Here is a 56,584-nt window from a genome sequence, read left to right as displayed (position 1 = left end):
CCGGCTTGTCGGAGCCGTACTTCAGCATCGCCTCGCGGAACGGGATCCGCGGGAACGGCGAGGTGACGTGGCGGCCGTTGCCGAACTCCTCGAACAGCTCGGTCATCACCTTCTCGATGACCCCGAAGACGTCCTCCTGCTCGACGAAGCTCATCTCGACGTCGAGCTGGTAGAACTCGCCCGGCGAGCGGTCGGCGCGGGCGTCCTCGTCGCGGAAGCAGGGCGCGATCTGGAAGTAGCGGTCGAAGCCCGCGATCATCAGCAGCTGCTTGAACTGCTGCGGGGCCTGCGGCAGCGCGTAGAACTTGCCCGCGTGCAGCCGGGACGGGACCAGGAAGTCGCGCGCGCCCTCGGGCGAAGTGGCGGACAGGATCGGGGTCGCCATCTCGTTGAAGCCCTGCGCGGTCATCTTCTGCCGGATCGCGGAGATCACGGCGGAGCGCAGCATGATGTTGCGGTGCATCCGCTCCCGGCGCAGGTCCAGGAAGCGGTGCTCCAGGCGCCGCTCCTCGTTGACCCCGTCCTCGGGGTAGACGGTGAACGGCAGCGCGTCGGCGGCGCCGAGCACCTCGACGCCCGTGACCTCGACCTCGATCTCGCCGGTCGGCAGCTCGGGGTTGACGTTGTCGGCGCCGCGGGCGATCACCCGGCCGTCGACGCGGACGACGCTCTCCTTGGAGATCGAGCTGAGCTTCTCGTTGGCCGCGGTGTCGGGCCGGACGACGAGCTGGACCAGCCCGTAGTGGTCGCGCAGATCGATGAAGAGGATGCCGCCCAGGTTCCGTCGATTGTGCAGCCAGCCGGAGAGCCGTACGTCGGTGTCGACGTCAGCGGCGCGGAGCTCGCCACAGGTGTGGGACCGGTACCGATGCATCATTCATCCAAGTCGTCTGGTCGGGAGTGTTGCGTACCCTCGTGAAGCTTCCGGCCAAGCCTACCGGCGCCGTCAGCCTCACTGGTAAGCGCGAGGAAAATGCCCATAAGGTAGCGCAATGCGCACCGAGGACCTGCTGGCCGCCATAGCGACCGGCCTGTGGCGGTGGGACAGCGTCTCGGGCGCCGTCTCGTACGACGCCGAAGCGGCCCGCCTGGTGGGGCTGCCCGCCGAGGCGGTCACCCTCCCCGAGGCCGCCGCCCGGGCCTGTTTCCACCCGGCGGACTGGCTGGAGATCCAGTCCATTGTGGCGCTGGCCGCGGCCGAGGGCACCCTCGCCGAGGCCCGGATGCGCATCGTGGACGAGAAGGGCACGGTACTGCGGACCGTGCGCACCCGGTCGCGGCCGGTCGCCCGCCCCGACGGCGGGGACGGCCAGCTGCTGCTCGGCACGCTCCAGGAGGTCCCCGAGCCGCTGCCCGGCACCACCGCGGGCGGCACGCCGGTCACCGGGGACTGGCGGCGCAACCGCGAGGCGTTCCTGCTGGACGCGGGGCGGGCGCTGGCCGAGGCGATGTCCACCGCCGAGGTGCTGCGGGTGGCCGCGGGCCTTTCGATGCCGGGCTTCTCGCCGGACGGGCTCGCGGTCTTCGGCGTCAAGGGTGACCGGATCTCGCTCATCGGCCACCACGGCCACCGGGTGGATGCCGAGCACCCCTCCGCCGCCCTGCCGGTGGCCACCGACCATCCGGCGGCCGAGGTGGTCCGCACCGGCCGGGCGGTCTACCTGCCCTCTCCTGAGGAGTACCGCGGCCGGTTCCCGGCCGCCTGGGGCCGCATCCGGTCCCGCAAGCGCCGCTCCTGGGCCTTTCTGCCGCTGATCGTCGCGGGCCGCACCATCGGCGCGTGGATGGCCGGTTTCGCGCATCCGGTCGCGTTCTCGCCCGACGAGCGCTCGGTGCTCACCACGATCGCGCGGATGCTGGCCCAGGCGCTGTCCCGGGCCGCCCTCCAGGAGACCGAGCGCGAGCTGTCGGACGGCCTCCAGCGCTCGATGCTGCCCGCCGCCACGCCCGACATCCCGGGGCTCACGGTGGCCGCCCGCTATGTGCCGACCGGCGGCGGGCTCCAGGTCGGCGGCGACTGGTACGACGTGATCGCGCTGCCCTCGGGGCGCACCGCCCTGGTGATCGGCGACGTGCAGGGGCATGACGTCCGGGCCGCCGGGATCATGGGGCAGCTGCGGATCGCGGTCCGGGCGTACGCGTCCGAGGGCCACCACCCGGACGCGGTGCTCGCCCGCGCCTCCCGCTTCCTGTGCGGGCTCACGGACCCCGGCGGGGACGGGGGACACGATCCGCGGTTCGCGACCTGCCTGTACATGGAGGTGGACCCGGTCGCGGGCACCCTGGACATCGCCCGCGCGGGCCATCCGGACCCGGCGGTCCGGCTCGCCGACGGCACGATGATGCTCCGCCCCACCGCGGGCGGGCTGCCGCTGGGCGTCGACCCGGAGGGCGACTACCCCACGACCCGGGTGGTGCTGGAGCCCGGCGAGACGCTGCTGATGTGCACCGACGGGCTGATCGAGACCGGCGGCCACGACCTGGAGACCGGCTGGACCAGGATCCGGTCGGTCTTCGAGCACCCGGCCACCGCGACCGACGGCCCGCACGATCTGGAAGCGCTCGCCGAGGCCCTGGTACAGGCCGTCCACGGGCCGCCCTCGCACCACACCACCGGCCCGCTCGCCGACCGCCGCGAGGACGACATAGCGCTGCTGCTGATCCGCAGGGACGCGGAGGTGTGCCTGGTCGGACCCGGTTCGGCGCCGGTGCGCCGTACCGCGATCACGCTCGCGCAGGCCGAGCCGGAGCGCATAGCGGGCGCCCGCCGCCAGCTGCGCGACATGCTGCACGACTGGACCGACCCCGACCAGGTCGAGTCGGCGGTGCTGCTGCTCTCCGAGATGGTCACCAACGTCCTGGTGCACACCGACGGGGACGCCCTGCTGGTCGCCGAGGTCAGCGGACGGCGCGGCTCCCGGCGGCTGCGGCTCGACGTCGCGGACGGCAGCGACGAGCTGCCGCACCGCCGCCGCCCCGGCGAACTCGCTTCGTCGGGGCGCGGCTTGATGCTGATAGAGATGCTGGCCGACGCCTGGGGGGTCGACCCGCGCGGCGACGGCAAGTGCATCTGGTACGAACTCCACGAGCGCGCACCGGAGCCCTAGCCCGGACTCCTGCCCCACCGGCACGGGCCCCGGCCACGTCGGCCGAGGGTCGCCCGGGCGCGGCCGGGTCCGGGGCGCCCCGCCAACGGACCGGTGCGGGTCCCGGTTATCCGGCGTCAGCCGGTACCGTGCCGAGCTTTCCGGCGCGGAAGTCGTCGAAGGCCTGGGCCAGTTCGGTGTGGGTGTTCATCACGAACGGGCCGTAGTGCATCATCGGCTCGCGGATCGGCTGCCCGCCGAGCAGCACCACCTCGAAGTTGGGGCTGCGGGACTCCTGCGCCGCGTCCGCCCGTATCGTCAGCGCGTCGCCGTCACCGAAGACCACCGTCTGCCCGGTGCGGAACGGCCGCTGCTCCGCGCCCGCGGTGCCGCGCCCGGCAAGCCCGTAGGCGAGGGCGTTGAAGTCGGCGCGCCACGGCAGGGTCAGCTCGGCGCCGGGGTTCAGCGAGACGTGCAGCATGGTGATCGGGGTGTGGGTGATGCCAGGGCCCTGGTGGCCGTCGATGTCGCCCGCTATCAGCCGCAGCAGCGCGCCGCCGTCGGCGGAGGTGAGCAGCTTGACCTTGGCGCCGCCGATGTCCTGGTAGCGCGGCGGCATCATCTTGTCCTTGCTCGGCAGGTTCACCCACAGCTGGAGCCCGTGGAAGAGGCCGCCGGACATGACCAGGGACTCCGGCGGGGCCTCGATGTGGAGCAGCCCGGAGCCCGCGGTCATCCACTGGGTGTCGCCGTCGTTGATCGTGCCGCCGCCGCCGTGCGAGTCCTGGTGCACGAAGGTGCCGTCGATGAGGTACGTCACGGTCTCGAAGCCGCGGTGGGGGTGCCAGGGGGTGCCCTTGGGCTCGCCCGGCGCGTACTCCACCTCGCCCATCTGGTCCATCATGATGAACGGGTCGAGGTGCTGGTAGTCGATCCCGGCGAAGGCGCGCCGCACCGGGAATCCCTCGCCCTCGAAGCCGCTGGGCGCGGTGGAGACACCGAGCGCCGGGCGGGTGCGCGCCTCGGTGGGGGCTGCGACCCGGGGCAGGGTCAGGGGGTTTTCTACGGTCACTGCGGGCATGACGGCCTCCTCGGTCGTTCATCATTCAACTTAATTGAAGGCTGAACGACCCGCAAGAGGGGCCCTATTCCGGCTCTAGTGGGACACGAGGGGCGTGACGCAGACCTCAGCCATCCGCGAAGCGATGGCGTCTAGCCATACATGCGCCGCATCGCGAAGTCGACCATCTGCTCCACCGCCTTCGCGTCGAAGACCATGCGGTGCTCACCCTCCATGTCGAGGACGAAGCCGTAGCCGGTCGGCAGCAGGTCGATCACCTCGGCGCCGGTGATCACGAAGTACTTGGACTCCTTCCCCGCGTACCGCCGCAGCTCCTTGAGCGAGGTGAACATCGGGATCACCGGCTGCTGGGTGTTGTGCAGCGCGAGGAAACCGGGGTTGTCCCCGCGTGGGCAGTAGACCTTGGAGGCCGCGAAGATCTGCTGGAAGTCCTCTGCCGCCATGGAGCCCGTGGTGAAGGCGCGCACCGCGTCCGCGAGGGACGGCGGCGAGGGCTCGGGGTACAGCGGCTGCCCACCGTAGCCGGGTCCCGGCTGTGAGTGGTGTGACGAATGCGGCTGCTGTTGCGGCGGAGGTGGCGGGGCGGCGTAACCCTGCCCTGCGCTCGCGTTCTGGTCGTAGCCGTACATGGACCGAAGCGTACTGAGTCACAGTTACCCGGTTGAGGGTTGCCCTTTATTACCCACGGGTAGCATCATGGCGGAACCGGATTGACTGCGCCGGACTGCTGATCGATACCGCGCCACGAAGAGGTCCCGCCTCTCCCGAGCCTTACGGAGCCGTCGCCATGGGGCACTACAAGTCGAATCTCCGCGACATCGAGTTCAACCTCTTCGAGGTGCTCGGCCGCGACAAGCTGTACGGCACCGGCCCGTTCGCGGAGATGGACGTCGAGACCGCCAAGAGCGTGCTCGCCGAGATGGGCCGGCTCTCCGAGAACGAGCTGGCCGCCTCCTACGCCGACGCGGACCGCAACCCGCCGGTCTTCGACCCGAAGACCCACACGGCGCCGCTGCCCGAGTCGTTCAAGAAGAGCTACCAGGCGTACATGGACGCCGAATGGTGGCGGCTCGGGGTCCCGGAGTCCCTCGGCGGCACCTCCTGCCCGCGCTCGCTGCTGTGGGCCTCGGCCGAGGGCATCCTCGGTGCGAACACCCCGATCTGGATGTACGCCTCGGGGCCGTCCTTCGCCGGGGTGCTGCACGACGAGGGCACCGAGGAGCAGCTGAAGATCGCGCAGCTGATGGTGGACAAGCAGTGGGGTTCCACCATGGTGCTGACCGAGCCCGACGCGGGCTCGGACGTGGGCGCGGGCCGTGCCAAGGCGGTCCAGCAGGAGGACGGCACCTGGCACATCGAGGGCGTGAAGCGGTTCATCACCTCCGGTGAGCACGACGTCTCCGACAACATCATCCACTTCGTGCTGGCCCGCCCCGAGGGCGCGGGCCCCGGCACCAAGGGGCTGTCGCTGTTCATCGTCCCCAAGTACGACTTCGACTGGGACAGCGGCGAGCTGGGGACACGCAACGGCGTCTACGCGACCAACGTCGAGCACAAGATGGGTCTGCGCGTCTCCAACACCTGCGAGCTGACCTTCGGCGCCGACCACCCGGCCAAGGGCTGGCTGCTGGGCGAGAAGCACGACGGCATCCGCCAGATGTTCAAGATCATCGAGTTCGCCCGGATGATGGTCGGCACGAAGGCCATGGCCACTCTGTCCACCGGGTACCTCAACGCGCTGGAGTACGCCAAGGAGCGGGTCCAGGGCCCGGACCTGGCGGCCTTCACCGACAAGACCGCCCCGCGCGTCACCATCACCCACCACCCGGACGTGCGCCGCTCGCTCATGACGCAGAAGGCGTACGCGGAGGGCCTGCGCGCGCTCGTCCTCTACACCGCCTCGGTGCAGGACGAGATCATGGTCCAGGAGGCCGCGGGCGAGGACACCTCGGCCGCCAACCGCCTCAACGACCTGCTGCTGCCGATCGTCAAGGGCTACGGCTCGGAGAAGGCGTACGAGCAGCTGGCCCAGTCGCTCCAGACCATCGGCGGCTCCGGCTACCTCCAGGAGTACCCGCTGGAGCAGTACATCCGGGACGCCAAGATCGACACCCTCTACGAGGGCACCACCGCCATCCAGGGCCAGGACTTCTTCTTCCGGAAGATCGTCCGGGACCAGGGCCAGGCGCTGACCGTCCTCTCCGAGGAGATCAAGAAGTTCCTGGCGGAGGCCGCGGGCGGCGAGGAGCTGGCCCCGGCCCGCGACCGCCTCGCCCAGGCCGCGGTCGACCTGGAGGGCATCGTGGGCGCCATGCTCACCGACCTCTCGGCCACCGAGAAGGACGTTTCCTCCATCTACAAGGTCGGCCTCAACGCCACCCGGCTGCTGCTCGCCTCCGGCGATGTGGTGCTCGGCTACCTGCTGCTGCGCGGCGCGGCCGTGGCCACCGAGAAGCTGGGCGGGGCCGCCGCCAAGGACGTACCGTTCTACGAGGGCAAGATCGCCGCGGCGAAGTTCTTCGCCCATGAGGTCCTGCCGGGCGTCTCGGTGCAGCGCGCGCTGGCCGAGTCCGTCACCCAGGAGCTGATGGAGCTGGACGAGGCCGCCTTCTAGGCCCTCGTCCGACAGACTGGGAGCCGGTCGCCCCTCTCCTTCACCGTGGGGCGCCCGGCTCCCGCCTTTCCGTCAGGTCTCCGTATCGGGCGGATGCTCCCGCAGGGCCCGCTCCACCTCCTCACGCGCCTGGCGCCGCAGCTCCTCGCCCTGCGCCAGCAGCTCCTCGACCGTCTCCGTCCCCGCTCCGGGCGGACGCGGCCGGGCCCGCAGCTTGGTCAGCAGGTCCTGGCACGCCTCGTCCTCGGAGGCGAAGCGGGTCACGTCCTTGTCCACCGAGCGCTCCCACAGCCCGGTCACCCAGCCGCCGTCCGGCGCGGGCCGCAGGAAGTAGTAGGCGTCCGGCTGGACTTCGATGTCCCGCACACCAGGGATGTCGTACAAAGCGTCCGGGACCTGCTCGGCGCGCAGCACCCGGACGAGTTCCGTTCTGTCCACGGCACCAGGATGCGTCGTCAGTTCAGCGGCCGCAGGTTACCCGCGGCAACGAGCTGACGAATCGACGGTCCCGTCAGATACCGGATTCCGTTGCCCGGCTGCCCGAACCAGGGTCTGCTGGGTCCCGCGTCCACCAGGAACGGCTTGGTGACCTCGTAGAGGTGATAGCCGTACGGGTACGCCGGATCGTAGGTGTTCAGACTGGCCGGCGGCAGCCCGCGCTCCGCGTACGGGGTGCCCGCGGGGGCGAGGAAGTGGCTGAAGCCGGCGCCGAAGAGGTCGACCTTCTGCCCCACCTTCAGGGTGATGGTCGTCTTGAGCGGTACACCGTTCAGCAGCACCCAGCCGTCCGGGGACGGATACCACCAGCCGCCGGTCTGCTCGGTCCAGGAGCACTTCAGGAACGCGGCGGCGGAGAGGCCGCCCAACCGCTGATAGCCCTTCAGCATCTTCCCGATCGCGCCCGCGGTGGGCAGTGCGGCGGGGCCGAGCCGCCAGTCGCCCTTGTGGTACCGCTGAAAGGGCTGGGCGGGTGCGGAGTTGGTCCCCCCGATGCGGTCGGTGGTGGGACAGGGCGGATGGCCCTTGGCGCCGGAAGCGGCCCCCTTCTCCGCCGCCGCGGCATCGGGTGTGGGCCGGGGCGCCGGAGCCGGGGCGGGCAGCCGTCCGGAGGGGAGCAGCCCGGCGGGGTCCGCCATGGCCGGTCCACCGCCGCAGAGCAGCAGCAGCGACCCCAGGACGACGAGAAGGTGTCGAAGAACGCGCATCCGCTGTCCCCTTGAGTGCGATGGTGAGCGGTTAAGGGGACTATCGGCCGATACGCGACTTTTATACCGCCGGTCTGACGTGCTTTCATCAGATTGGATCAACGCCACCCCACGGACGGACGTCTCAAGTCCCGTCCCTGGGACCACCGCACCCGGGCAGGCAGGGCCGTCCCGAATCTATGCTGATGTCATGAGCGCACACCCCGGCATCGACCGCGGCCATACCGACGACCTGATGTCCTTCCTCCGCGCCAGCCCCTCGCCGTACCACGCGGTCGCGAACACGGCGGAGCGCCTGGAGAAGGCCGGGTTCCGGCAGGCCGAGGAGACGGCGGCCTGGGACGGCGCGGCGGGCGGGCGGTATGTGCTGCGGGGCGGCGCGATCATCGCCTGGTACGTGCCGGAGGACGCGGGCCCCGCCACTCCGTACCGGATTGTGGGCGCTCACACCGACTCTCCCAATCTGCGCGTCAAGCCGATCCCCGACACCGGGGCCCACGGCTGGCGGCAGATCGCCGTGGAGATCTACGGCGGCGCCCTCCTCAACACCTGGCTCGACCGCGACCTCGGGCTGTCCGGCCGGATCGCCCTCCGGGACGGCTCCAGCCGGCTCGTCACCGTCGACAGACCCCTGCTGCGCGTGCCGCAGCTCGCCGTCCATCTCGACCGGTCAGTGAACACCGACGGGCTCAAGCTCGACAAGCAGCGCCACATGACCCCGGTGTGGGGTCTGGGCACCACCGAGGAGGGCGACCTCATCCGGTTCGTCGCCGAGGAGACCGGGGTGGCGGCCGAGGACGTGACCGGCTGGGACCTGATGGTGCACAGCGTCGAGCCGCCCGCCTACCTCGGCCGGGACCGCGAGCTGGTCGCCGGGCCCCGGATGGACAACCTGCTGTCCGTGCACGCCGGGACGGCCGCGCTCACCGCCGCCGCGGCCCGCCCGGAGCTGCCGTACATCCCGGTGCTCGCCGCCTTCGACCACGAGGAGAACGGCAGCCAGTCCGACACCGGGGCGGAGGGCCCGTTGCTCGGCAACGTGCTCGAACGTTCCGTCTACGCGCGCGGCGGCGGTTACGAGGACCGGGCGCGGGCCTTCGCGGGCACCGTCTGCCTGTCCTCCGACACCGGCCACGCCGTCCACCCCAACTACGCCGAACGCCATGAGCCGGGTCATCACCCGCGGCCCAACGGAGGTCCCATCCTCAAGGTCAACGTCAACCAGCGGTACGCCACCGACGGCTCCGGGCGGGCCGTCTTCGTCGCCGCCTGCGAGCGCGCGGGCGTGCCCTGGCAGAGTTTCGTCTCCCACAACGCGATGCCGTGCGGCACCACGATCGGACCGATCACCGCCGCCCGGCACGGCATCGCCACCGTCGACATCGGCGTCGCGATCCTGTCCATGCACTCCGCGCGCGAACTGTGCGGGGCCCAGGACCCGCGGCTGCTCGCCAAGGCGCTGACCGCCTTTCTGGAGGGCTGAGTTGCACTTCTCGCTGCTGGGCCCGGTGTCCGTGACCACAGGCCCCGCTGAGGCCCCGGTCGAACTGCCACTGGGACCGTCCAAGCGCCGCAGCGTGCTCGCCATGCTGCTCCTGCGTCCCAACTCGACCGTCTCCGTGGAGCAGTTGGTGGCCGGTCTGTGGGAGGACGAGCCGCCCGCCCACGCCCGTACCGTCATCCAGGGCCATGTCTCCCGGCTGCGCGCGGCCCTCGCCGAGGGCGGCGCCGACGAACACGGCGTCGAGCTGACCACCCACGCTTCCGCCTATCTGCTCCGGCTGCCCGCCACGCTGGTGGACACCGTGCGCTTCGACGACCTGGTGGCTCGCGCCGACCCCGAGTCCGCGCCCGCCGACGCCGTGCCGATGCTGCGCCGGGCGCTCGGGCTGTGGCGCGGCCCGGCGCTCACCGGGACGGTGGCCAGCCCGCCGTTCGCGGCGGCCGCGCACGCCCTGGAGGAGCGGCGGCTGACCGCCGTGGAGGCCCTGGCCCGGGCGCACGGGGCACTCGGCGAGTACGAGAAGGCGGCGGGCGTGCTGCATCCGGCCGCGCTCGCCAATCCGCTGCGCGAGGGGCTGATCGCGGATCTGATGCTGGTGCTGTACCGCACCGGGCGGCAGTCCGACGCGATCGCCTGGTTCCACCGCACCCGCGAAATGCTCGCCGACGACCTGGGCGTCGACCCGGGGGAGCGGCTGACCGCCGCGTACCAGGAGATCCTGCGGGCGGTGCCCGCGGAGCCGCAGCCCGAGCCGCGCGACCCGCGCACCCCGCACGACCCGCGCGGCGGCGCCGAGGCCCCGGCCGCGTCACCGGCCGCGGCCGCGGGGGCGCCCGGCGCTCCCGCGCCGGGGCCCGCGCCGGAGCTGCTGCCGCGGCCGCCCGCCGGGTTCCTGGGCCGGGACGCGGAACTGGCCGAGCTGACCCGGCTGGCGCTGCCAGGGGCCGGGCAGGACCGCCCGTACGGCGGCGCTGCCGGGCTCCCCGCCGAGGGCGGCATCACCCTCGTCACCGGGGCCGCCGGAGTCGGCAAGACGGGCCTGGCCGTGCACTGGGGCCATGCGTACGCCACCGCCTTCCCCGACGGGCGGCTCTTCGCCGATCTGCGCGGCTTCAGCGGCGGCGAGGAGGCCGAACCCGCCGATGTGCTGCGGGAGTTCCTGCTCGCCATGGGCACCCCGGCCGACCAGATACCGCCCTCGGAGCAGGCCGCGGGGGCCCTGTACCGCTCGCTGGTGGCGCAGCGGCGGCTGCTGGTGGTGCTGGACAACGCCAGCAGCTCGGCCCAGGTGCGTCCGCTGCTGCCCGGCGGCGCGCACTGCGCCACGCTGGTCACCAGCCGGTCCCGGCTTGACGGGCTGATCGCCACCGATGCCGCCCGCCCGGTGCGGCTGCACGCGCTCGGCCCCGACGACGGGGTGGCCCTGATCGGCGCGCTGCTCGGCCCCGACCGGGTCGCCGAGGACCCGGCCGCCGCGCACGAGCTGGTGACGCTGTGCGACGGGCTGCCGCTCGCGCTGCGCGCCGCCTCCGCCCAGCTGGTGGCCCGGCCGCGGTGGCGGCTGGCCCGGCTGGCGACCGCGCTGCGCGACGAGCGGCGGCGGCTGGCCCTGCTGTCGGCGGAGGACGCCGGGGTGGCGGCCGCGCTGCGCAACTCCCTGGCCCGGCTTTCCGCTGACGACGCCCAGCTGCTGCGGGCGCTCGGCGCCGGTTTCGCCCGGGAGGTCAACACCGCGGAGGCGGCGGCGCTGTCCGGGGCGGACCCCGATCTGATCCAGGACTCCCTGGAGCGGCTTGCCGAAATGCATCTGCTGGACGAGGAGGCCACCAACCGCTACGTCATGAGTGACCTGGTGAAACTCTTCGCCCAGGGCGACGGCGGCAGGCCCGCGGGGCCGCCCGGCGAGGGGGAAGGACAGCCCTGAAATCGGGTTGTGCGGTGGGGCGTTAGTGGGGCGTTAGCGATCGGCAGCCGGACGGCAGCGATACGCCAGCGGCCCCGGACAGAGTTGTTGTCGTACCGGACAGCAGCCGATCACACCGGGGGAACCCACCATGCCGCACTCCACCGCCTTCCTCGCCCGCCACGCCCGCACCATCCGCTCCGTCGCCGCCGGTCTCACGGTCGTCGCCGCGGGCCTGACCCTCACGGCCTGCGGCGACAACGACGGTACGGGTGCCAAGAGCTCGGGCAAGGCCGAGTCCTCGGCCACGGCCCAGGCCGACCAGGGCGCCGACGCCGGGGCCCGCGGCGGCAGCGACAACGGCGGTGACAACGGCGGCGGGAACACCACCGGCGGTGCGAAGGGCGGTGCGCAGGGCAGCGGCACCGGCGGGCAGGACACCACCGAGAAGGCCGGGAAGGGCGGGGGCGCTGCCGCGAAGAACGACGGCGGCACCGGCTCGGACGACGCCCAGGAGATCGGCACCTGCGACGTCAACAAGGCCGCGGTGAGCGTCGAGTCGGTCAAGCGGCCGGTCAACCACCTGCTGCTGAAGTTCACCAACCGGGCCGGGGTGGACTGCAACGCCCCCTACTACCCCATCCTCCGCTTCGGCAACGGCCAGGCCGCCACCCCGGCGTTCGAGGACAGCAAGCCGCAGGCCGTCGTCACGCTGGCCCCCGGAGAGTCCGCCTACGCGGGCATCGCCACCTCCAGCGCCGACGGCTCGGGCGCCGAGGGCGCCAAGGAGACCCAGCTCGAGGTGTTCCTCAAGGGCCTCGACAGCTCGACCACGGTGAACCTGCCGAACGGCGGGGTGTACGTCGACAGCAGCGCCAAGGTGACCTACTGGCAGCGCACCGCCTCCGACGCGCTCACCTGGTAATCGGCGCCCCACGAATTTCCCAGACGGACACGCAGCCGCCTCCCCCCGGCTGCGTGTCCCCGACGGCCCCCGCCTCAGGCGGGGGCCGTCCGCTGTCCCGACATGTCCCACGAGGCCGCTCCCGGTGTCCCGCGCCCGGCTGCCCCCGGTCGCGTCACCGCAGGTCGGAAGGGGTGTGACGGGACGAGACGTCCCATGGGACAGCCGCTCCCCCGGCATCCCCCGCCGTCCGGCCCACAGTGGTTCCCGTCGCCGCGGCGGATCGGCCCGGCGGCGCCAACCGAGCGGCTCCGGCGGTCAGTCGGCGCCCTTCGTCACAGGGGGATTCCACACATGACGCACTCCACCACAACCGCCCGGCGCCGGACCGTCCTGCGCAAGGTGCTTCCCACGATCGCCGCGGCGGGCATCGGCGCCGCCGGACTCGTGGGTTGTTCGTCGGGCGGCGGGAACACCGGCGGCCATGACGCGAAGGCGGCGAAGGCGGGCAAGGAGCAGTCGGTCGACAAGAACGCCCTGAGCCGCGACACGGGGGCAGCGAAGGGCAAGGGCAGCGCCCTCAAGCTGAAGACGACCAGCGGGGAGTTCGGCACCAAGGCGGCCGCGGCCGCCGACTTCCCCACCTGGGGCACCCGCTGGGTCGTCCACCAGACGGCCGACACCGGCTCGCCGTCCGTCGGCATGATCAACAAGGACCAGGCGGGGCAGGACCGCATCACCGCCGACTACCAGGTCGACACCGGCAAGAAGGCGTGCGAGGGCGGCGCCTGCTCGACGTACATGGCGCACATCACCGGGCCGGTCAACGGCTTCCTGAGCGTCCTCGCCGTCGACATCCCCGAGGACTCCCTGCCCGGCGTACCCGTGCAGAACGGCGGTCAGCAGCCGCCGAAGCCGCCCCAGCCCGGCGGCTCCCGCGCCGAGGCCCTCCAGCGCGCCTCCACCTGGCTCACGGCCAACGGCGGCGGCCGGGTCCCGTACAGCCAGGCCAAGATCTGGAAGGACGGCTACCGCCAGGACTGCTCGGGCTACGTCTCCATGGCGCTGGGCCTGAAGACGCCCGGCACCAACACCGTGGGCCTCACCGGCTCCGGCATCACCAAGCCGATCGCGGTGAACGACCTCAAGCCGGGCGATCTGCTGATCGACGCGTCCGGCGACAACAACACCCGCCATGTCGTGATGTTCGAGAAGTGGAACAACGACGCCCACACCTCGTACACCTCGTACGAGCAGCGCGGCGACTTCGGTACGGACCACACGACCCGCACCTACGGCCTGGCGCCGGGCAGCGAGTACAAGCCCTACCGTCCGCTGAAGTTCACGGACTGATCGGGAAGTTCACGGATCGATCCGTGAACGATCCGGTTCGGGTAACGAGCGGCACGTCCACCTCGGGGGTGTGGACGTGTCGCTCGTCATGTTCATGATCCACATGCTCCAATGGGAAGCGTGCCAGCGCATCCGAATCAGTCCGAGAATCCACGACGAAAGCCGCTCGCCCCGCTTCCCGAGGAACTGTCCGGCCCGGTACGGGAATTCGTGACCGCACTGCGCCACATGCACGGCGAACTGGGCCTGAGCCTCAAGGAGCTGGAGGGCCGGCTGCCCGCCAGCCGCTCGTCCCTGTCCCGCTATCTGCGCGGCCAGAGCCTGCCCGACGAACGGCTCCTGGTCCAGTGGGGCAAGCTCTCCTTCACCGCCGAGGACCGGCTGCCGGAGCTGGTGAAGCTGCTCCACCGCGCCAACGAGGCCGCCGACCTGGTGGAAACCGGGGGCGAAGCCGCGCCCACCGCCCCGCCGCCGCAGGGCCGGCCGCGGCGGCGTCGGCTGCGGCTCACGCTCGCGGCGGTGGGCACGGTCGCCGTCGTGGCCGGGGCCACCGGCGGCGTGCTCGCCCTGCGGTCGTCGGACGACGACAAGCCCCCCGCGCCCCTGGGCAACGCCCGGATCACCGTCTTCAACGCCGAGAAGACCTGCCAGGACAAGCGCGTCCGTAGCTGCGCCCTGGGCCTGGCGGGGGACCCGTACATGGCCTACCGGCCCTCCAACATCACGGGCCGGGCCTTCCACGGCGACGTGCTGCGCGCCGACTGCCGCATCGCCAACGGCGTCACCGTCACCGACGAGGCGGGCGGGCACAGCAGTATGTGGTTCCGCGTCTTACGAGACGGCAAGCGGATGTGGATCCCGGCCATCCGGATCGATCATGACCAGGTGCAGTACACATCGCTCCCCAACTGCCCTGATTGAGTCCCGCTCGGTCAGGACTCCTCGTCCGGCCCCGGCTCGTCCAGCCCGGCGAGGACCAGCGGCAGCCGGGCCGCACCGCCCTCGGTGACGCGGACCGGAACGCCCCAGTCCTGCTGGTGCACATGGCAGGCCGGGAATTCGTTCTGTGGGTCGTCGTCGCAGGACGCGGCCATCGCCGAGACGTGCAGCACGCCCTCGGCCACCCCCTCGGCCAGCACCAGCTCGCGGCGCAGCTCCGTACCCGCGCCCTCGCCGCCCGCCAGCAGCCCGGGCGGGGTCGAGCTGACCAGCAGCCGGGTGGAGGGGCCGTAGCGGGTGTCCAGCTTCTGGCCCGCCGGCGCCTGGAAGACCACGTCCAGCCGGAGCGTGCCCGGGGCGATGTCGGTGGCGGCGCGCTGGGTGCGGTGGGCGACCGCCTCGACCCGTACGGCCTCCTCGGGCAGCCGCAGCCGGGTCAGCCGGTGCCGGGCGGACTCCACGACCACGATGTCCCGGTCGGCCAGCACCGCGCCGGACGGCTCGCGCAGATCCGTGGCGAGCGTGGTCACCTCGCCGGTGGCCGGGTCGTAGCGGCGCAGCGCGTGGTTGTAGGTGTCAGCTACGGCGACCGAGCCGTCGGGCAGCGCGGTGACGCCCAGCGGATGCTGGAGCAGGGCCTGGTCGGCGGCGCCGTCCCGGTGGCCGAAGTCGAAGAGCCCGGTGCCGACGGCGGTGCGCACGGCGAAGCCGTCGCCGTCCCGCTCGACCCAGCGCACCGCTGAGCTCTCGGAGTCGGCGACCCACAGCCGGTCGGCGGTCGCGGCGAGCCCGGACGGCTGGGAGAACCACGCCTGGTCCGCGGGCCCGTCCACCAGGCCCTCGTTGGTGGTCCCGGCGGCGGCCCGTACGGTCTTCGCCTCAGGGTCGTACGTCCACAGCTGGTGCACGCCCGCCATGGCGATCCACAGCAGGCCGTCGAACCAGGCCAGGTCCCAGGGCGAGGACAGGTCGACGTCGCGGGCGGGCCCCTCGGCGGGCGAGCCCTGCCACCACTGGCGGCCGGTTCCGGCGAGCGTGGTGACTTCGCCGGTCGCGGGGTCGTAGCGGCGCAGCGCGTGGTTCACGGTGTCGGCGACCGCCACCGTGCCGTCGGGCAGCGCGGCGAGCCCCTGCGGCTCGCTGAACCGGGCCCGGTCCGCGGGACCGTCGGCGAAGCCGCGTGTCCCCGTGCCGACGCGCCGCACCACGCTCTCGCCGTCGGCGGCCAGCTCGACCAGCTGGTGGCGGGTGGTGTCGGAGACCAGGAAGGTGCCGCCGGGCAGCAGCAGCGCCTTGCCGGGGAAGCGCAGCTCGGTGGGGACGGGCTCGGGCGGTACGTAGGGGCCGTCGCCGCGGCGCAGGGTGCCCTTGGCGGCGTGCTCGGCCTCCAGCTGCCCCACCAGGGTCTCGATGGCGTGGGCATGCCCCTCGCCCGCGTGCTGGGCGACGACGTAGCCCTCGGGATCGATGACGACGAGGGTGGGCCAGGCCCGCACGGCGTACTGCTTCCAGGTGGCCAGCTCCGGGTCGTCGAGGACCGGGTGGTGCACCCCGTAGCGCTCGACGGCGTCCACGACGGCCTGGTGCTCGGCCTCGTGGACGAACTTCGGCGAGTGCACCCCGACGATCACGACGGTGTCGCGGTGCTTCTCCTCCAGCTCCCGCAGCTCGTCCAGGACGTGCAGACAATTCACACAGCAGAACGTCCAAAAATCCAAGATCAATGTGCGGCCTTTGAAATCCGCAAGGGACAGGTCTTTGCCGCCCGTGTTGATCCAGGCTCGTCCTTGCAGCTCGGGGGCGCGGACGCGGGGACGCTTACTCATGACGTCAAGGGTGCCACTCGCGCGACAGGAGACATCGGCTACCCCTCACGGGTCACCCGAGCATGATCGGTCACGACGCGTCGGAATAGGTCGTGACCGGTGCGCCCGGTGTGCCCCAGCGCCCAGTCCTGCGCCGCCTCCCGCTCATCCTGCGCACCGGATTCCTCATCGCAGCCAACCGTGACGCAGAACGCCTCGAACGTCGTGCCACCATCCGGAACGTGCCTGATCGTGTGCGGCACGAAGCGGAACACCGCGCGGCTCATCTCGACGCCCCCGGCGAAGGTGCCAGGCAGGCGTCTCCCGTGTCATCGTCGTCCGGGACGGGGATACGGTCACCTCTGCTCCGCGCGACCCTGAGCGCGTCCGTCAAGGCTTCGCTGAGTCTTGCAACCAGGAACCGCAGTTCCACGGGCGAAGCCTCCCGGCCCTCCAGCACCGAGCGGGCGTGGCCAAGGAGTTCCGCGCCCATGGTGAGTTGCACGGCTTCCATCTCGTCGGCGAGCCGGGAAAGGAAGCCACCTTGGTCATCGGTCTGTAAGTAACACGGCTTCCCGTCCGGACCGGGCCACGGGAGTAGCCGTACGATGCTGCCCATGAATGCGCCCCCTGGGTCTCGACAATGGGTCGAATGACCGTAGGGGGCACGAGAGCCCACAACAGGGACGGAGCGTCCCCCCGCCCATTCGGGTTACGCGGCGACACCTACCGACTCGGCCAGTTCCTGAGCATCGGTGCGCAATGGGACCGGAACGTTGAGTGCCAGATCAGCGGCCAGACGTCGGCCGGACGGGACGTAGCGAACCGCTTCGGGGGATGTTTCCACAGCCTTGCGGAGGTAGTGCAGCGAGCCGGCGTGTTCCTTCCGTGCGTACTCCGACCGGGCAGCGTCCAGGAACAGTCGGGATCGACGCTCCACGGACGGGATGGACTCGGGCACTGTCTCCGTCGCCTTCCGCAGCGCCGCCCCTGGCGTGCGCAGATCCACCCCGATGGATACGGCGTGCACGGCCACGTTGCCCGTGCCGAACATCGTCCACGGATGGGCGTAGTCGGGCATGCGGCGGGCCGTGGAGTCGGCTTCGTCCCACCAGCGCCACGCGTCCCCTTCCCTGCCTTCCTTGGCCGCCGTAACGGCAGCGTGCAGGCACAGCGCCCCGAAAGTGCCGCGCACGATGTCAGGTCCGTTCTCCAACTGCCCGCGCAGCGTGTCGGCCGCTTCGCTGACCAGCCGTAGCGCCTCCTCCGTGTGCCCGTTCCCCCGGAGCCCGTTGCCGACGATCCACGCGGCAGCAGCCAACATCACGGGGTCGTCCGACTCCTCGGCGGCCATACGGGCACGGTCAACCGTGAGCCAGTACAGCTCAGGCTCCGTAGTGTGCGCGGCGTATTGCTGCGCGAGCGCGTACGCCTCAGCCATGACCCGGTACGCCTTACGACGCTCATCACCATCGGACCGCTTGACGACCGCGTGGCATGCGGTGAGCAAGTCCGGCAGCACCGTGCCCACTTCGGTCCGCTGGTGGGGGGAGCTGTGCCAGGTGACCCATGCTTGCCTTACACGTCCGCCCAGTTCGTCCGTGCTGCCCAGTTCGTAGGCGGACCGTCGGAAGATCGATGCGTGTACGGCGTCCCGCAGCGCTGGCACCGACGGATGAGAAAGCTTCCCCCACTGGTCCACGGGCATGGGCGGTTCGTCACCGGTCAGGATGGACAGGTCGTCCAGCCTGAGCACCTGAGCGAGACGGACCAGCATCGGGAGCGAGCGGAGTTCACGGTCCCCCCTCTCGATCTTCTTCAGCCAGTCCGGCGACCGGCCCACCAGACCAGCCAGCACGGGCCGGGACATGCCGCGCCGCTCGCGCTGGATACGGATGCGTTCGCCAGTCGTCAGCTCTTCGGAGAGTTCGGTCATAGGGACTCCCTGGCACGAAGTAGGGCCGTTCACTCAGCGTACGCCCACACCCACGCAGACAACCGAAAGTTGCACGACGCTCACCCCACCGAGTTCGCTCGCTGCCCCGAACACGAAAGAACCGTCCGGTGCGATGCCAGACGGTCCCTCACAGCGCTCCCGGTCACTCCTTGTCGGCAAGTGCCCGATACAGGCTGGCGCGGGAGACCTTGAGTGCCTTGGCGATCGCCGTCACGCTCTCACCCTGAGCCTTACGCGCCTTGGCCGCAGCGAGTTTGTCAGCGTCCATCACCGTCGGCCGTCCGCCCGTTCGCCCCTGAGCCTTGGCGGCTTCAAGCCCCGCTCGGGTACGGTCCTTGATCAGCGAGCGTTCGAACTCCGCCATGGCTCCGACCACCTGGAGCATCAAGCGCCCGTCGGGGGTATTCGGATTGATGCTGGCGAGAGCGCCCGTCAGCACCTTGAAGCCGATGCCACGGGCGGCCAGGCCGTCCACCATCGTCACCAAGTCGATGAGCGAGCGGGCGAAGCGGTCGAGCTTCCAGACGCACAGGACGTCACCAGGGCGCAGGTAGTCCAGGACGGCGGCCAGCTCCGGGCGCTGTGTGCTCTTCCCGCTCGCCTTGTCCGTGAAGATCCGGGCGCAGTCAGCTTCCGTCAATGCGGCGTGCTGCAACCGCGCGTCCTGGTCGTCGACCCGCGTCATCCGCACGCTCGGCCCACGCGATCCGACAGCGTTCGTCGCCGTCGAAGCGGACGCCCACCCGCCCCTTACCGACTTCGACGCGGTCAATCGCCAGCCGGAGCCGTTCACGTCTGCCCGTCACGTCGTCGGCTTCCCATGCTTCTCGCAGAAGTACACCGTCCAGCAACGGCGTGAGATCCACAGCAGGCGTCGGCAGACTCGCCAGATCAGCGCGCAGACCGTCAATGCGGCCACGCAGCCTCCCGGCAAGACGGTTGTAGCGGTCAACGGCGTCCGCCCCGTTGAATTCCCCACGCACGTAGCGAGCTTCCCCAAGGTCAGCCAGGCGGGCTTCTTCCTCCTGAATCTCCGCGTCAATGGCGTCACGCTTCGCGAAAACTTCCGGGTCTTCCTTCTTGACCCAACGGTCGGCGATGGCGGCCAGAAGCGGATCCTCTGGTCCCAACGCGGGCAGTCGCGACAGGAATGCTTCCGTCACATAGACGTCAAGGCTCTCGACTCGCACGGATACGCCTTCGCAGCCCCGCCCCATGCGGTTACTGGCACACGCGTATGACGTTCCCGCCTTGCTCATCCGGGACCCGCACAGGCCGCAGCGCGCAACGCCCGTAAGCAGCGACGTCCCCTGCTTGTGCCCGTGACGCTTACCGGCAAGCGGGAACGTGCGCGATTCGAGCTGTCGGATGATGAGCTCACGCTCCCCGACCGTGATGATGCCTTCGCCGATGCTGACGGTGTCCAGCGTCTCGGGATCGCGGTATGGCACTACCTTGCCGTTGTACTTCCGCGTGCCGTCTGCTGCCTCCGTGTACTCCGTCAGTGGCATGAGACCCGCGAAGGCGGGAGCGCGGAGAAGCTGCATCACACTGGACGAGTTCCACTCACCGCCACGGGGAGACTCGACTCCGTGCGTGTTCAGGAGCCGAGCGACGTGAACGAGTGCCTTTCCTGAGAGAGCTTCGTCAGCGATCAAGCGTGCGTACACGGCCGTCTCCGGATCGTGCACAAGCTTCTTCGTCTCCGGGTCCACCTTGAGCCCGTACGGGGGCTGGCCGCCGATCCATTGCCCCTTCTGGCGCAGATACCGCTTCGCGTTCCCGACCCGCATCCCCAGGTTCCGGGACTCGTTGCGGGCAAGCTCAGCGAGAAGTGCGATGGTGACGCGGGCGCTGTCGTTGTTGGTGTCGAGACCGTCCATGACGGACACGAGTCGTCCACCGACACGGTTGATGTCGTCCAGCGCCTTGCCGGCTTCGCCGATGCCCTTGCGGCTCAGACGGTCCAGCTTCCACACGATCAGCACGCCGACGACACCAGAGGTGACAGCGGTGATGGCCGCGTCGAAGCCCTTACGGCTGACGCTCTTGTAACCGGAGCGCCCCCGGTCCATGTGCACCTTCCGCACGGTCAGCCCGTTCCGCTCCGCCCACGCGCGGCAGTCGGCTTCCTGTCGGTCGATGGCTGTCTTGCCCTCCCTGTCCAGCGACAGGCGAAGGTATAAGTCGGCGATCGTGTGGTGGTGCACATCAGCCCCCTGGAAGGTACCTCAATGGTTCAAGACTTCCAGAAGTCCAAGATTAGAATATGGCATTTGAGGCCCATAGGGAGTTTTATGCCGCCTTGTTGTCCCAGGCTCGTCCATGCAGCGCAGAGCTCGGACGCGCGCTCGCTTGCTCATGCCGTCAAGGCCGCCACCCGCACGACAGCAAATGGCGGCCTGGCATGGGGACTGGACGTGTTCTCTCGCGAAAGGCCATGCCGGGCAACCGACGGGACAGCGGCCTATTCGCTCCGGTTCCCCGGGCCGGTTCGACCGGCTCGCCCCGGTCCGTCCCGGTCCGGGGCGAAGGGGGCGGGAGATGGCCGCCGCCGCTCACACGAGGAAAGCCGCCGTTCCGGGCCTACGATCGGACTCGAAGCACTGCCCTCGTGCGCGTGGGCAGCGTAACTTGAAGCCACACACCTGCACCCAGCCCGCGTACCAACCGCCCGAGGGGTCCCGTGACCGTCCATCCCAGCCTTCAGACCTCCATCGACGCCTGGACGCATTCCATCGACGCCATATCGGAGTTGGTGACTCCGCTCCCCGAGCGCGAGTGGAACCGCGCCACCGAATGCCCGGGATGGTCCGTGCGGGACATCGTCTCGCACGTGATCGGCCTCGAGTGCGAGATGCTCGGCGATCCGCGCCCCATCCACACGCTGCCGCGCGATCTGTTCCATATGAACGGTGAGCTGGGGCGTTACCACGAGGTCCAGGTCGATGTGCGCCGCTGTCACACGGCGCCCGAGATGACCTCCGAGCTGGAGTACACCGTCATCCGGCGGTCCCGCCAGCTGCGCAACGAGAAGCGGCAGCCGGACACCATGGTGCGCTGGCCGGGCGGCGGCGAGCTGCCCCTGGAGCAGGCCCTGGCCCGCCGGGCCGTCGATCTGTGGGTGCACGAGCAGGATCTGCGGCGGGCGCTGAACCAGCCCGGCAACCTGGACTCGCCGGGCGCGTACATCACCCGGGACGTGCTGCTGTCCGCGCTGCCGAGGGTGGTCGCCGAGGACGCGGGCGCCCCGCACCAGTCGGCGGTGGTCTTCGACGTGCACGGCCCGATGGAGTTCATGCGCACCGTACGGGTGGACGCGGACGGCCGGGCCTCGATCGACGGCAGTGTGTCGCTGGGCCCGACCGTCACGCTCTCCCTGGACTGGGAGACGTACGTACGGCTCGCCTGCGGCCGGGTGCGGGCCGAGGCGGTCGCCGAGCAGGTGAAGGTCGAAGGGGACCAGCAGCTGGCGGACGCCATCCTGGCCCGCTTCGCGATCACCCCGTGACCCGCTGAGGGGCTCACGCCGGTACGTGCACCGCCTCGACGCGGCTCGCGACCACGCGCTCGCGCTCCCTGCGGTGCGCGCGGCCGCGCAGCCGCAGGATCTGCGAGACGCCGAGCGCCTGGAGCACGAACACCACGGCGAAGGCGATGCGGAAGTCCTGACCGGTCATGTCCAGCAGTACGCCGATGGCGAGCAAAGTGCTCATCGAGGCGGTGAATCCGCCCATGTTGACGATGCCGGACGCGGTCCCGGTGCGCTCGGGCGGGTTGGCGGGGCGGGCGAAGTCGAAGCCGATCATCGACGCGGGGCCGCACGCGCCGAGCACCGCGCACATCAGGGCCAGCATCCACAGCGGCGCGTGGTCGCCGGGCCAGAACAGCACCGTGCCCCACACCAGCGCGGTCGCGCCGACCGTGCCGAGGGCCAGCGGGGTGCGGGCGGCGTGGTGGCGGGCGATGACCTGCCCGTAGACCAGGCCGATCACGATGTTGGACAGCACCACCACGGTCAGCAACTCACCGGCGGTGGCGCGGGACAGCCCCTGCGCCTCCACCAGGAACGGCATCCCCCACAGCAGCAGGAAGACCATGCCGGGGAACTGGGTGGTGAAGTGCGTCCACATGCCGAGCCGGGTGCCGGGCTCGCGCCAGGCGTCCACGATCTGCTGGCGTACGAAGCCCTTGTGCGCGGAGCGGTTCGGCGGCGGCTCGTGCCCCTCCGGGTGGTCCTTGAGGAAGAGCAGCACCAGTACGAGGATGACCACCCCGGCGACCGCGCTGCCCGCGAAGGTCGGGGTCCAGCCGACGCTGTGCAGGATCTGGGCGATCACCAGGGTGGAGACCAGGTTGCCCGCCATGCCGATCAGCCCGGCGAACTGGCCCACCAGCGGCACCCGGCGGGCCGGGAACCAGCGCGAGCCGAGCCGCAGCACGCTGATGAACGTCATCGCGTCACCACAGCCGAGCACCGCCCGGGAGCCCAGCGCCATGGTGTACGTGTGGGACAGCGCGAAGCCGAACTGCCCGATGGTGAACAGCACGATCCCCAGCGCGAGCACCTTGCGGGTGCCGAGCCGGTCGACCATCAGCCCGACCGGTATCTGCATGCCCGCGTAGACGAGCACCTGGAGCACGGAGAAGGTGGACAGCGCCGAGGCGTTGATGTGGAAGCGCTCGGCGGCGTCGATCCCGGCCACGCCCAGGCTGGTGCGGTAGACGATGGCGACGAAGTAGACGGTGACACCCAGGCCCCAGATGGCGACGGCACGCCGTCCGCCGGGCGGGTCCCCGGGCAATCGGGGCGTGGTCATCGCACGTCTCCCCGGGCGAGGTTGTTCACCCAGCTGATGTGGCGCTGGACGAACCCGGCGGCCGAGCCCGCGTCCCCGGCGCGCAGGGCGTCCAGGATCTCGGTGTGCTCGGTGATGTTCTTGGCGATCCGGCCGGGCTCGGCGTGCATGGTGGCCACGCCCATCCGCAGCTGCCGGTCGCGCAGCTGGTCGTACAGCTGGGCCAGGATCGTGTTCCCCGCCGCGCGGACGATCTCCGCGTGGAAGCAGCGGTCGGCCGCCGCGAACGCGGCCAGGTCGCCGGTCGCCGCGTGCCCCTTCTGCTCCTCCAGCAGCTCCTCCAGCCGCGCCAGCAGCTGCGGCCCGGCGGGCACCACCTTGGCCACCGCGTGCTGCTCGACCAGCAGCCGGGTCTCCACCACGTCCGCGATCTCCTGGGCGGAGACGGGCAGCACCAGGGCGCCCTTCTTGGGGTAGAGCTTCAGCAGCCCCTCGACCTCCAGCCGCAGCAGGGCCTCGCGTACCGGCGTCCGGGAGACCCCGACGGCCTCGGCCAGCTCGCCCTCGCTCAGCAGCGTGCCGCCCTCGTAGCGGCGCTCCAGGACGGCTTGTTTGACATGGGTGTAGACGCGTTCGGCGGCGGGCGGCGGCTTGGTGACCGTATCGGCGGTACTCATGATGCGCACAGCATAGATACAACACGTATGCCTGCGTATCCCCCGTCCGCGATGCGGACCCCCCTTTTTTGAGGGCTCGGTTCTCCCCCAGCTACCGCTGGGAGGGCCCCCGGCCGGTAGGACCAAGAGCCCGGAGCGTGATGGCACCCCGACCCGTCGGGGTGCCCCACATCAGGCCCAGGTGATCAACCGCTTGGGGCGTTCCAGGATGGCCGCGACGTCGGCGAGCACCTTGGAGCCCAGTTCGCCGTCGACCAGCCGGTGATCGAAGGAGAGCGCGAGGGTCGTCACCTGGCGCGGCTTGACCTCGCCCTTGTGGACCCACGGCTGGAGCTTGACCGCGCCGAAGGCGAGGATCGCCGACTCCCCGGGGTTGAGGATCGGGGTGCCGGTGTCGATGCCGAAGACGCCGACGTTGGTGATGGTCACCGTGCCGCCGGTCATCGCCGCCGGAGCGGTCTTGCCGTCGCGGGCGGTGGACACCAGGTCGCCGAGGGCGGCGGCCAGCTCGGGCAGCGTCTTGGCGTCCGCGTCCTTGATGTTCGGGACGATCAGACCGCGCGGGGTGGCGGCCGCGATGCCCAGGTTGACGTAGTCCTTGTAGACGATCTCCTGGCTCTCCTCGTCCCAGGAGGCGTTGACGTCCGGGTTGCGCTTGATGGCCACCAGCAGCGCCTTGGCGACCAGGAGCAGCGGGTTGACCCGCAGCCCGGCCAGCTCCGGGTCCTGCTTGAGGTCGGCGACCAGCTTCATGGTGCGGGTGACGTCGACGGTCACGAACTCCGTCACGTGCGGAGCGGTGAAGGCGCTGCCCACCATCGCCTGCGCGGTGGCCTTCCGTACGCCCTTGACGGGCACCCGGCGCTCCCGGGCAGCCACGGCCTGGGTCACCGGCTCCGGGGCCGCCACGGGGGCCTCCACGGCCGCGTGGACGTCCTCGCGGGTGATGATCCCGCCGGGGCCGGTCGGGATGATCGTCGCCAGGTCGATGCCCAGGTCCTTGGCGAGCTTGCGGACCGGGGGCTTGGCCAGCGGCCGGGCGGTCCCGGTGTGGCCGTTCAGCTCGGGGGCGGCGGGCCCCGGGCGCACCGGCGCGGCAGGCGCCGCGGGCGCGGGCGCCGGGGCCGGGGCGGGCGCGGCCGCCGGGCGCTGCTGGCGGCCCGGCTGGGCTTTACGGGGTCGGCGCTTGGTGGAGGAGGGCGCGGCGCCGTAGCCGACCAGGTTGGCCTGGCGCCCCTCCGGCTCCTCGGCCTCGGCGGGCGCCTCGGCGGCGGCCTCCGGTGCGGCGGCGGGCGCGGGCGCGTCCCCGGCGCCCGGGTCGGTGTCCACCGAGATGATGGCCGTGCCCACGTCCACGGTGGTGCCCTCGCCGAAGCGCAGCTCGTGCACCACCCCGGTGAACGGAATGGGCAGCTCCACCGCGGCCTTGGCGGTCTCGACCTCGCAGACCACCTGACCGTCGGTCACGGTGTCGCCTGGCGCGACCAGCCACTTGAGGATCTCGGCCTCGGTCAGTCCCTCGCCCACGTCGGGCATCTTGAACTCACGGAAGCGCTGTTCGACTGCGGTCATCGTCACGATCTCCTCAAGCCCTTCAGTACGCCAACGCACGGTCTACGGCGTCGAGCACCCGGTCCAGGTCGGGCAGGTACTCGTCCTCCAGCCGCGAAGGCGGGTACGGCGCGTGATAGCCGCCGACCCGCAGCACCGGGGCCTGGAGGTGGTAGAAACACCGCTCGGTGATGCGCGCGGCGATCTCCGCACCGGTCCCCAGGAAGACCGGTGCCTCATGCACCACGACCAGCCTGCCGGTCCGCTCGACCGACTGCTGGACCGTGTCGAAGTCGATCGGGGACATCGACCGCAGGTCCACGACCTCCAGCGACTTGCCCTCCTCGGCGGCGGCCGCGGCCGCGTCCTGCGCGACCTTCACCATCGGGCCGTAGGCCGCGAGGGTGAGATCGGTGCCGGGCCGCACGACCCGGGCGGTGTGCAGGGGGCCGGGGATCGCCGAGGTGTCGACCTCGCCCTTGTCGTGGTAGCGGCGCTTGGGCTCGAAGTAGATCACCGGGTCGTCGCTGCCGATGGCCTGCTGGAGCATCCAGTAGGCGTCGGACGCGTTGGACGGCGAGATCACCTTCAGCCCCGCGACGTGCGCGAACAGCGCCTCGGGGGACTCGCTGTGGTGCTCGACCGCGCCGATGCCGCCGCCGTAGGGGATGCGGATGACGACCGGCATCTTGACCTTGCCGAGCGACCGCGCGTGCATCTTGGCGAGCTGCGTGACGATCTGGTCGTACGCGGGGAAGACGAAACCGTCGAACTGGATCTCCACCACCGGGCGGTAGCCGCGCAGCGCGAGCCCGATCGCGGTGCCGACGATGCCGGACTCGGCCAGCGGGGTGTCGATGACCCGGTCCTCGCCGAAGTCCTTCTGGAGCCCGTCGGTGACGCGGAAGACGCCGCCGAGCTTGCCGACGTCCTCCCCCATGATCAGGACCTTGGGGTCGCTCTCGAGCGCCGTGCGCAGCGACACGTTGATCGCCTTGGAGAGCGACATCTTCTCGGCGGCCATGTCAGATGCCTTCCTCAGCGGTGACGAACGAAGCCTGGTACGCGGCGAACTGGGCCCGCTCCTCGTCCACGAGCGCGTGGCCGTCGGCGTAGGTGTGCTCGAACATCGCCAGGTCGTCGGGGTCGGGCATCGACCGGACCGTCTCCCGCACCCGCTTGGCGAGCGCGTCGGACTCCTGCTCCAGACCGTCGAAGAACGCCTTGTCCGCGAGCTTCTCATTGGTGAGGAGGGTGCGCAGCCGCAGGATCGGGTCCTTGGTCTCCCACAGCTCGCGCTCCTCCGACGAGCGGTAGCGCGTCGGGTCGTCGGAGGTGGTGTGGGCGCCCATGCGGTAGGTGAACGCCTCGACGAGCATCGGGCCCTGGCCGGTGCGGGCCCGCTCCAGCGCCGCCTTGGTGACGGCCAGACAGGCGAGCACGTCGTTGCCGTCCACCCGGACGCCGGGGAAGCCGTACCCCTGCGCACGCTGGTAGAGCGGCACCCGGGTCTGCTTCTCGGTGGGCTCGGAGATGGCCCACTGGTTGTTCTGGCAGAAGAACACGACCGGGGCGTTGTAGACGGCGGAGTACGTGAACGACTCGGCCACGTCGCCCTGGCTGGAGGCGCCGTCGCCGAAGTACGCCAGAACGGCCGAGTCCGCGCCGTCCTTGGCCACGCCCATCGCGTAGCCGGTGGCGTGCAGCGTCTGCGAGCCGATGACGATGGTGTACAGGTGGAAGTTGTTGCTGTTGGGATCCCAGCCGCCGTGGTTCACCCCGCGGAACATGCCCAGCAGATTGGTCGGGTCGACCCCGCGGCACCAGGCGACGCCGTGCTCGCGGTAGGTCGGAAAGACGTAGTCGTCGTCGTGCAGGGCCCGGCCGGAGCCGATCTGCGCGGCCTCCTGGCCGAGCAGGGAGGCCCACAGGCCCAGTTCGCCCTGGCGCTGGAGGGTGGTGGCCTCGGCGTCGAAGCGCCGCGTCAGCACCATGTCCCGGTACAGGCCGCGCAGCTCGTCGGGGGTCGGGTCGATCGCGTACTCGGGGTGCTCGACGCGCTCACCCTCCGGGGTCAGCAGCTGTACGAGTTCCGGTTCCGCCGACTGCTTCTTCGTGCTCCGCGCGCTGGTGCTGCGCTTGGCTCCGCTGCGGCGCGGCTTGCGCGCGGCAGTGCTCTCCACGGTCACGTGTGCTCCTCCGTCTGTCCGGCCTCCGGGATCCGCCGGCGGCCAGTTGCGGCTCGCCCGTCCGACGACGACGCACGGGGTGTGTGCGACGAAACGTCCGTCCGGGCGTGACAGGTTCCCGGCGGTCGGCCCCGCACAAGGCACGTTACCCAGTGGTCCGCATCTCTGCGAAACCCCACCTGACCTGCAATTTTGCTTGGATTTCCAAGTAAATCGCGCGGTTGGGTGAACTTCCACTGGTCACAGCCTCGGCGAGCCGCCGGACAAGCGCACGTTATCCCGCTGGACAAAGGCACGGGAAGACTCCGTATGTGAGACTGGAGCCGTGCGGGAAGAAGGAAAAATCAGGATTTTCCTACTCGACGACCATGAAGTCGTACGACGCGGCGTGCGCGAGCTGCTGGCGAGCGAGCCGGACATGGAGGTGGTCGGCGAGGCGGGCACCGCGGCCGACGCCCTCGCCCGGATCCTCGCGACCCGCCCCGACGTCGCCGTGCTCGACATCCGGCTGCCCGACCGCAGCGGCGTCGAGGTCTGCCGGGAGATCCGCTCGCGCGACGACGCCATCCGCTGCATGATGCTGACCTCCTTCGCCGACGACGAGGCCCTGTTCGACGCGATCATGGCGGGCGCGTCCGGCTATGTGCTCAAGGACATCCGCGGCGCCGAACTGCTCGCCGCCGTCCGGGACGTGGCCGCGGGCCGCTCGCTGCTCGACCCGGTGGCCACCGCCCGGGTGCTGGAGCGGCTGCGCGGCGGCGCCGCCAAGCCCGACGACCGGCTCGCCTCCCTCACCGAGCAGGAGCGGCGCATCCTGCTGCTGATCGGGGAGGGGCTGACCAACCGGGTGATCGGCGAGCGGCTGCACCTCGCGGAGAAGACGATCAAGAACTACGTCTCCAGCCTGCTCTCCAAGCTCGGCATGGAGCGCCGCTCGCAGGCCGCCGCCTTCGTGGCGCGGATGCAGGCCCAGAAGAACTAGCGGCCGCCGCCGCCTCGTGCGTACCCCATTGCACCATCGGCCCTGCCGCGTCAACTCACGCACGGTCCGTGACGCCGGGTGATCTAACATCTGGCAGGTGCCGCGCTCACATGTACACCTCGCCGAGGCCGCTCCCGACGGGGAAACCCTGAGCGCCCTGCTCCGCCGCTATGAACGGGCCGGTGAGCCGGTGTCCTGCGACCCCGTCACCGAGGGCCTGCTCAACCGCGGCTACCGGCTCGCCACCACCCACGGCCGGTTCTTCCTCAAGCACCACCTCGACGGCGACCGCACCGCCATCGCCCGCCAGCACCGGGCCACCCAGCGGCTGGGCGCGCTCGGGCTGCCGGTCGCGCCGCCGGTCCCGGACGCCCACGGCCGCACGGTCGCCGTCATCGGCGGCCGGTGCTACGCCCTCCACCCCTGGATCGACGGTCGGCACCGCGACGGCGCCGCCCTGACCGCCCCCCAGTGCTGGCGTCTCGGCGGGCTGCTGGGGTTCGCCCACGCCTGTCTGGAGCAGGTCATGCGGGCCGGGACCAGCGACCGCGAGCCGCCCGAGCCCGCGGCCGACCCCGAGGACACCTTCACCGTCATCGACGAGCTGCTGGCCCTGGTCCGCGGCCACCGGCCGCGTGACACCTTCGACGAACTCGCCGAGCACCGTCTGACCGAGCGCCGCGCGCTGCTGGAGCGGCACGCCCACCGGCGGCCTGAGGCGGACGCGATCCCGGCCACCGGCTGGGTGCACGGCGACTTCCACCCGCTGAACCTGCTCTACCGCGACACCGAACCCGCCGCGATCGTCGACTGGGACCGGCTGGGCGTCCAGCCGCGCGCCGAGGAGGCCGTCCGCGCCGCCGCGATCTTCTTCGTACGCCCCGGCGGCACCCTGGAGCTGCCCAAGGTCCGGTCCTACGCCCGCGCCTACCGCCGGATGGCGGGCGCCGGGGCCGACGAGATGGCCGCGGCCGTGCACCGGGTGTGGTGGGAGCGGCTCAACGACTTCTGGATGCTGCGCTGGCACTACCAGCGCGGCGACCACCGCGCCGATCCGCAGTTCCCGGCCGCGGCGGCGCTGGTGGTGTGGTGGACGCGGGAGTACGAGGCGGTCCGCGACGCCTTCTGCGGCTGAGGCCCCGTACGCATGCCACTGCCCCGGCACCGCTCGCGCGGTACCGGGGCAGTGGGCGTCGTTCCGGGCGGACCCGGTCCGGTCCGTGACTAGCCGACGGTGTCGCCGGTCGGGAGACCGCCGGTCTCCTCGCCGCCGCCGTCCGGCGGCGTCGTCGGGCCGCCGCCGTCGGTCGGCTCCGCGGACGGGCTGCCGCCGTCGTCCGGCGTGGTCTCGGTGTTCGACGGGACGTCGGTCGGCCCGCTGGTCGGCTGGTTCGGCACGCCGCCGCCGGTGGGCTGCCCGGTGTACGAGGGGCTGGTCGGGTCCTGGGACGGGGTGTAGTCGCCCGTGCCGCCGGTGGAGTCCTCGGTCGCCGGGGGCTCCGTCGTCTCCTCCGTGGGGTCGTCGCTCGGCCCCTTGGTCTCCTTCTGCGAGGTCGCCGTCGGGTTCTTCTGCGGCTGCTTGCCCTTGTCGTCATTGCCGCCGAGGTCGAGCGCGAACGCGACCCCGACCGCCACGGCGATCACCGCGAGCGCCGCGATCAGCCACAGCTTGCCGCGGCCGCCGCTCCGGCGGCCCCGGCCGGAGCCCCCGTCGTACCCGCCGTCGTAGCCGCCGCTCCCCATGCCGGACCCGACCATCGGCTGCTGGGAGGTGTCGCCGTGCCCCGGGTGCGGCATCGCGGTCGTACCCGCCACGCCCATCGCCGGGGTGGCGCCGCCGAGGTGCTGGGTGACCGGGCCGGTGTTCCAGACGCCGGTGTGGCCGCCCGCCTCCTGGAGCATCTGGAGCGCGTACTGGACCAGCCCGCGCATCTCCTCGGCGCTCTGGAACCGGTCGTCCGGGTCCTTGGCGAGCGAGCGCATGACAAGCCCGTCCAGCTCCGGCGGAACCGTGCCGCCCGAAATTTCGGACGGTGGCACCGGATTGTCCTGAACGTGCTGATAAACGACCGAAAGAGGAGTCTCACCGGTGAACGGCGGGCGCAGCGCGAGCAGTTCGTAGAGCAGACACCCGGTCGCGTACAGGTCGGAGCGGTGGTCCACGGCCTTGCCGAGCGCCTGCTCGGGCGAGAGGTACTGCGGGGTGCCCATGACCATGCCGGTCTGGGTCATGGTGGACTGCGCGCCGTGCAGGGCTCGGGCGATGCCGAAGTCCATCACCTTGACCGCGCCGCTCTTCGTGATGATCACGTTCGCGGGCTTGATGTCACGGTGCACGATGCCGTGCTGATGGCTGTAGGCCAGCGCCTCCAGCACCCCCGAGACGATGATCAGCGCCTGGTCCGGTGGCGGCGCCTCGGCGTTCAGCAGCAGGTCGCGGATGGTGTGGCCCTCGACCAGCTCCATCACGATGTAGGGGACGGTGTTCGGCCCGACGACGTCCTCGCCGGAGTCGTACACCGCGACGACCGCGTGGTGGTTCAGCCCCGCGACGGACTGTGCCTCGCGGGTGAAGCGGGCCTTGGACACCGGGTCCTCGGCCAGGTCGGCGCGGAGCAGCTTCACCGCGACTGTTCTGCCGAGCCGGATGTCCTCGGCGGCGAAGACCTCCGCCATGCCGCCGCGGCCCAGGCGACCGGTGAGACGGTAGCGGCCATCTCCGACCAGTCCACCGTTTCCCCACGCCTCGGGCACATCAGACATTCCGGACCCGGTAGCGTCAGGTTCGGAGGGCCCCTGGGCGCTCTGGGTCTGTGCCATCGGTCCTCGCCGTCTCGGTCTAGGTGGGGGTCTGGTCGAGATCGCCCCGCCCGCGGGCGGTACGGTTCCTGCTAGGCACGCTACAGCCTTCGCGCCGCGCATCGGTTCGTGATGGACCGGCCATCAAACCTGTTGACGGTGAAGTGTTGCAAATCGCGTGACGGGTTCTTGAGCATCCGGTCACGGAACGGGCACGTGGCTTGACGTGTCCGTGGCCTGGGGCAGACTTGGCCACGATATCCGGAACATGAAGATCATGGCGTCGAAACGTGCGGGTCCGGACGGTGAGTGCGCCGAGGGGGAAGTAAGACATGAGCCAGCACGGCGCACCGGGCCGCTACCAGGGGAGTTCGCTCGCGGGCGGCCGCTACCAATTGCGGGACCTGCTCGGCGAGGGCGGCATGGCGTCGGTGCACCTCGCGTACGACTCCGTGCTGGACCGCCAGGTGGCGATCAAGACGCTGCACACGGAGCTGGGCCGCGAGCAGTCCTTCCGCGAGCGCTTCCGGCGCGAGGCCCAGGCCGTGGCGAAGCTCACGCACACCAATATCGTCTCGGTCTTCGACACCGGCGAGGATTCGCTCGACGGCGGACTCATGCCGTACATCGTCATGGAGTACGTCGAGGGACAGCCGCTGCGTTCCGTTCTCGACGCCGATGTGCGGCAATACGGCGCGATGCCGGCCGAAAAGGCGCTGAAAATCACCGGCGATGTTCTGGCGGCGCTGGAGATCAGTCACGAAATGGGGCTGGTCCACCGCGACATCAAGCCCGGTAACGTGATGATGACCAAGCGTAATGTGGTCAAAGTCATGGACTTCGGCATCGCCCGCGCCATGCAGTCCGGGGTCACCTCCATGACCCAGACCGGCATGGTCGTCGGCACCCCGCAGTACCTCTCGCCCGAGCAGGCGCTGGGCCGCGGCGTGGACGCCCGCAGCGACCTGTACTCGGTCGGCATCATGCTCTTCGAGCTGCTGACCGGGCGGCTCCCCTTCGACGCCGACTCGCCGCTCGCCATCGCGTACGCGCACGTGCAGGAGGAGCCGGTCGCGCCCTCCTCGATCAACCAGTCCATCCCGCCCGCGGTGGACGCGCTGGTCGCCCGCGCCCTGAAGAAGAACCCGAACGAGCGCTTCCCGACCGCCGAGGCCATGCGTGACGAGTGCGCCCGGGTCTCCCGCACCGGGCAGACCGGCGCCGCCCCGATCATCATCACCGGCGGCCCGCCCGCCAGCAGCAGCGGCTCCGGCGTGGGCGCGGCGGTCTTCCCGCCCGTCGACACCCCCGCGCCCGGCCCCGGCGGCGTCCAGACGCCGTATCAGCCGCAGGCCGGAGCGGGGCAGTACGGCACCTTCGGCCCCTCCACCCCGCCGCCGCCCACGATGCCGGTGGGCCAGCAGCAGTACGGCACCCCCGCCTCCCCGTACCAGGGCGGCCACGGCCCGAGCACCCCGCCGCCGTACAACATCTCGCCCGGCCCGGCTCCGTCGCCCTCGTCCGGCTCCCCGGGCGGTGGCGGCAGCAACAAGCGCGTGGTCATAGGCTCCGCCGTGGTGGCCGCGATCGCGGTCATCGGCGTCATCCTGGTCATCGCCCTCAACGGGTCCAACGGCGGCGGCGACAAGAAGGACGAGAGCAAGGGCGGCGGCGGCGCGAAGACCTCCGCCCCCGCGTCGTCGAAGCCCGCGGGCTTCCGCATGGGCGACAAGACGAAGACGATCGACCCGGCCAAGTGCAAGGACGCGTACGAGGACTCGGACGAGAAGGGCACGTACAGCGTGCCCGACTTCCAGAACCTCTACGTCGACTCGGTGAAGAAGTGCATCCGGGCCGCGGGCTGGAAGTACCGCGTCACGACCGAGGACGAGAACCTGTGGGGCAAGGGCACGGTCCTCAACTACACGTACCGCAACTACGAGCCGTACAACCCGGACACGGACACCATCGAGCTGACGGTCTCCACGGGAATGCCCGACGACTGACCCGCCTTCACGGCCGGTGCTGCCGCTGGTCGTGGAATCCGGTGCGCCACGTCGGGTGACGGGGGCGCCAGCCCAGGCGGCGGGCCAGGGTGTTGTCGGCGCCGCGCTCCCAGCCCTCCCGGTCCTCCCGGTCCTCCCGGTCCTCCCGGTGGGGAGCGACCGGGGCCGGTGCCGGGGCGCCGAGGGCGGCGGCGAGCGCGGGCAGCCAGTCACGGGCGGGCGCAGGTTCGTCGTCCACCACGTTCACCGGGCCGCTCGGCCAGCCCAGCGCGGCAACCGCGGCTCGGGCAGCGTCCGCGACATGGACGAACGAGCTGATCGCGCCGTTCGGCACCACCCGCCCCACCATCGCCGCCCCCGGCCGCGCGCCGGGCCCGTCCAGGGGCGTGCCGCGCAGGACGGCGTCCAGCGCCCCGCCGGGCGCGTACCAGGTGCCCGGCCCGTAGAACGTCCCGTAGCGCAGCACCACATGCGTCTCGATCTCGGCCACCGCCTCCTCCAGCGCCCGCAGGCTGCCCACCATGGCGGCGCGCGGCGGCACGGCCGCCGCATCGAGCGGGGTGGACTCGACGGCGGGGGTCGCGCCCGGTTCGTACGCCCAGGAGATGGACTGGGCGACGATGCGCCGGACCCCGGCGCGGCGGGCCGCGTCCACGAGGTGCCGGGTGCCCTCGCGGCGGATCCGCCCGTTCTCGGCGCGGTTGCCGCCCGCGAGGGCGGTCAGCTGGTGGATCACCGCGTCCGGGGCGGCGTCCGCCACCGCCCGTTCCACGCCCGCCGCGTCGAGGACGTCGAGCGGGACGGCCGCCGCGCCCTGGGCGCGCAGCCGCTCGGCGCCCCCGGCGGTGCGGGCGGTCCCGGTGACCCGGTGCCCGGCCGCGACGAGCAGGGGGACGAGGAGACGGCCGACGGCGCCGGTCGCCCCGGCGAGGAAGATGCGCATGGGGCGAGCGTAGGGACGCGGCGGACCAGCGTCAGGGGCCAATGAGGCGGCGCGGTCGTGGGCCACTTCGCCCGCTGAGCCGGAGGCACGGGGACGCGGGGACGCGGGGACGCGGGGACGCGGGGACGCGGGGACGCGAACGGCGGGCCGCCCCCGGATCTTCCGCTTCCGGGGGCGGCCCGCCGATGAGAGTCGCGCGGTGGGCGTGCGCTACAGATACGGGCCCGAGCGGGCGCCGCCGTGCTCAGGACCCATCCCCTGGCCGTCCTCACCGCCGCCCACGCCCGGGGGCAGCGCCCTGCGCATCTGCTCCAGCTGCGCGCGGGCCGCCATCTGCTGGGCGAACAGCGTCGTCTGGATGCCGTGGAACAGCCCCTCCAGCCAGCCGACCAACTGCGCCTGGGCGATGCGCAGTTCGGCCTCGGTCGGAACGGACTCCTCCGTAAAGGGCAGGGACAGCCGCTCCAGCTCCCCGATCAGCTCGGGGGCCAGACCGTCCTCCAGCTCCTTGACCGAACTGGCGTGGATCTCCTTGAGGCGCGCACGGCTCGCCTCGTCGAGGGGTGCGGCGCGGACCTCCTCCAGCAGCTGCTTGATCATGCTCCCGATCCGCATGACCTTGGCGGGCTGTTCGACCATGTCCGTCACGGGAACCTCGCGCGACTCGTCGTCACCACTGCCGTCGCCAGGAGTGACACCGCCGAGCGCCATGCCGTCCGGACCGACGACCAGGACGTGCGGGCTCTCCTGCGATCGTTCGTTCATCGGCTGGTTCATACCCCCATTGTTCCGCACCGCCACCTTTGGGGGAGCCCGCGGGTCATCTCAGGGGTGCCTCAGCGGTGCCGCGGGGGCGCCTCAGTGCCCGCCTCAGCCGCGCCGCAGCCGCAGGCCGAGGAAGGCCAGCCCGAGCCCAAGACCGGTCAGCGCAAGACCGGTACCCAGCGGCAGCACCCGCGACGCCCCGCCCCCGGGCGCGGCAGCGGTCCGCTCGGTGGCGTACGGACGATCATCCTGCGGCACCTCCCGCGCCCCGCGCCGCTCCCGCTCGTGGGGGAGACGAAGCGAGGACGGCGTCCAGTCCGGGACCAGCTGAAAGCGCGGGTCCGCCTGGTCCCGGCCGCCCGGGGTGGACGAGGGCCGCGCGGTGTCCCGCGAGGGGGTGGGCGCCGGGGTCCGGCCGGGGTGGGCCCGGCCCTCCCCGGCGTGGGTCCCCGCCAGACCGCCGCCGTCGTCATCGGCGCGCGCCGCCGCCTGCGGGGCGGCGAGCAGGGCGGCGCCCGCCAGCAGGGCCGTCGCGGGCAGGGTACGGAGTGCGGGGTTCACGGTGGTCACCCTCCCGTGCCGGGCAGATCAACTCGGGCACTTCACGGGACGAGCGTCACACGGTGGTGCGATACGGGCATTCCGGGCGCGCCCGATCAGGCCACGACGGCCGCGCGGCGCGCCCGGTCCGCGCTCAGAGCGTCAGCAGCACCTTGCCCACATGTCCGCTGGACTCCAGCAGCCGGTGGGCCTCCGCGGCCTCCCGCATCGGGAGCGTACGGTCCACGATCGCGCGGACCCGGCCGCTGCCGATCAGCGGCCAGACATGCTCCCGTACCGCCGCGACGATCGCCGCCTTCTGCCCCAGCGAACGGCCCCGCAGCCCGGTGGCCGTCACCGCTCCGCTCTTGGCCAGCAGCTTGACCAGGTTCAGCTCGGCCTTCGCGCCGCCCTGGAGGCCGATGATCGCCAGCCGTCCGTTGACGGCCAGCGCGTCCACGTTCTTGGCCAGGTACTTCGCCCCGACGATGTCCAGGATGACGTCCGCCCCGGCGCCGTCGGTGGCCGCCCGGACCTCCTCTACGAAATCCTGCTCGCGGTAGTTGATCAGTACGTCGGCGCCCAGCTCCCGGCAGGCCGCCAGCTTCTCGGCCGACCCGGCCGTGACCGCCACCCGCGCCCCGGCGGCCTTGGCGAGCTGGATGGCCATGGTGCCGATGCCGCTCGACCCGCCGTGCACCAACAGCGTCTCACCCGGCCGGAGATGGGCGATCATGAAGACGTTCGACCATACGGTCGCGGTCACTTCGGGCAGCCCGGCGGCGGTGACGAGGTCGACGCCCTCCGGCACCGGCAGCAGCTGCCCCGCCGGGACCGCCACCTTTCCGGCGTACCCGCCGCCCGCCAGCAGCGCGCACACCTCGTCGCCCACCGCCCAGCCGCTGACGCCGGGGCCCAGCTCCACGATCCGGCCCGAGCACTCCAGGCCGGGGTATTCGGGGGCGCCGGGCGGCGGCGGATAGTGGCCCTGCCGCTGCATCAGATCGGCGCGGTTGACGCCGCTGGCCACGACCTCGACCAGGACCTCCCCCTCGCCGGGCGCGGGATCGGGCACCTCCGTCCACTGGAGCGCGTCGGGACCGCCGGGTTCAGGAATGGTGATCGCATGCATGGCCGCGAGGCTACTCCTGGGGCAGCGGCGCGCGAACGATGGTGATCAGCCGGTCCGCGGCCTGCAACGGGCTCGCGTCGGGGTCGTCGTACGCCAGCAGGCGATGCCCGCGCCGTACGGACACCACCAGGTCGTCCGTGTCCCGCACCGACCTGCCCACCTCGGACTTCACCACCGTGCGCTCCACCAGGTCCAGGCCGCTGCCCTGCTGGATCAGGTCCTCGATCACCGCCCCCGCGGTCGGCGACTGGACGCTCAGCCCCAGCAGCCGCCCCGCCGCGCTCGCGCTCGTGATCACCGCGTCGGCGCCCGACTGGCGCAGCAGCGGCGCGTTCTCCTCCTCGCGCACCGCCGCCACGATGTTGGCGGCCTTGTTGAGCTGCCGCGCGGTCAGCGTGACCAGCACCGCCGTATCGTCCCGCTGGGTCGCGATCACGAACTGACGGGCCCGCTGCGCCTCCGCCCGCAGCAGCACATCGCTGCGGGTCGCGTCCCCCACCACGCCCGCGAACCCCTCCGAGGTGGCGGACTCGATCACCTTGTGGTTCGGATCGACCACCACCACCCGCTCCTTGGGCAGCCCGCCCGCGCAGAGCGTCTGGACGGCGGACCGGCCCTTGGTGCCGAAGCCGACGACGATGGTGTGATCGCGCAAGGCGGACCTCCAGCGGTTCAGGCGGTACTGCTCACGGGTGCGCTCGGCGAGGACTTCGAGCGTGGTGCCCACCAGGATGATCAGGAACAGCACACGCAGCGGCGTGACCAGCAGGATGTTGCTGAGCCTCGCGCTGTCGCTGTGCGGGACGATGTCGCCGTAGCCGGTCGTGGACAGCGTCACGGTGGAGTAGTAGACGGAGTCGAGGAAGTCGACATTGTCGTCGGCGTTGTCGTGGTAGCCGGTCCGGTCCATGTAGACGATCAGGACCGTCAGCACCAGGACGAGCAGCGCCAGCAGCAGCCGGCGGCCCACCTGGCGCAGCGGGCCGTCCGGGTAGCGCGGCAGTTGGACGCGGTGACCGGTGTCCTCCGGTGGCGTACGGGCCGCCGCGTCATGGCTGGGCAGCTTCACGCGTGGCCCTCCTGGGTGCGTATGCCTTCGTCGTCCCCGCTCCGGCCCATGTTCTCGCCGCTCTCGCCGCCTTCTCCGGTGCCGGTCGGCCAGGGCAGCTCCAGCACCTCGACCGCCACGCCGCGCCCGGCCCCGCCCGGCGGGATCACCGCGAGGCCGTCCGCGACCGCGATGCCGCGCAGCATCGCCGGACCGCTGAAGCGCAGCGGCCGCGCCTCGTCGTACCGGAACGCCACCGGCACCAGCCGGGTGTCGTGTGGATGCCCGCTCACCGCCTCGGCCAGTGGGGCCGGGCGGCGCTCGGGCGCGGGGCGGCCCGTCAGCGTCCGCAGCAGCGGCTCCGCGAGCGTCAGCAGCCCCGATACGGCGGCCAGCGGATTGCCCGGCAGGCCGACCAGATGCCGCCCGGGCCCGAGGCGGGCCAGCAGCATCGGATGGCCGGGCCGCACCTCCACCCCGTCCACCAGCAGCTCGGCGCCCAGCCGGTGCAGCGTGGGGTGCACATGGTCCACGGGGCCCGCCGCCGTGCCGCCGGTGGTCACGATCAGCTCCGCCGACGACCTGTGGATCGCCGCGTACAGCGCGTCCGCCTCATCGGTCACCTGACGGGTGCCCGACACCTCGGCGCCCAGCGCCCGCAGCCACGGCCCGAGCATGGGCCCCAGCGCGTCCCGGATGCCGCCGTCGCGGGGCAGCCCCCGGTGCAGCAGCTCGTCGCCGAGGACCAGCACCTCGACCCGCGGCCTGCGTACGGTCGCCAGCTCGTCGTACCCGGCGGCGGCCGCGAGCCCCAGCACGGCGGGCGTGACGCGGGTGCCCGCTGGCAGCAGCTGATCGCCGCTGCGGCACTCCTGGCCGCGCGGGCGGATGTCCTGCCCGAAGGCGACCGGCTGCGGCGCCTTCGCCGCGTACAGCCAGCCGTCGCCGGTGTCCGCGCCGTACTCCGTGCGCAGCACGGCGGTGGCGCCGGGCGGGATCCGGGCGCCGGTGGCGATCTGCACGGCGTGCCCGTCGGACAGCGGGTCGACCGCGCCCGGTCCCGCCAGGATGCCGCGCCCCGACCGGCCGGCCGTCAGCCGCCACGGGCCGGGACCGGCCAGCGCCCAGCCGTCCATGGCGGACGTGTCGAACGGCGGCAGGTCGGTCAGCGCGGTGAGGGGTTCGGCGAGGACGTGGCCGAGCGCGTCGTCCAGCGCCCGCGGGACGGGCGCCGCCTTGGCGACGGCCCCGGCGGGCGCGCGGGCGGCGATGCGGCGGGCTTCGGGCCAGGAAGTCAGATGGGCCGCCTCGGATGGTGCGGTGTCGTCGGATGCGGGGGCGGGGTCGGCTGGTGGACGAGGGGCCTCGGCCGCGTCGTCACGGCGCCGGGGGCCCGGAGGCGCGAAGTCGTCCAGGAGGAAGTCCCCCAGGGGCCCCGCGTACGGCGGCGGGTCTCCACCCGGTGGCCTCGTCGGGCCGGAACGCCTCAGGCTCGGCGGCGGCCAGCCCAGCGCGTCGTCGGGCTCGTCCCTGGGCGCCGCCTCGGGCTCCGGGGCGCCATGGCGGATCGTGCGCGCCACGCTCGGCGGGGGCCAGCCCAGCTCGGGGTCCGGCACGTCCGGCGGGGGCGAGGCCCGCTCGGCGGTGGCCCTCTCGTTGGCCAGGGCCAGGGCCTCGTCGACCTGGCGGTCGAGCTTGTCGTCCTTCATTCCTCATCGGCCCAACGCGCCGCCAGGGCCGCCGCCTTGCGGCTGGCGTCGGCAAGGGCCTCGGGTCCGCCGCCCTGCTGCGCGGCGGCATAGCCGACGAGGAACGTGGTCAGCGGGGCTGCGGGCCGGGCGACACCGTGCGCGGCGTCCCGGGCCAGGTCGAGGAGGGCGGCGGTGTCGACGTCGAGGTCGATACCCAGCTCGGCTTTGACTGCGGCAATCCATTCTTCCAGCACGTGTCCATGCTCCCTGATCCGTGCACGGGCCGTCGTGATGTCCTCCCAGGTGTCGCAGTCGAAGGACGCGGTGGCGTGCGGGATGTGGCGGAGCTTCAGCTCGCCGGTGAGCAGCCGGAGAGGCAGCCCGCCCAGGCCCCCGTGCTCGGCGGCGAGCAGGGCGATCTCCCGCCGCAGCGGTTCGGCCCGGTAGGCGGCGACGAGCGGCTGCTCGCGCCCGTCGGGATCGGTGAGCACGGCGCCGTCGGCCTGTCCGAGCCCGGCGAGCAGGGCCCGCACGGTCTCCCCGGTGAGGAACGGCAGGTCGGCGGAGAGCAGCAGGACCACGGGGGCGTTCGTCCCCCGCACGCCCGCGTCGACGGCCGCGACCGGCCCGCCCCCTGGCGGCTCCTCCCGCGCCCACCGCACGGGCCGTACGGTGGGGCGGCGCGGCCCGACGACCACGGTCCGCCCGGCACCTCCGCACGCCCCCAGCACCCGGTCCAGCAGGGCCCGTCCACCGACCCGGAGCGCGGGCTTGTCCACGCCGCCGAGCCGCCGGGCGGCGCCCCCGGCCAGGATCACCGCGTCATACGTCACCCCCCGAGTATGGCCGCTAGAGCCCCCTCAGCAGTACCGAGGGCTGCTCCACGCAGTCCGCCACGTACCGCAGGAACCCGCCCGCCGTCCCGCCGTCGCACACCCGGTGGTCGAACGTGAACGACAGCTGCACCACATGCCGGACCGCCAGCTCACCGTCGTGCACCCACGGCTTGGCCGCGATCCGCCCGACGCCGAGCATGGCCGCCTCGGGGTGGTTGATGATCGGGGTGGAACCGTCGACCCCGAACACGCCGTAGTTGTTCAGCGTGAACGTGCCGCCCGTGAGGTCGGCAGGGGACAGGGCACCCTCGCGGGCCGCCTCGGTCAGCCGGGACATCTCGGTGGCCAGCCCCTCGACGCTGCGCGTATGGGCGTCGCGCACGACGGGGACGACGAGACCGCGGTCCGTCTGCGCCGCGAACCCCAGGTGCACCCCGCCGAGCCGGACCACCTCGCGGCGCTCCATGTCGACCGTGGCGTTGAGGTCGGGGAAGCGGGCGAGGGCCGCCGTGCAGATGCGGGCCAGCAGGGCGAGCACGGAGATCTTGGGACCCCCCGCGGCGTTCATGGCCGTGCGGGCGGCGAGCAGTTCGGTGGCGTCGGCGTCCACCCAGCACGTCGCGTCGGGGATCTCGCGGCGGCTGCGCGCGAGCTTGTCGGCCACCGCGCCACGCACCCCGCGCAGGGGGATGCGCTCCTCGTGCGCCGAGTCCGGCCTCCTCGGAGCGGCCGTTTCCTGAACAGCCGCTTCCGGGACGGCCTCTCCCCGGACGCCCGTCTCCTCCACGGCCCGCTCCACGTCGGCGCGCAGGATCAGGCCCTCGGGGCCGGAACCCACCAGCTGCCGCAGGTCGACGCCGTGCTGCCGGGCCAGCCGCCGGACCAGGGGAGAGATCACCGGAATGGGACCCTCGGTGGTCTTGGCCGTCACCTCTCCATTGGCGGGCCGCACCCGGCGCCGCCGCGCGGCGGGCGCGGCCGTGCCATAGCCGACGAGCACATTGCCGGAGCCACCGGATTCACCACCCGGCCCACCGGAGGACGCGGGCACTTCCGCGCCGTGTGTCTCGGCGGAACCATCCGTCGTATCCGGCCCACCGGACCCACCGGAAGACGCCACCGTCAGCAGCGGCGCACCCACCGGCAGCTCCGTGCCCTCCTCCCCGAAGCGCGCCGTCACCACCCCCGCATACGGGCACGGCACGTCCACCATGGCCTTCGCGGTCTCGACCTCCACGACCGGCTGGTCGATCGCGACGACGTCGCCGACCTGGACCAGCCAGCGCACGATCTCCGCCCCGGTCAGCCCCTCCCCCAGGTCGGGCAGCGTGAACTCCCGCACGACAGCCATCAGACCGCGCTCCCCTCGGTCCACTCCGCCTCCCACTGGAGCCGGGCGACGGCGTCCAGCACCCGGTCCACACCGGGCAGATGGTGCCGCTCCAGCATCGGCGGCGGATACGGGATGTCGAACCCGGCGACCCGCAGCACGGGCGCCTCCAAGTGGTGGAAGCACCGCTCGGTGACGCGGGCGGCGATCTCGCCCCCGGGGCCGCCGAAACCGGCCGACTCGTGGACGACGACCGCCCGCCCGGTGCGGCGCACGGAGGCGCACACGGTCTCGTCGTCGAACGGGACGAGCGAGCGCAGATCCACGACCTCCAGGTGCCAGCCCTCGGCCCGGGCCGCCTCGGCGGCCTCGAGGCACACCGGGACGGACGGCCCGTACGAGATCAGCGTGGCGCTCCGGCCCCCGCCGGCCGCGCCGTGGACCACCGCCCGCCCGATCGGCGGGACCTCGGCCGGATGGTCGGCGTCCCAGTCGGCCTTGGACCAGTACAGCCGCTTGGGTTCGAGGAAGACCACCGGATCGTCGGAGGCGATGGCGGCCCGCAGCAGCCCGTACGCGTCGGCGACGGTCGCCGGGGCGACGACATGGAGGCCGGGGGTCGCCATGTAGTACGCCTCGGAGGAGTCGCTGTGGTGCTCGACGCCGCCGATGCCGCCGCCGTACGGCACGCGCACGGTGAGCGGCAGCGGCACCGCGCCCCTGGTGCGGTTGCGCATCCGGGAGACATGGCTGACGAGCTGCTCGAAGGAGGGATAGGCGAAGGCGTCGAACTGCATCTCCACGACGGGCCGCAGCCCGTACATGGCCATCCCGACGGCGGTGCCCAGGATGCCCGCCTCCGCCAGCGGAGTGTCCGTACAGCGGTCGTCGCCGAACTCCTCGGCGAGCCCGCTGGTGATGCGGAAGACGCCGCCCAGGGTGCCGACGTCCTCGCCGAGGACATGGACGGACGGGTCGGCCTCCATGGCGTCGCGCAGCGCCCGGCCGAGGGCCTGGGCCATGGTGGCGGGCTTGCGCTCGGTGGCGGTGGTCATCGCTCCCCCTCGGCGTCGAGCTCGGCCCGCAGCTGCGCCGCCTGCTCCCGCAGCTGGCTGGTCTTCTCGGCGTAGACGTGCTCGAACAGCTCCAGGGGGTCGAGGACCGGGTCCTGGTGCATGCGGGTGCGCAGATCGGCGGCCAGCCGCTCGGCCGAGTCGCGCACGGCCCGGGCGGCGTCGTCGTCCAGCAGCCCGCGGTCCCGCATGGCTCCCTCCAGGAGCGCTATCGGGTCGTGTTCGCGCCATGCCTCGACCTCGGCGTCGGAGCGGTAGCGGGTGGCGTCGTCGGCGTTGGTGTGGGCGTCCATCCGGTAGGTGACGGCCTCGACCAGGGTGGGGCCGCCACCGCCACGGGCCCGGCGGACGGCCTCGCCGAGGACATGGTGGACGGCGGCCGCGTCATTGCCGTCGACGAGCCGCCCGGGCATCCCGTAGCCGACCGCCTTGTGGGCGAGGGAGGGGGCGGCGGTCTGCTTGGCGAGCGGGACGGAGATCGCGAAGCCGTTGTTCTGGACGAGGAAGACGACGGGGGCCTGCCAGACGGCCGCGAAGTTCAGCGCCTCGTGGAAGTCGCCCTCGCTGGTGCCGCCGTCGCCGACCAGGGCGAGCGCCACGACGTCGTCACCCTTGAGGCGCGCGGCGTGGGCCAGGCCCACCGCGTGCGGCAGCTGGGTGGCCAGCGGGGTGCTCAGCGGGGCGATCCGGTGCTCCCGGGGGTCGTAGCCCGAGTGCCAGTCGCCGCGCAGCAGGGTCAGCGCCCGGACCGGGTCGAGGCCACGGGCGACGGCTGCCAGGGTGTCCCGGTAGCTGGGGAAGAGCCAGTCCCGCTCCTCCAGCACCAGACCGGCGGCCACCTGGCACGCCTCCTGCCCGGTCGAGGAGGGATAGACGGCCAGCCTGCCCTGCCGGGTGAGGGCGGTGGCCTGCGCGTTGTAACGGCGGCCGTGCACCAGCTCACGGTGGAGCCTGGTCAGCAGCTCGGGGGCGAGGTCGGCGGCGGCGGAGGTGCCCAGCAGGCGGTACGGCTCGGGGTCGGGCAGCAGCGGTGCGGCGTCGGTGCGGGGCCGCCAGGCGGGCGGGGGAGTGGGGCGGTAGGCGCCGGGCTGCTCTAGGACCGTCATGACACGACCTCCTGGGCGGGCAGACTGCTGGAGGGCGGGCGTGCCAGGCGGCAGCACCCTCACCTACCGATTGTTCGGTCGTTGACGCATTTTGGCTACAGGCGACCCGAGCCTGTGGACAAACGGTTCTGCACAACCTGAGATGAAGACAGGACGTCCATGAAGGGGAGGCAGGGCGGTATGCAGGACGAACAGATGGCCAATCCGGACGGCAAACCTCCAGCGCGCCCTCTGGACCCCATCGACCGCGACATCCTGCGGCTGCTCCGGACGGACGGCCGGGCCTCCATACGGTCGGTGGCCGAGCAGGTGCACGTCTCGCGCGCCAACGCCTATGCCCGGATCAACCGGCTGCTCGACGACGGGGTGATCCGGGGCTTCAGCGCCCGCGTGGACCAGGAGCGGGCCGGGCAGGGGGCGTCCGCTTACATCACGCTGAAGATCGTCCAGAACTCCTGGCGCACCGTGCGCGAACAGCTCGGAATGCTGCCGGGAGCGGCGCACATCGCCCTGGTCAGCGGCGATTTCGATGTACTGCTGCTGGTGCACACCGAGGACAACCGCTCGCTGCGCGAACTGGTCCTCACCCGGATCCAGGCCATCCCTGAGGTGCTGAGCACCCGCACCCTGCTGGTCTTCGAGGAGACGGACCTCGACCCGGAGGTCTAGGGGGTGTCCTCCCCCTGGCTCGCGGAGGGGACGCGCAGCCCCGCGAAGGCGGTGCGGACCACGGCCTCGGCCACCTCGTCGGCCCCGGCGGCGCCGCCCCGTCCCGGCCGGTACCACTCCACGATGGAGTTGATCATTCCGAAGAGCAGCCGGGTCGCCAGCCGCGCGTCCACGTCGGCGCGCAGGTCACCGTCGGCGGCCGCGCGCTTCAGCAGCGCGGCGACCTCGTGGTCGAACTCCCGCCGGCGCTCCATGGCCCACCGTTCGGTGTCCGTGTTGCCGCGCACCCGCAGCAGCAGCGTGACGTACGGCAGCTCCGCCATCAGCACCTCGGCGGTGCGCCGGGTCACGTACTCCAGCCGCTCGATCGCCCGGCCGTCGCACGCGCCCGGCTCCCGGAGGATGCCGAACAGCCCGTCCAGCGCGCGGCTTATGGCCCGCTGGAGCAGCTCTTCCTTGCCCTTGACGTGGTGGTAGATCGAGGACTTGGAGATCCCCGCGGCGCGGGAGAGGTGCTCCATGGAGGTGCCGTCGTACCCGCGCTCGTTGAACACCTCCACGGCGACCGCGAGCAGCGATTCGGGCGTATAGGTGTCGCGCTTGACCATGGTCATGATTAGAGCAGCTTTCCTTCGACGGCAGCACGCCGGATCAGTGCCTGGGAGGGGGCGTAGCGGCCGGTCGGCCAGGCGCCGTGCAGGTTCTCCAGCACCGTGCGCACCCAGTCGGCGCCGAGCAGGGACCCCCAGTGCAGCGGACCGCGCGGATAGTTGACGCCGGTGCGCATGGCCGTGTCGATGTCCCCGGCGCTCGCCACCTCGCGGGCGACGGCGTCCATGGCGAAGTCCACGAGCATCGCGACGGTGCGGGCCACGATCATCCCGGGAAGGTCCTCCACCACGCTCACCTCCTTGCCGAGGGCCTGGAAGAGGCCGGTCGCGGCCGCCAGGGACGCCGGGGAGGCGGTCGCGGAGGGGGCGAGGGCGATGCGGGTGGCGGTGCGGTAGTCCAGCGCCAGGTCGAAGCGGATGCCGGGGGCGGACGGGTCCGCGGTGGCGGCGGAGCCGTCGGTCAGGGACAGCCGGGTGCCGTCGGGCAGCGCGAGGAAGCCGCCGGATCCGGCCTCCGCCACGGGCTCGCGCGCCAGCGTGATGCCCGTCTCCTCGATGAGGGGGACGAGCCCGGCGGCGGGCCCCAGATCACCGTGGAGGGCGATCTTCGCGGGGGCCTCGCACGGTTCGGCGGTGTGCGGACGGGGGCGCGGGGCGCCCTCGGCGTGGTCGTACCAGCCGCGGCCGGTCTTGCGCCCGTGCAGCCCGGCGTCGACCAGGCGGCGCTGGGCGAGGGACGGGGTGAATTTCGGGTCGTGGAACAGCGATTCCCAGACGGATCGGGTGACGGCCTCGTTCACGTCCTGGCCGATGAGGTCGGTCAGCTCGAAGGGGCCCATCCGGAAGCCGCCGGAATCGCGCAGCACGGCGTCGATGGTCGCGGGGTCGGCGCCGCCCTCCTCGTACACCCGGAAGGCCTCGGCGTAGAAGGGGCGGGCGATCCGGTTGACGATGAACCCGGGGGTGTCGGCGCAGCGCACCGGGGTCTTGCCCCATGCGGCGACGGTGTCGTACGCGCGGTCGGCCGCGCCCCGGTCGGTGGCGAAGCCGCGGACGACCTCGACCAGCGGCAGCAGCGGGGCCGGGTTGAAGAAGTGGAGGCCGACGAGGCGGCCCGGGTGGCGCAGTGCGCCCGCGACGGCCGTGACGGAGAGGGAGGAGGTGTTGGTGGCGAGCAGACAGCGCTCGGAGACGACGGTTTCGAGGGCGGTGAACAGCTGCTGCTTGGCGCCCAGCTCCTCAAGGATGGCCTCGATGGCCAGCTCGGTGTCGGCCAGGTCCGCGAGCCGGTCGACGGGGGCGAGCCGGCCGAGGGCGGCGTCGCGGTCGGCCGCGGCGAGCGCGTCCTTGGCGACCAGCCGGCCGAGCCGGGCGGCGATGGCGTCCACGGCCTGGGCGGCCCGTCCTGGCGCGGCGTCATAGAGCCGCACCGGATGCCCGGCGACCAGCGCGACCTGGGCGATTCCCTGGCCCATGGTGCCGGTGCCGACGACGGCTACGGTGCTGGTGCGCGGGAGTCCACGGTCGCTCGCACTCATGCGGCTGATCCTTTTCGACGAAGTTTTCCACAGGTCCGCCAGGGCCCTCTTGTCCCGACCGATCGTTCGGTTAATCTAACTCTGTCGCCACTTCCAGCCCAGCTCAATCCCAGCTCGACGAGGAGTTGGTCAGCCGTGACCGCCGGACTCACCACAGACCAGTTGACGAAGACGCACCGTCCCACCCTCGACCAGGCCCTGGAGGCGATCCGTACCCGCGCCTACTGGTCCCCGCACCCCGAGCATCCGAAGGCGTACGGCGGGGAGGGCCAGGGCGGCCGCCCGAGCCTGAGCGTCGCCGAGGGCCAGGCCGCCTTCGAGGCGCTGCGCGGCACGCGCCTGGAGCTGGACCAGCCGGGCACCGACGGCTGGGCGGGCTCCGAGATCTCGCCGTACGGGGCCGGGATGGGCATGGAGTATCCGCACCCGGATATCGACGTGCTGCTGCCCGCGATGCGGGCGGGGATGCCCGCCTGGCGGGATGCCGGGCCCGAGGCGCGGGCCATGGTCTGCCTGGAGATCCTGGCCCGGATCAGCGCCCGCTCGCACGAGTTCGCGCAAGCGGTGATGCACACCAGCGGACAGGCGTACATGATGGCGTTCCAGGCGGGCGGCCCGCACGCCCAGGACCGCGGCCTGGAGGCCGTGGCGTACGCGTTCGCGGAGCAGACGCGCACGCCGGGGGCCGCCGACTGGTCCAAGCCCCAGGGCAAGCGCGATCCGCTGGAGCTGCGCAAGAGCTTCACCGCGGTGCCGCGCGGCATCGCCCTGCTGATCGGGTGCAGCACCTTCCCCACGTGGAACGGCTACCCGGGCCTGTTCGCCTCGCTGGCCACCGGCAACCCGGTGCTGGTCAAGCCGCATCCGCAGGCGGTGCTGCCGCTCGCGCTGACCGTCCGGATCGCGCGCGAGGTGCTGAGGGAAACGGGCTTTGACCCCAATCTGGTGGCGCTGGCGGCCGAGCGGCCGGACGAGGGCATCGCCAAGGTCCTCGCCGTGCGCCCCGAGATCCGCATCATCGACTACACGGGCTCGACCGCCTTCGGCGACTGGCTGGAGACCCATGCCCGCCAGGCCCAGGTCTTCACGGAGAAGGCGGGGGTCAACACGGTCGTCATCGACTCCACCGACGACTACCGGGGCATGCTGGCCAATCTGGCGTTCTCCCTGTCCCTCTACAGCGGCCAGATGTGCACCACCCCGCAGAATCTGCTGATCCCCCGCGACGGCATCACCACCGACGCGGGCCCCAAGTCGTACGACGAGGTGGTGGCCGACCTGGCGGCCGCGGTCGACGGGCTGCTGGGCGACGACGCGCGGGCGAGCGCGCTGCTCGGCGCGATCGTGGGCCTGCGGGTGCGGGAGCGGCTGGAGGCCGCCCCCGGGCTCGGCGCGGTCGCGCTCGCCTCCCGCGCGGTGACCCACCCCGAGTTCCCGGACGCCACGGTGCGCACGCCGCTGATGGTGAAGGCGGACGGGGCGCGGAAGTTCTGGGAGGCGGCGGACGCGGACGCGCCCTATCTCTCCGAATGCTTCGGCCCGGTGTCCTTCGCCGTCGCGGTCGACTCGGCGGCGGACGCGGTCGCCCTGCTGCGCCGCACCACCCGGGACAAGGGCGCGATGACGGTCGGTGCGTACACGACGTCGCCCGAGGTGGAGCGGCTGATCGAGGAGGCGTGTCTGGAGGAGTGCGCCCAGCTGTCGCTGAACCTGACCGGCGGGGTCTATGTGAACCAGACCGCGGCCTTCTCGGACTTCCACGGCTCGGGCGGCAACCCGTCGGCGAACGCCGCGCTGTGCGACGGGGCGTTCGTGGCGAGCCGCTTCCGCATGGTGGAGGTGCGCCGCCCGGCCTGATCAGGGCATGGCCGGTCCTCCCCAGTGGAACAGGGCCATGGCCACGCTGGTGGCCAGGTTGTAGCTGGACACCTGCGGTCGCATGGGGAGGGCCACCAGCCGGGTGGCCCGCTTGCGCAGCTCCGGCGACAGCCCGTGCCGCTCGGAGCCGAACGCCAGCAGCGCGTCATCGGGGAGGGCCAGGGACCGGATGTCCTCCCCGTCCGCGTCCAGGGCGTACAGCGGCCCCGGCGGGAGGGCGTCGTCCGGCAGCCGCTCGACCGCGGTGGCGAAGTGGAGGCCCGCGCCCGAGCGCACGGCGTTCGGATGCCAGGGGTCGAGGTCCCCGGTGGTGACGACCCCCGTGGCCCCGAACCCGGCCGCGAGCCGGACCACGGCACCGACGTTGCCGAGGTTGCGGGGGTTGTCCAGGACGACGACCGGCGCGGGCCTCGGCAGCCGGGCCAGGGCGTCCAGGTTTCCCTGCCGCCCGGGCCGGACCGCCAGCGCGGCGACGCGGGTGGGGTGCACCCGGGGGACGAGGGTGCGCAGCGTCTGGTCCGGCACCTCCACCAGGAGGTCCGTGATCACCTCGGTGAGATCACCGGCCAGCTCCCCCGCCAGCTCCACCGCGGCGGCCTTGTCACTGGTGACCGCGGTCCGCACCTCGGCGCCGAAGCGAAGGGCGTGCTTCAGCGCGTGGAAGCCGTCGAGCAGCACGGTCCCGGGGCCCGTCTCACGCCACTGCCGCGCGGCCCGCGTGGCCTGGTCCTCAGTCATCCCCTCAGCGTACGGGGGCCGGGACGGTCGTCCGGGGCCGCCGAAGAAGCTCGCCGGCCCGTGAGGGTGGGGGCGGGCTCCTCGCCGTCCTTTGGCGCCCGCTGGCGGGGCAGGGGCAGACGGACGGCGCGCGCGGCCAGCCGGTCGCGGGCCCCGGCCGCCTTCCGGCCGGTCCAGCGCAGGAAGGCGGTCGGCAGGAACACCGCGTCCGCGGAGATGGCGGCGAGCGAGAAGAACGGCAGGCCGAGCGCGACGGCGATGCCGATGTGCTCCAGCATCAGCAGCACCAGCATGACGTTCTTCGCGCGGCGGTTCAGCAGGGTGAAGGGGAAGCCGACCTGCACGATGACCGTGCCGTAGGTCAGCAGCATCACCAGGGTGCCGCTGCTCGCGAGCGCGTCGGCCAGGGACGGCCAGGGAGAGAAGTAGTCCAGGTGCAGCGGGTAGTAGAGGGCGGTGCCGTCCTGCCAGCGCGTTCCCTGGACCTTGTACCAGCCCGCCGAGGCGTAGAGCAGACACACCTCACCCATGATCACCAGCAGTGCGCCGTTGTGCGCCAGGTTGGCGAGCATGTCCAGAACGGTGCGCGGCTCCCCCGGTGCGTAGCGCTGCGCGAGCCACCAGCCGCCCTGGACGAGCCACAGCCCCCACAGGATCGTGGCCCAGCCCAGACCCGGGAGCGGGCCGTCGGCGACCGGGGACGGCCCGGCGCCGCTGAACAGCTGGATCCAGGCCAGGGCGAGCCCCAGGACGGTCCACAGCACGATTCCGGTCGTGTCCCGGGGCGGCTCGGTCCCCTCCCCGTCCGCGTCCGGGCGGCGGGCGGAGCGGCGGGCGTCGAGCGACCAGACCTGGCCGCACCGGGTGAGCACCAGGTACAGCGACGCCAGATGGATGAGGTTGTCGCCGCCGTCGCCGATGAAGATGGAGCGGTTCTGGAGCGACAGCACGCCCAGCATGAACAGCACGGACATGGTGCGGGTGCGCCAGCCGAGCAGGAGCAGCAGGGACGAGACGAGGGCGAGGGCGTAGACGGTCTCGAACCACACGCCGCTGTCGGACCACATGAGCGCGGTGAAGGCGTGGTTGCCGTCGATCAGCCGGCGGGCCATGTCCCAGTTCCAGGGGCCGTCGGGGCCGTACAGCTCCCGGCGGTGGGGCCATTCGCGGAGCAGGAAGAGCAGCCAGGTGAAGGAGAAGCCGATGCGCACCACGGCCGTCTGGTAGGGGCCGAGCGCGGCTCCGGTGACGCGGGCGTGGCCGCGCGCCACGGCGGCCTGGACGGTGGATATGGTCACCGGCGCGCCCCCTCCGGAACGTCGGCCCGGGTCACCGTCCACCAGGGCAGGGTCCGGTAGAAGGTCTTGGTGTCGGTCTTCTCGTCGCTCCACGGCGGTGCGGCCAGCTGCGTGGTCGCGGACCGCACCTGGACGCGCTGCACCGCGCCGCCGTCCCGCTCCGGGCCGAGGCGGAGCATGACGATCCGGCGGATGTACTGCTCGGAGAGGCTGCCGCGGGTGCCGTTGGGCTTCTCCTGCGCGTCGTGCGAGCCGACGTAGAACTCCCAGGCGCGGCGCAGTTCGTTCTGCTGGGTGTGGCTGGGCAGCGGGTTGTGGTGGATGGCGGCACCGTCCTGCGCGGAGAGGCTGGTCCAGCGGGTGGTCGCGAGGCCGCCCTCGGGGGTGCGGACCTCGGCCCGGGCCTGGATGGCGATGTCCTGCTGGAGGGGATTGGGAGCGAAGAGCTTCCAGTTCCGCTCGAATTCGGGGTAGGTGTAGTCGTCCATGGCCGCGCCGTACCGCTTGCTGATCGTGTTGGGCGGCGCGACGCTCAGGAACGCCATCCCGAGGTGAAGGGCCACGGCGACCGCGACGGCCGCGACCGCCACCGCGACGATCAGCTGTGACGGCAGGGAGAGCGCGCCGAGCCGTTCCGCCGCCGCGTCGTCCGGCTCACCCGGCTCCGTTACCGCCATGCCCCGCCCCACTCCCGATGGTCCAGGTCCGCGCACCCGGCCCGGGCGGCTGCTCGCCCACGGCCCCCGGCGGGTGTCTCTACCGCCCGCACGCTACCGACGCGGCCCACCCGGCACAGCATCCTCAGCGTTATCCACAGGCTTGACACCCTACGTTCCTCCGGCACACCATTGAACCGAACGATCGGTCGGTAGGTTGGTTCACCCGGCTGGTCGTGGGACGGACGGCGGGGACGGATGGCGAAGGGGCTTCGCATGACGATGACGGCGGCGGATGCGGGGGCGGGGGCGTACGAGGCGGTGTTCGACGCCGCCCTGGCCGCGGACGAGCGCATCGAGCCGCGTGACTGGATGCCCGACGACTACCGGGCGTCCCTGGTCCGGCAGATCGCCCAGCACGCCCACTCCGAGATCATCGGCATGCAGCCCGAGGCCAACTGGATCAGCCGCGCCCCCTCGCTGCGGCGCAAGGCGATCCTGATGGCGAAGGTCCAGGACGAGGCGGGCCACGGCCTGTATCTCTACAGCGCGGCGGAGACCCTGGGCACCAGCCGGGACGAGCTGCTCGACAAGCTCCACTCGGGCCGCCAGAAGTATTCGTCGATCTTCAACTACCCGACGCTGACCTGGGCCGACGTGGGTGCCATCGGCTGGCTGGTGGACGGCGCGGCGATCACCAACCAGGTCCCGCTGTGCCGCTGCTCCTACGGGCCGTACGCGCGCGCGATGGTCCGGATCTGCAAGGAGGAGTCCTTCCACCAGCGCCAGGGGTACGAGCTGCTGCTCGCCCTGAGCCGGGGCACCGAGGCCCAGCACGCCATGGCGCAGGACGCGGTGGACCGCTGGTGGTGGCCGTCACTGATGATGTTCGGCCCGCCCGACGACGCGTCGGCGCACTCCGCCCAGTCGATGGCCTGGAAGATCAAGCGGCATTCCAACGACGAGCTGCGCCAGCGCTTCGTCGACATCTGCGTCCCCCAGGCCGCGTCCCTCGGCCTGACCCTCCCCGACCCCGATCTGGTGTGGAACGAGGAGCGGGGCCACCACGACTTCGGCCCGATCGACTGGGACGAGTTCGGCCAGGTGCTGCGGGGAAACGGGCCGTGCAACGCCCAGCGGATCTCCCAGCGGCGCCGGGCCCATGAGGAAGGCGCCTGGGTGCGCGAGGCGGCCGTGGCGTACGCGGCCAAGCACGGGGAGGCACAGGCATGAGCGGTGACGGAAACGGCGCGTGGCCGCTGTGGGAAGTGTTCGTCCGCGGCAGGCGCGGCCTCGCGCACACCCACGCCGGGTCCCTGCACGCCCCGGACGCGGAGATGGCGTTGCGCAACGCCCGGGATCTGTACACCCGCCGCTCGGAGGGCGTCTCGATCTGGGTGGTGCCCTCCGCCTCGATCACCGCCTCCTCGCCGGACGAGAAGGACCCGTTCTTCGAGCCCGCCGCCGACAAGCCCTACCGGCACCCCACGTTCTACGAGATCCCGGAGGGGGTGCGGCACCTGTGACCGCGGCCCTCGCCCTGGGCGACGACGCGCTGGTGCTCTCCCACCGGCTGGGGGAGTGGGCGGGCCACGCCCCCGTGCTGGAGGAGGAGGTCGCGCTCGCCAACATCGCGCTGGACCTGCTCGGCCAGGCCCGGGTGCTGCTCTCCCTCGCCGGCGACGAGGACGAGCTGGCGTATCTGCGCGAGGAGCGGGCGTTCCGCAACGTCCAGCTGGTCGAGCAGCCGAACGGGGACTTCGCCCACACCATCGCCCGCCAGCTCTACTTCTCCACCTACCAGGAGCTGTTGTACGAGGAGCTGGCGCGCGGCGACGGCCCCTTCGCCCCACTGGCCGCCAAGGCGGTCAAGGAGGTCGCCTACCACCGCGACCACGCCGAGCACTGGACGCTGCGGCTCGGCGACGGCACCGAGGAGAGCCATCAGCGGATGGGCGGCGCGCTGGACGCGCTGTGGCGGTTCACCGGCGAGCTGTTCGAGCCGGTCGAGGGGTGCGACGTCGAGTGGTCCGCGCTGCACCGCGACTGGCTGAGCCGCGTCACCGCCGTCCTCACCCGGGCCACCCTGAGCGTGCCCGAGGGGCCGCGGCGCGGTGCCTGGGCGGCCGGGGCCGGGCGCCAGGGCATCCACACCGAGCCGTTCGGCCCGATGCTCGCGCAGATGCAGCATCTGCATCGCAGCCACCCGGGGGCGGCATGGTGACGCCCGCGCCCCACGCCCCCACCGCGCTCGAAGAGGAGCTGCGGCGACTGGCCGGATCCGTGCCGGACCCGGAGCTGCCGATGGTGTCCCTGGCCGAGCTGGGCGTGCTGCGGGGGCTGCGGGTCCTGGCCCCTGGCCGGGTCGAGGTCGAGCTGACTCCCACCTACACCGGCTGCCCTGCGGTGGAGACGATGGCCGCCGACATCGAGCGGGTGCTGCACGAGCGCGGCATGGCCGAGGTCGAGGTGCGCACGGTGCTCGCCCCGCCCTGGACGACGGACGCGATCAGCACCGAGGGCCGCCGCAAGCTCGCCGAGTCCGGCATAGCGCCGCCCGCGCCACGGGGCGCCGCGGCGAGCGGACCGGTGCCCGTCGCGCTCACCGTGCGCTGTCCCCACTGCGGCTCGACCGACACCACGCTGCTGAGCCGCTTCTCCTCCACCGCGTGCAAGGCGCTGCGCCGCTGCGAGACCTGCCGCGAACCGTTCGACCACTTCAAGGAGTTGTGATGGCCGCGGAAGCGGTGCCCGTCGCCGCGCCCCACCACGGCGCGTTCCATCCGCTGCGGGTGGCGGCCGTCGACCCGCTCGCCGACGACGCGGTGGCCGTCACCCTCCGGGTGCCGCCCGCGCTGCGCGAGACGTTCCGCTTCGTCCCCGGGCAGCACATCGCGGTGCGGCGCTTCACGGACGGCGCGGAGATCCGGCGTACGTACTCGATCTGCACCCCGGCACCGGGCCCGGAGGGGCCCGAGCTGCTGCGGGTCGGGGTGCGGCTGGTCGAGGGCGGCGCGTTCTCCACGTACGCCCTCAAGGAGCTGGCGGTCGGGGAGGTGGTGGAGGTGATGGCCCCAGCGGGCCGGTTCGTGCTCGCCCCCCGGCCCGGCCACTTCGCCGCGGTCGTCGGCGGCAGCGGCATCACACCGGTGCTGTCCATCGCCGCCACCCTGCTGGAGCGGCAGCCCGACGCCCGCTTCTGTCTGATCCGCAGCGACCGCACCGCCGCCTCCACGATGTTCCTGGAGGAGATCGCCGACCTCAAGGACCGCTGGCCCGACCGGTTCCAGCTGGTGTGCGCCCTCTCCCGGGAGGAACAGCAGACCGGGCTGGTCTCCGGGCGGCTGGATGAGGAGCGGCTGACCGGGCTGCTGCCCTCACTGCTGCCGGTGCGCTCGGTGGACGGCTGGTTCCTGTGCGGTCCGTACGGGCTGGTGAGCGCCGCCGAGCGGGCGCTGCGCGGGCTCGGGGTGCCCCGCGGCCGGGTCCATCAGGAGATCTTCCATGTGGCGGCGGAGCCCGGCGAGGGCGTCTCCCCCGTACCGCGCCCGGCCGCCGCGCCCTCGCACAGCACGGTGACGGCGACCCTGGACGGCCGGTCGGGCAGCTGGCCGGTGCGGGACGGGGAGCCGCTGCTGGAGACCGTGCTGCGCAATCGCGCGGACGCGCCGTACGCCTGCAAGGGCGGGGTGTGCGGGACCTGCCGGGCCTTCCTGGTCTCCGGGGAGGTGCGGATGGACCGGAACTTCGCGCTGGAGCCGGACGAGGTGGAGGCGGGCTATGTGCTCTCCTGCCAGTCCCATCCGGTGGGTGAGCGGGTGGAGCTGGACTTCGACCGCTGACCGGCGTTCCGGGCGTTCCCTTCCTCCAGGCGTTCCCTTTTTGTAGAACCTGTTCTATCTTGACGGGCCGTCAGACGAAGGCTGTTGGCGCGGGAGGACGGACAGTGGACTTCACCTTCACCGAGGAGCAACAGGCGGCCGTCGAGGCGGCGCGGGCCGTCTTCTCCTCCACCACACCGGACGGCGTGCCCAGCCCCGCCCTCACCCCCGGCGCCGTCGCCGACGACATCGACCGCGCGCTGTGGCGCAGGCTCGCCGACGCCGATCTGCTCGGGCTGACCCTCGACCCGCGCCACGGCGGCTCCGGGCTCGGCCCCCTCGCCCTGTGCCTGGTGCTGCGCGAATCCGCCAAGGTGCTGGCCCGGGTGCCCCTGCTGGAGACCGCCGCGGCCGCCCTCGCCGTGCAGCGGTACGGCACACCCGAGCTGTGCGCCGCCGTGCTGCCCCCGGCCGCCCGCGGCGACCTGGTGCTCACCGTCGCCACCGCCGGACGCACCGGCCACGGCCCGGCCGAACTCGCCGTCCAGGCCCGCCGGGAGGGCGGCGACTGGGTGCTGGACGGTGTGCAGACCGCCGTCCCCTGGGCCGCCTGCGCCGACCGCCTGCTGATCCCTGCCCACACCGGCGCGGGGCACCGGATCCTCGCCCTGGTCCCCCGCGACCGGACCGGGATCGGCCTGGGCGAGCAGGTGTCCACCAGCGGCGAGCGCATGGCCGAGGTCCTGCTCGACAGCGTGCGGACGGCCACCCACGAGGTGCTGGACGCGGACGGCGCCTGGGACTGGCTGCGCGCGCTGCTCACCACCGGCACCTGTGCGCTGGCCCTGGGCGTCGGCACCGCGGTGCTCGACCTGACCAGCTCGTACACGTCCACGCGCGAGCAGTTCGGCCATCCGCTCGCCACGTTCCAGGCGGTCGCCGTCCAGACCGCCGACCGGTACATCGATCTGCGGGCCATGGAGGCCACGCTCTGGCAGGCCGCCTGGCGGCTCTCCCGGGACGAGCAGGGCCCGGACGCCACGGCGAACGGGGCGCTGCCCGTCGCCGGAGATGTGGCGGTCGCCAAGATGTGGGCCGCCGAGGGCGTGCGCCGGGTCGTCCAGACCGCCCAGCATCTGCACGGCGGCTTCGGCGCGGTCACCGACTATCCGCTGCACCGCTATCACGCCTGGGCCAAGCAGCTGGAGCTGTCCCTGGGCCCGGCCGCCGCCCACGAGGAGGAGCTCGGCGAACTCCTCGCCGCCCACGCCCTCCCGTAGGGCCTCCGGCTACAGCACGAAGGCGGCGTCGGCCGTGCCGTCCGGGCCGCCGACCATCGGGCGGCCCGCCGCCTCCCAGGCGAGCATCCCGCCGTCCACGTTCACCGCGTCCAGCCCCTGGGCCACCAGATACTGCGTCACCTGCGCGGACCGCCCGCCGACCCGGCACATCACATGCACCCGGCGCCCCTCGGCGGCCGACTCGGTCAGCTCACCGAACCGGGCGACGACCTGACCCATCGGAATGTGAAGGGCGCCCTCGACATGCCCGGCCGCC

Annotated in this window: 51 protein-coding genes (2 of these 51 running past the window's edge); 19 read left to right on the top strand and 32 right to left on the bottom strand. The window is 72.2% G+C overall.

Annotation, left to right across the window (positions count from 1 at the left end):
• Positions 1-874, bottom strand: partial view of an aspartate--tRNA ligase gene (aspS, locus tag ACH4TL_RS16015; RefSeq protein WP_398314912.1) — the start only. It extends 944 nt beyond the left edge of the window; only the first 874 of its 1,818 coding nucleotides appear in the window; its start codon is at positions 872-874; its stop codon lies beyond the left edge, outside the window.
• Between the two features lie 118 nt (positions 875-992).
• Between aspS and ACH4TL_RS16010 the strand changes: the two genes are divergently transcribed.
• The gene (locus ACH4TL_RS16010; RefSeq protein WP_398314447.1) at positions 993-3,107 is read left to right on the top strand and encodes a SpoIIE family protein phosphatase; all 2,115 of its coding nucleotides are present in this window, start codon (positions 993-995) and stop codon (positions 3,105-3,107) included.
• Between the two features lie 106 nt (positions 3,108-3,213).
• Here the strand turns inward: ACH4TL_RS16010 and ACH4TL_RS16005 are convergent, their stop codons facing one another.
• Entirely contained in the window at positions 3,214-4,167 is a 954-nt protein-coding gene (locus ACH4TL_RS16005; protein WP_398314445.1) for a pirin family protein, read from the bottom strand.
• A gap of 131 nt (positions 4,168-4,298) precedes the next feature.
• A complete protein-coding gene (locus ACH4TL_RS16000; RefSeq protein WP_398295836.1) occupies positions 4,299-4,796 on the bottom strand; it encodes an SseB family protein in 498 nt (165 codons plus the stop codon).
• A gap of 158 nt (positions 4,797-4,954) precedes the next feature.
• Between ACH4TL_RS16000 and ACH4TL_RS15995 the strand changes: the two genes are divergently transcribed.
• Positions 4,955-6,781, top strand: coding sequence for an acyl-CoA dehydrogenase (locus ACH4TL_RS15995; protein WP_398314443.1), 1,827 nt, complete (start codon positions 4,955-4,957; stop codon positions 6,779-6,781).
• Positions 6,782-6,853: 72 nt separating this feature from the next.
• On the opposite strand, the gene ACH4TL_RS15990 is transcribed toward ACH4TL_RS15995, so the two are convergent.
• Together ACH4TL_RS15990 and ACH4TL_RS15985 are read right to left on the bottom strand one after the other, a co-directional pair.
• A complete protein-coding gene (locus tag ACH4TL_RS15990) occupies positions 6,854-7,219 on the bottom strand; it encodes a hypothetical protein (protein WP_398314441.1) in 366 nt (121 codons plus the stop codon).
• A 17-nt stretch (positions 7,220-7,236) separates the two neighbouring features.
• Positions 7,237-7,986, bottom strand: coding sequence for a TNT domain-containing protein (locus ACH4TL_RS15985; protein WP_398314439.1), 750 nt, complete (start codon positions 7,984-7,986; stop codon positions 7,237-7,239).
• Between the two features lie 190 nt (positions 7,987-8,176).
• On the opposite strand from ACH4TL_RS15985, the gene ACH4TL_RS15980 reads away from it, so the two are divergent.
• The 5 genes from ACH4TL_RS15980 (at position 8,177) to ACH4TL_RS15960 (ending at position 14,571) form a co-directional block, all read left to right on the top strand.
• Entirely contained in the window at positions 8,177-9,469 is a 1,293-nt protein-coding gene (locus tag ACH4TL_RS15980; protein ID WP_398314437.1) for a M18 family aminopeptidase, read from the top strand.
• Between the two features lies 1 nt (position 9,470).
• The gene (locus ACH4TL_RS15975) at positions 9,471-11,414 is read left to right on the top strand and encodes a BTAD domain-containing putative transcriptional regulator (protein WP_398314435.1); all 1,944 of its coding nucleotides are present in this window, start codon (positions 9,471-9,473) and stop codon (positions 11,412-11,414) included.
• A gap of 130 nt (positions 11,415-11,544) precedes the next feature.
• Complete coding sequence (locus tag ACH4TL_RS15970) at positions 11,545-12,318, top strand: DUF4232 domain-containing protein (protein WP_398314433.1); 774 nt, start codon at positions 11,545-11,547, stop codon at positions 12,316-12,318.
• A gap of 333 nt (positions 12,319-12,651) precedes the next feature.
• Entirely contained in the window at positions 12,652-13,650 is a 999-nt protein-coding gene (locus ACH4TL_RS15965) for a hypothetical protein (RefSeq protein WP_398314431.1), read from the top strand.
• Between the two features lie 111 nt (positions 13,651-13,761).
• Positions 13,762-14,571, top strand: coding sequence for an XRE family transcriptional regulator (locus tag ACH4TL_RS15960; RefSeq protein WP_398314429.1), 810 nt, complete (start codon positions 13,762-13,764; stop codon positions 14,569-14,571).
• An 11-nt stretch (positions 14,572-14,582) separates the two neighbouring features.
• Here ACH4TL_RS15960 and ACH4TL_RS15955 read toward each other — a convergent pair whose 3' ends face one another.
• The 5 genes from ACH4TL_RS15955 to ACH4TL_RS15935 form a co-directional block, all read right to left on the bottom strand.
• Positions 14,583-16,415 (bottom strand): NHL domain-containing thioredoxin family protein, encoded by a 1,833-nt coding sequence (locus ACH4TL_RS15955; RefSeq protein WP_398314427.1) that lies wholly within the window; start codon positions 16,413-16,415, stop codon positions 14,583-14,585.
• Positions 16,416-16,453: 38 nt separating this feature from the next.
• On the bottom strand, positions 16,454-16,681 hold the full coding sequence (locus ACH4TL_RS15950; protein WP_398314425.1) for a hypothetical protein: 228 nt from the start codon (positions 16,679-16,681) through the stop codon (positions 16,454-16,456).
• A gap of 425 nt (positions 16,682-17,106) precedes the next feature.
• Positions 17,107-18,330 carry a helix-turn-helix domain-containing protein gene (locus ACH4TL_RS15945; protein ID WP_398314423.1) on the bottom strand — a complete coding sequence of 408 codons (1,224 nt, stop codon included), beginning with the start codon at positions 18,328-18,330 and terminating at the stop codon, positions 17,107-17,109.
• Positions 18,331-18,493: 163 nt separating this feature from the next.
• Positions 18,494-19,036: a recombinase family protein gene (locus ACH4TL_RS15940; RefSeq protein WP_398314421.1), complete on the bottom strand. Its 543-nt coding sequence runs from the start codon at positions 19,034-19,036 to the stop codon at positions 18,494-18,496.
• Positions 18,978-20,561, bottom strand: coding sequence for a recombinase family protein (locus tag ACH4TL_RS15935; RefSeq protein ID WP_398314419.1), 1,584 nt, complete (start codon positions 20,559-20,561; stop codon positions 18,978-18,980). The genes ACH4TL_RS15940 and ACH4TL_RS15935 overlap by 59 nt, the downstream gene beginning before the upstream one ends.
• A gap of 476 nt (positions 20,562-21,037) precedes the next feature.
• Between ACH4TL_RS15935 and ACH4TL_RS15930 the strand changes: the two genes are divergently transcribed.
• On the top strand, positions 21,038-21,862 hold the full coding sequence (locus ACH4TL_RS15930; protein ID WP_398314417.1) for a maleylpyruvate isomerase family mycothiol-dependent enzyme: 825 nt from the start codon (positions 21,038-21,040) through the stop codon (positions 21,860-21,862).
• A gap of 13 nt (positions 21,863-21,875) precedes the next feature.
• On the opposite strand, the gene ACH4TL_RS15925 is transcribed toward ACH4TL_RS15930, so the two are convergent.
• The 5 genes from ACH4TL_RS15925 to pdhA (ACH4TL_RS15905) form a co-directional block, all read right to left on the bottom strand.
• Complete coding sequence (locus ACH4TL_RS15925) at positions 21,876-23,171, bottom strand: nitrate/nitrite transporter (protein ID WP_398314415.1); 1,296 nt, start codon at positions 23,169-23,171, stop codon at positions 21,876-21,878.
• Complete coding sequence (locus ACH4TL_RS15920) at positions 23,168-23,827, bottom strand: GntR family transcriptional regulator (protein ID WP_398314413.1); 660 nt, start codon at positions 23,825-23,827, stop codon at positions 23,168-23,170. Before ACH4TL_RS15920 ends, ACH4TL_RS15925 begins: the two co-directional genes overlap by 4 nt.
• Positions 23,828-23,998: 171 nt before the next feature.
• Positions 23,999-25,399 carry a dihydrolipoamide acetyltransferase family protein gene (locus tag ACH4TL_RS15915; RefSeq protein ID WP_398314411.1) on the bottom strand — a complete coding sequence of 467 codons (1,401 nt, stop codon included), beginning with the start codon at positions 25,397-25,399 and terminating at the stop codon, positions 23,999-24,001.
• Between the two features lie 22 nt (positions 25,400-25,421).
• Complete coding sequence (locus ACH4TL_RS15910; protein WP_398314409.1) at positions 25,422-26,402, bottom strand: alpha-ketoacid dehydrogenase subunit beta; 981 nt, start codon at positions 26,400-26,402, stop codon at positions 25,422-25,424.
• 1 nt (position 26,403) lies between these two features.
• Positions 26,404-27,567, bottom strand: coding sequence for a pyruvate dehydrogenase (acetyl-transferring) E1 component subunit alpha (gene pdhA, locus ACH4TL_RS15905; protein WP_398314407.1), 1,164 nt, complete (start codon positions 27,565-27,567; stop codon positions 26,404-26,406).
• Positions 27,568-27,892: 325 nt separating this feature from the next.
• On the opposite strand from pdhA (ACH4TL_RS15905), the gene ACH4TL_RS15900 reads away from it, so the two are divergent.
• Together ACH4TL_RS15900 and ACH4TL_RS15895 are read left to right on the top strand one after the other, a co-directional pair.
• Positions 27,893-28,549, top strand: a complete 657-nt coding sequence (locus ACH4TL_RS15900) for a response regulator (protein WP_398314405.1) — start codon at positions 27,893-27,895, stop codon at positions 28,547-28,549.
• Positions 28,550-28,646: 97 nt separating this feature from the next.
• Positions 28,647-29,684 (top strand): phosphotransferase, encoded by a 1,038-nt coding sequence (locus ACH4TL_RS15895; RefSeq protein WP_398314403.1) that lies wholly within the window; start codon positions 28,647-28,649, stop codon positions 29,682-29,684.
• Between the two features lie 89 nt (positions 29,685-29,773).
• On the opposite strand, the gene ACH4TL_RS15890 is transcribed toward ACH4TL_RS15895, so the two are convergent.
• Entirely contained in the window at positions 29,774-31,369 is a 1,596-nt protein-coding gene (locus ACH4TL_RS15890; protein ID WP_398314401.1) for a protein kinase, read from the bottom strand.
• 311 nt (positions 31,370-31,680) lie between these two features.
• Here ACH4TL_RS15890 and ACH4TL_RS15885 point away from each other — a divergent pair, with 311 nt between their 5' ends.
• Positions 31,681-33,354 carry a protein kinase gene (locus ACH4TL_RS15885; RefSeq protein ID WP_398314399.1) on the top strand — a complete coding sequence of 558 codons (1,674 nt, stop codon included), beginning with the start codon at positions 31,681-31,683 and terminating at the stop codon, positions 33,352-33,354.
• Between the two features lie 7 nt (positions 33,355-33,361).
• On the opposite strand, the gene ACH4TL_RS15880 is transcribed toward ACH4TL_RS15885, so the two are convergent.
• The 10 genes from ACH4TL_RS15880 to pdhA (ACH4TL_RS15835) form a co-directional block, all read right to left on the bottom strand.
• Positions 33,362-34,297, bottom strand: coding sequence for an NAD-dependent epimerase/dehydratase family protein (locus tag ACH4TL_RS15880; protein WP_398314397.1), 936 nt, complete (start codon positions 34,295-34,297; stop codon positions 33,362-33,364).
• Positions 34,298-34,507: 210 nt separating this feature from the next.
• Positions 34,508-35,074, bottom strand: coding sequence for a bacterial proteasome activator family protein (locus ACH4TL_RS15875; RefSeq protein ID WP_398314395.1), 567 nt, complete (start codon positions 35,072-35,074; stop codon positions 34,508-34,510).
• 93 nt (positions 35,075-35,167) lie between these two features.
• Positions 35,168-35,623 (bottom strand): hypothetical protein, encoded by a 456-nt coding sequence (locus ACH4TL_RS15870; RefSeq protein WP_398314393.1) that lies wholly within the window; start codon positions 35,621-35,623, stop codon positions 35,168-35,170.
• Positions 35,624-35,756: 133 nt separating this feature from the next.
• Entirely contained in the window at positions 35,757-36,734 is a 978-nt protein-coding gene (locus tag ACH4TL_RS15865) for an NAD(P)H-quinone oxidoreductase (RefSeq protein ID WP_398314392.1), read from the bottom strand.
• Between the two features lie 10 nt (positions 36,735-36,744).
• Entirely contained in the window at positions 36,745-37,803 is a 1,059-nt protein-coding gene (locus ACH4TL_RS15860) for a potassium channel family protein (RefSeq protein ID WP_398314390.1), read from the bottom strand.
• A complete protein-coding gene (locus ACH4TL_RS15855) occupies positions 37,800-39,491 on the bottom strand; it encodes a molybdopterin molybdotransferase MoeA (RefSeq protein ID WP_398314388.1) in 1,692 nt (563 codons plus the stop codon). The genes ACH4TL_RS15860 and ACH4TL_RS15855 overlap by 4 nt, the downstream gene beginning before the upstream one ends.
• A complete protein-coding gene (locus tag ACH4TL_RS15850) occupies positions 39,488-40,306 on the bottom strand; it encodes an NTP transferase domain-containing protein (protein WP_398314386.1) in 819 nt (272 codons plus the stop codon). Before ACH4TL_RS15850 ends, ACH4TL_RS15855 begins: the two co-directional genes overlap by 4 nt.
• A 16-nt stretch (positions 40,307-40,322) precedes the next feature.
• A complete protein-coding gene (locus ACH4TL_RS15845; RefSeq protein ID WP_398314384.1) occupies positions 40,323-41,660 on the bottom strand; it encodes a dihydrolipoamide acetyltransferase family protein in 1,338 nt (445 codons plus the stop codon).
• A complete protein-coding gene (locus tag ACH4TL_RS15840; protein ID WP_398314382.1) occupies positions 41,660-42,694 on the bottom strand; it encodes an alpha-ketoacid dehydrogenase subunit beta in 1,035 nt (344 codons plus the stop codon). The genes ACH4TL_RS15845 and ACH4TL_RS15840 overlap by 1 nt, the downstream gene beginning before the upstream one ends.
• Positions 42,691-43,818, bottom strand: a complete 1,128-nt coding sequence (gene pdhA, locus ACH4TL_RS15835) for a pyruvate dehydrogenase (acetyl-transferring) E1 component subunit alpha (protein ID WP_398314380.1) — start codon at positions 43,816-43,818, stop codon at positions 42,691-42,693. The genes ACH4TL_RS15840 and pdhA (ACH4TL_RS15835) overlap by 4 nt, the downstream gene beginning before the upstream one ends.
• Positions 43,819-43,998: 180 nt before the next feature.
• Here pdhA (ACH4TL_RS15835) and ACH4TL_RS15830 point away from each other — a divergent pair, with 180 nt between their 5' ends.
• Entirely contained in the window at positions 43,999-44,487 is a 489-nt protein-coding gene (locus ACH4TL_RS15830; protein WP_398314378.1) for an Lrp/AsnC family transcriptional regulator, read from the top strand.
• Here the strand turns inward: ACH4TL_RS15830 and ACH4TL_RS15825 are convergent.
• Positions 44,484-45,101: a TetR/AcrR family transcriptional regulator gene (locus tag ACH4TL_RS15825; RefSeq protein ID WP_398314376.1), complete on the bottom strand. Its 618-nt coding sequence runs from the start codon at positions 45,099-45,101 to the stop codon at positions 44,484-44,486. The two genes, ACH4TL_RS15830 and ACH4TL_RS15825, sit on opposite strands and share 4 nt — an antisense overlap.
• A gap of 2 nt (positions 45,102-45,103) precedes the next feature.
• Entirely contained in the window at positions 45,104-46,636 is a 1,533-nt protein-coding gene (locus tag ACH4TL_RS15820) for a 3-hydroxyacyl-CoA dehydrogenase (RefSeq protein ID WP_398314374.1), read from the bottom strand.
• A gap of 135 nt (positions 46,637-46,771) precedes the next feature.
• Between ACH4TL_RS15820 and paaN the strand changes: the two genes are divergently transcribed.
• Positions 46,772-48,493, top strand: a complete 1,722-nt coding sequence (gene paaN, locus ACH4TL_RS15815) for a phenylacetic acid degradation protein PaaN (RefSeq protein ID WP_398314372.1) — start codon at positions 46,772-46,774, stop codon at positions 48,491-48,493.
• Here the strand turns inward: paaN and ACH4TL_RS15810 are convergent, their stop codons facing one another.
• From ACH4TL_RS15810 to ACH4TL_RS15800, 3 genes are read right to left on the bottom strand one after another with little or no spacing between them, the layout of a single operon-like run.
• Positions 48,494-49,252, bottom strand: a complete 759-nt coding sequence (locus tag ACH4TL_RS15810; protein ID WP_398314370.1) for a TrmH family RNA methyltransferase — start codon at positions 49,250-49,252, stop codon at positions 48,494-48,496.
• A complete protein-coding gene (locus ACH4TL_RS15805) occupies positions 49,249-50,544 on the bottom strand; it encodes an HTTM domain-containing protein (protein ID WP_398314910.1) in 1,296 nt (431 codons plus the stop codon). The genes ACH4TL_RS15810 and ACH4TL_RS15805 overlap by 4 nt, the downstream gene beginning before the upstream one ends.
• Positions 50,545-50,546: 2 nt before the next feature.
• Positions 50,547-51,227 (bottom strand): DUF5819 family protein, encoded by a 681-nt coding sequence (locus ACH4TL_RS15800; RefSeq protein ID WP_398314369.1) that lies wholly within the window; start codon positions 51,225-51,227, stop codon positions 50,547-50,549.
• A gap of 255 nt (positions 51,228-51,482) precedes the next feature.
• Here ACH4TL_RS15800 and paaA point away from each other — a divergent pair, with 255 nt between their 5' ends.
• The 6 genes from paaA (at position 51,483) to ACH4TL_RS15770 (ending at position 56,307) form a co-directional block, all read left to right on the top strand.
• A complete protein-coding gene (gene paaA, locus ACH4TL_RS15795; protein WP_398314367.1) occupies positions 51,483-52,439 on the top strand; it encodes a 1,2-phenylacetyl-CoA epoxidase subunit PaaA in 957 nt (318 codons plus the stop codon).
• Positions 52,436-52,732, top strand: coding sequence for a 1,2-phenylacetyl-CoA epoxidase subunit PaaB (paaB, locus tag ACH4TL_RS15790; RefSeq protein WP_123101151.1), 297 nt, complete (start codon positions 52,436-52,438; stop codon positions 52,730-52,732). Before paaA ends, paaB begins: the two co-directional genes overlap by 4 nt.
• Positions 52,729-53,430 (top strand): 1,2-phenylacetyl-CoA epoxidase subunit PaaC, encoded by a 702-nt coding sequence (paaC, locus tag ACH4TL_RS15785; protein WP_398314365.1) that lies wholly within the window; start codon positions 52,729-52,731, stop codon positions 53,428-53,430. Before paaB ends, paaC begins: the two co-directional genes overlap by 4 nt.
• Positions 53,424-53,939 carry a 1,2-phenylacetyl-CoA epoxidase subunit PaaD gene (gene paaD, locus ACH4TL_RS15780; RefSeq protein ID WP_398314363.1) on the top strand — a complete coding sequence of 172 codons (516 nt, stop codon included), beginning with the start codon at positions 53,424-53,426 and terminating at the stop codon, positions 53,937-53,939. Before paaC ends, paaD begins: the two co-directional genes overlap by 7 nt.
• Complete coding sequence (locus tag ACH4TL_RS15775; protein WP_398314361.1) at positions 53,939-55,048, top strand: 2Fe-2S iron-sulfur cluster-binding protein; 1,110 nt, start codon at positions 53,939-53,941, stop codon at positions 55,046-55,048. The genes paaD and ACH4TL_RS15775 overlap by 1 nt, the downstream gene beginning before the upstream one ends.
• A gap of 104 nt (positions 55,049-55,152) precedes the next feature.
• Positions 55,153-56,307 (top strand): acyl-CoA dehydrogenase family protein, encoded by a 1,155-nt coding sequence (locus ACH4TL_RS15770; protein ID WP_398314359.1) that lies wholly within the window; start codon positions 55,153-55,155, stop codon positions 56,305-56,307.
• Between the two features lie 9 nt (positions 56,308-56,316).
• Here the strand turns inward: ACH4TL_RS15770 and ACH4TL_RS15765 are convergent, their stop codons facing one another.
• Positions 56,317-56,584, bottom strand: partial view of a rhodanese-like domain-containing protein gene (locus ACH4TL_RS15765; RefSeq protein ID WP_398314357.1) — the 3' portion only. 86 nt of this gene lie beyond the right edge of the window; only the last 268 of its 354 coding nucleotides appear in the window; its start codon lies beyond the right edge, outside the window; the stop codon is at positions 56,317-56,319.

Origin of the sequence: Streptomyces sp. NPDC021115 (genome assembly GCF_044333065.1) — a bacterium.
Taxonomy (GTDB): domain Bacteria; phylum Actinomycetota; class Actinomycetes; order Streptomycetales; family Streptomycetaceae; genus Streptomyces.
This window is presented reverse-complemented; position numbering and strand designations above follow the sequence as displayed.

Coding starts and splice junctions, on each gene's coding strand:
- ACH4TL_RS16010 (WP_398314447.1), top strand. CDS start 993: ATGCGCACCGAGGACCTGCTGGCCGCCATAGCGACCGGCCTGTGGCGG.
- ACH4TL_RS16005 (WP_398314445.1), bottom strand. CDS start 4,167: ATGCCCGCAGTGACCGTAGAAAACCCCCTGACCCTGCCCCGGGTCGCA.
- ACH4TL_RS16000 (WP_398295836.1), bottom strand. CDS start 4,796: ATGTACGGCTACGACCAGAACGCGAGCGCAGGGCAGGGTTACGCCGCC.
- ACH4TL_RS15995 (WP_398314443.1), top strand. CDS start 4,955: ATGGGGCACTACAAGTCGAATCTCCGCGACATCGAGTTCAACCTCTTC.
- ACH4TL_RS15985 (WP_398314439.1), bottom strand. CDS start 7,986: ATGCGCGTTCTTCGACACCTTCTCGTCGTCCTGGGGTCGCTGCTGCTG.
- ACH4TL_RS15980 (WP_398314437.1), top strand. CDS start 8,177: ATGAGCGCACACCCCGGCATCGACCGCGGCCATACCGACGACCTGATG.
- ACH4TL_RS15970 (WP_398314433.1), top strand. CDS start 11,545: ATGCCGCACTCCACCGCCTTCCTCGCCCGCCACGCCCGCACCATCCGC.
- ACH4TL_RS15965 (WP_398314431.1), top strand. CDS start 12,652: ATGACGCACTCCACCACAACCGCCCGGCGCCGGACCGTCCTGCGCAAG.
- ACH4TL_RS15960 (WP_398314429.1), top strand. CDS start 13,762: ATGGGAAGCGTGCCAGCGCATCCGAATCAGTCCGAGAATCCACGACGA.
- ACH4TL_RS15955 (WP_398314427.1), bottom strand. CDS start 16,415: ATGAGTAAGCGTCCCCGCGTCCGCGCCCCCGAGCTGCAAGGACGAGCC.
- ACH4TL_RS15950 (WP_398314425.1), bottom strand. CDS start 16,681: ATGAGCCGCGCGGTGTTCCGCTTCGTGCCGCACACGATCAGGCACGTT.
- ACH4TL_RS15945 (WP_398314423.1), bottom strand. CDS start 18,330: ATGACCGAACTCTCCGAAGAGCTGACGACTGGCGAACGCATCCGTATC.
- ACH4TL_RS15940 (WP_398314421.1), bottom strand. CDS start 19,036: ATGACGCGGGTCGACGACCAGGACGCGCGGTTGCAGCACGCCGCATTG.
- ACH4TL_RS15925 (WP_398314415.1), bottom strand. CDS start 23,171: ATGACCACGCCCCGATTGCCCGGGGACCCGCCCGGCGGACGGCGTGCC.
- ACH4TL_RS15920 (WP_398314413.1), bottom strand. CDS start 23,827: ATGAGTACCGCCGATACGGTCACCAAGCCGCCGCCCGCCGCCGAACGC.
- ACH4TL_RS15915 (WP_398314411.1), bottom strand. CDS start 25,399: ATGACCGCAGTCGAACAGCGCTTCCGTGAGTTCAAGATGCCCGACGTG.
- ACH4TL_RS15910 (WP_398314409.1), bottom strand. CDS start 26,402: ATGGCCGCCGAGAAGATGTCGCTCTCCAAGGCGATCAACGTGTCGCTG.
- ACH4TL_RS15890 (WP_398314401.1), bottom strand. CDS start 31,369: ATGGCACAGACCCAGAGCGCCCAGGGGCCCTCCGAACCTGACGCTACC.
- ACH4TL_RS15885 (WP_398314399.1), top strand. CDS start 31,681: ATGAGCCAGCACGGCGCACCGGGCCGCTACCAGGGGAGTTCGCTCGCG.
- ACH4TL_RS15880 (WP_398314397.1), bottom strand. CDS start 34,297: ATGCGCATCTTCCTCGCCGGGGCGACCGGCGCCGTCGGCCGTCTCCTC.
- ACH4TL_RS15875 (WP_398314395.1), bottom strand. CDS start 35,074: ATGAACCAGCCGATGAACGAACGATCGCAGGAGAGCCCGCACGTCCTG.
- ACH4TL_RS15865 (WP_398314392.1), bottom strand. CDS start 36,734: ATGCATGCGATCACCATTCCTGAACCCGGCGGTCCCGACGCGCTCCAG.
- ACH4TL_RS15855 (WP_398314388.1), bottom strand. CDS start 39,491: ATGAAGGACGACAAGCTCGACCGCCAGGTCGACGAGGCCCTGGCCCTG.
- ACH4TL_RS15845 (WP_398314384.1), bottom strand. CDS start 41,660: ATGGCTGTCGTGCGGGAGTTCACGCTGCCCGACCTGGGGGAGGGGCTG.
- ACH4TL_RS15840 (WP_398314382.1), bottom strand. CDS start 42,694: ATGACCACCGCCACCGAGCGCAAGCCCGCCACCATGGCCCAGGCCCTC.
- pdhA (WP_398314380.1), bottom strand. CDS start 43,818: ATGACGGTCCTAGAGCAGCCCGGCGCCTACCGCCCCACTCCCCCGCCC.
- ACH4TL_RS15830 (WP_398314378.1), top strand. CDS start 43,999: ATGCAGGACGAACAGATGGCCAATCCGGACGGCAAACCTCCAGCGCGC.
- ACH4TL_RS15825 (WP_398314376.1), bottom strand. CDS start 45,101: ATGACCATGGTCAAGCGCGACACCTATACGCCCGAATCGCTGCTCGCG.
- ACH4TL_RS15820 (WP_398314374.1), bottom strand. CDS start 46,636: ATGAGTGCGAGCGACCGTGGACTCCCGCGCACCAGCACCGTAGCCGTC.
- ACH4TL_RS15810 (WP_398314370.1), bottom strand. CDS start 49,252: ATGACTGAGGACCAGGCCACGCGGGCCGCGCGGCAGTGGCGTGAGACG.
- ACH4TL_RS15800 (WP_398314369.1), bottom strand. CDS start 51,227: ATGGCGGTAACGGAGCCGGGTGAGCCGGACGACGCGGCGGCGGAACGG.
- paaA (WP_398314367.1), top strand. CDS start 51,483: ATGACGATGACGGCGGCGGATGCGGGGGCGGGGGCGTACGAGGCGGTG.
- paaB (WP_123101151.1), top strand. CDS start 52,436: ATGAGCGGTGACGGAAACGGCGCGTGGCCGCTGTGGGAAGTGTTCGTC.
- paaD (WP_398314363.1), top strand. CDS start 53,424: ATGGTGACGCCCGCGCCCCACGCCCCCACCGCGCTCGAAGAGGAGCTG.
- ACH4TL_RS15775 (WP_398314361.1), top strand. CDS start 53,939: ATGGCCGCGGAAGCGGTGCCCGTCGCCGCGCCCCACCACGGCGCGTTC.